This window comes from Variovorax sp. MHTC-1, from assembly GCF_003984645.1.
Taxonomy (GTDB): domain Bacteria; phylum Pseudomonadota; class Gammaproteobacteria; order Burkholderiales; family Burkholderiaceae_C; genus Variovorax.
Genome location: NZ_RWKI01000009.1, coordinates 168,629 through 222,775, shown reverse-complemented (window position 1 = coordinate 222,775; position 54,147 = coordinate 168,629). Strand labels below are relative to the sequence as shown.

The 54,147-nt window shown below is 66.1% G+C and carries 61 protein-coding genes and 1 pseudogene (2 of these 62 only partly in view); 22 read left to right on the top strand and 40 right to left on the bottom strand.

Features of this window, described 5'->3' with window-relative positions; all coding sequences use genetic code 11:
* On the top strand, nt 1-313 hold the 3' portion of the coding sequence (locus EJI01_RS17525) for a LysR family transcriptional regulator (RefSeq protein WP_126838412.1). It extends 611 nt beyond the left edge of the window; 313 of the gene's 924 nt are visible here — the last part of the coding sequence; the start codon falls outside the window, past its left edge; its stop codon occupies nt 311-313.
* Here the strand turns inward: EJI01_RS17525 and EJI01_RS17520 are convergent.
* Complete coding sequence (locus EJI01_RS17520) at nt 310-1,080, bottom strand: GntR family transcriptional regulator (RefSeq protein ID WP_126838411.1); 771 nt, start codon at nt 1,078-1,080, stop codon at nt 310-312. The two genes, EJI01_RS17525 and EJI01_RS17520, sit on opposite strands and share 4 nt — an antisense overlap.
* A 122-nt stretch (nt 1,081-1,202) precedes the next feature.
* Between EJI01_RS17520 and EJI01_RS17515 the strand changes: the two genes are divergently transcribed.
* From EJI01_RS17515 to EJI01_RS17485, 7 genes are all read left to right on the top strand, one after another.
* The gene (locus EJI01_RS17515) at nt 1,203-1,484 is read left to right on the top strand and encodes a UxaA family hydrolase (RefSeq protein ID WP_126838410.1); all 282 of its coding nucleotides are present in this window, start codon (nt 1,203-1,205) and stop codon (nt 1,482-1,484) included.
* A gap of 47 nt (nt 1,485-1,531) precedes the next feature.
* Nucleotides 1,532-2,707: a UxaA family hydrolase gene (locus EJI01_RS17510; protein ID WP_126838409.1), complete on the top strand. Its 1,176-nt coding sequence runs from the start codon at nt 1,532-1,534 to the stop codon at nt 2,705-2,707.
* Nucleotides 2,708-2,723: 16 nt separating this feature from the next.
* Nucleotides 2,724-3,650 carry a hydroxyacid dehydrogenase gene (locus EJI01_RS17505; RefSeq protein WP_126838408.1) on the top strand — a complete coding sequence of 309 codons (927 nt, stop codon included), beginning with the start codon at nt 2,724-2,726 and terminating at the stop codon, nt 3,648-3,650.
* Complete coding sequence (locus EJI01_RS17500) at nt 3,650-4,657, top strand: Ldh family oxidoreductase (protein ID WP_126838407.1); 1,008 nt, start codon at nt 3,650-3,652, stop codon at nt 4,655-4,657. Before EJI01_RS17505 ends, EJI01_RS17500 begins: the two co-directional genes overlap by 1 nt.
* Nucleotides 4,658-4,687: 30 nt before the next feature.
* The gene (locus EJI01_RS17495; protein WP_126838437.1) at nt 4,688-5,668 is read left to right on the top strand and encodes a Bug family tripartite tricarboxylate transporter substrate binding protein; all 981 of its coding nucleotides are present in this window, start codon (nt 4,688-4,690) and stop codon (nt 5,666-5,668) included.
* A 458-nt stretch (nt 5,669-6,126) separates the two neighbouring features.
* The gene (locus EJI01_RS17490; protein WP_260602498.1) at nt 6,127-7,725 is read left to right on the top strand and encodes a sensor histidine kinase; all 1,599 of its coding nucleotides are present in this window, start codon (nt 6,127-6,129) and stop codon (nt 7,723-7,725) included.
* A gap of 10 nt (nt 7,726-7,735) precedes the next feature.
* The gene (locus tag EJI01_RS17485) at nt 7,736-8,422 is read left to right on the top strand and encodes a response regulator (protein ID WP_260602494.1); all 687 of its coding nucleotides are present in this window, start codon (nt 7,736-7,738) and stop codon (nt 8,420-8,422) included.
* A 19-nt stretch (nt 8,423-8,441) separates the two neighbouring features.
* On the opposite strand, the gene EJI01_RS17480 is transcribed toward EJI01_RS17485, so the two are convergent.
* The 20 genes from EJI01_RS17480 to EJI01_RS17390 form a co-directional block, all read right to left on the bottom strand.
* Nucleotides 8,442-9,350 (bottom strand): type II secretion system F family protein, encoded by a 909-nt coding sequence (locus EJI01_RS17480; protein WP_126838405.1) that lies wholly within the window; start codon nt 9,348-9,350, stop codon nt 8,442-8,444.
* A 12-nt stretch (nt 9,351-9,362) separates the two neighbouring features.
* Nucleotides 9,363-10,355, bottom strand: a complete 993-nt coding sequence (locus tag EJI01_RS17475) for a type II secretion system F family protein (protein ID WP_126838404.1) — start codon at nt 10,353-10,355, stop codon at nt 9,363-9,365.
* 11 nt (nt 10,356-10,366) lie between these two features.
* Entirely contained in the window at nt 10,367-11,740 is a 1,374-nt protein-coding gene (locus tag EJI01_RS17470) for a CpaF family protein (protein ID WP_126838403.1), read from the bottom strand.
* A gap of 36 nt (nt 11,741-11,776) precedes the next feature.
* Nucleotides 11,777-12,928, bottom strand: a complete 1,152-nt coding sequence (locus EJI01_RS17465; protein ID WP_126838402.1) for a CpaE family protein — start codon at nt 12,926-12,928, stop codon at nt 11,777-11,779.
* Between the two features lie 15 nt (nt 12,929-12,943).
* Complete coding sequence (locus tag EJI01_RS17460; protein ID WP_126838401.1) at nt 12,944-13,378, bottom strand: TadE/TadG family type IV pilus assembly protein; 435 nt, start codon at nt 13,376-13,378, stop codon at nt 12,944-12,946.
* A complete protein-coding gene (locus EJI01_RS17455; protein WP_126838400.1) occupies nt 13,375-13,824 on the bottom strand; it encodes a TadE/TadG family type IV pilus assembly protein in 450 nt (149 codons plus the stop codon). Before EJI01_RS17455 ends, EJI01_RS17460 begins: the two co-directional genes overlap by 4 nt.
* Before the next feature lie 9 nt (nt 13,825-13,833).
* Nucleotides 13,834-15,129, bottom strand: a complete 1,296-nt coding sequence (locus tag EJI01_RS17450) for a pilus assembly protein TadG-related protein (protein ID WP_185878951.1) — start codon at nt 15,127-15,129, stop codon at nt 13,834-13,836.
* A gap of 35 nt (nt 15,130-15,164) precedes the next feature.
* Nucleotides 15,165-15,341, bottom strand: a complete 177-nt coding sequence (locus EJI01_RS17445; protein ID WP_126838398.1) for a Flp family type IVb pilin — start codon at nt 15,339-15,341, stop codon at nt 15,165-15,167.
* A gap of 152 nt (nt 15,342-15,493) precedes the next feature.
* A complete protein-coding gene (locus tag EJI01_RS17440; protein WP_126838397.1) occupies nt 15,494-15,703 on the bottom strand; it encodes a Flp family type IVb pilin in 210 nt (69 codons plus the stop codon).
* A gap of 119 nt (nt 15,704-15,822) precedes the next feature.
* Nucleotides 15,823-16,092 (bottom strand): hypothetical protein, encoded by a 270-nt coding sequence (locus EJI01_RS17435; protein WP_126838396.1) that lies wholly within the window; start codon nt 16,090-16,092, stop codon nt 15,823-15,825.
* 21 nt (nt 16,093-16,113) lie between these two features.
* A complete protein-coding gene (locus EJI01_RS17430) occupies nt 16,114-17,610 on the bottom strand; it encodes a type II and III secretion system protein family protein (RefSeq protein WP_260602493.1) in 1,497 nt (498 codons plus the stop codon).
* 26 nt (nt 17,611-17,636) lie between these two features.
* Nucleotides 17,637-18,488 carry a Flp pilus assembly protein CpaB gene (gene cpaB / locus EJI01_RS17425; protein ID WP_126838394.1) on the bottom strand — a complete coding sequence of 284 codons (852 nt, stop codon included), beginning with the start codon at nt 18,486-18,488 and terminating at the stop codon, nt 17,637-17,639.
* Between the two features lie 38 nt (nt 18,489-18,526).
* On the bottom strand, nt 18,527-19,111 hold the full coding sequence (locus EJI01_RS17420) for a prepilin peptidase (protein ID WP_126838393.1): 585 nt from the start codon (nt 19,109-19,111) through the stop codon (nt 18,527-18,529).
* 476 nt (nt 19,112-19,587) lie between these two features.
* Nucleotides 19,588-19,803 carry a hypothetical protein gene (locus EJI01_RS17415; RefSeq protein WP_126838392.1) on the bottom strand — a complete coding sequence of 72 codons (216 nt, stop codon included), beginning with the start codon at nt 19,801-19,803 and terminating at the stop codon, nt 19,588-19,590.
* A 218-nt stretch (nt 19,804-20,021) separates the two neighbouring features.
* A complete protein-coding gene (locus tag EJI01_RS28800; RefSeq protein WP_185878950.1) occupies nt 20,022-20,165 on the bottom strand; it encodes a hypothetical protein in 144 nt (47 codons plus the stop codon).
* Nucleotides 20,144-20,446: an MBL fold metallo-hydrolase gene (locus tag EJI01_RS17410; protein ID WP_221885685.1), complete on the bottom strand. Its 303-nt coding sequence runs from the start codon at nt 20,444-20,446 to the stop codon at nt 20,144-20,146. The genes EJI01_RS28800 and EJI01_RS17410 overlap by 22 nt, the downstream gene beginning before the upstream one ends.
* A gap of 60 nt (nt 20,447-20,506) precedes the next feature.
* A complete protein-coding gene (locus EJI01_RS17405) occupies nt 20,507-20,710 on the bottom strand; it encodes a 4-oxalocrotonate tautomerase (protein WP_126838390.1) in 204 nt (67 codons plus the stop codon).
* A gap of 30 nt (nt 20,711-20,740) precedes the next feature.
* The gene (locus EJI01_RS17400; RefSeq protein WP_409513962.1) at nt 20,741-21,523 is read right to left on the bottom strand and encodes a class II aldolase/adducin family protein; all 783 of its coding nucleotides are present in this window, start codon (nt 21,521-21,523) and stop codon (nt 20,741-20,743) included.
* A gap of 8 nt (nt 21,524-21,531) precedes the next feature.
* Nucleotides 21,532-22,332 carry a lanthionine synthetase C family protein gene (locus EJI01_RS17395; protein WP_260602497.1) on the bottom strand — a complete coding sequence of 267 codons (801 nt, stop codon included), beginning with the start codon at nt 22,330-22,332 and terminating at the stop codon, nt 21,532-21,534.
* 276 nt (nt 22,333-22,608) lie between these two features.
* Entirely contained in the window at nt 22,609-23,010 is a 402-nt protein-coding gene (locus EJI01_RS17390) for a hypothetical protein (protein ID WP_185878949.1), read from the bottom strand.
* 65 nt (nt 23,011-23,075) lie between these two features.
* Here EJI01_RS17390 and EJI01_RS17385 point away from each other — a divergent pair, with 65 nt between their 5' ends.
* On the top strand, nt 23,076-23,780 hold the full coding sequence (locus tag EJI01_RS17385) for a glutathione S-transferase N-terminal domain-containing protein (protein WP_126838386.1): 705 nt from the start codon (nt 23,076-23,078) through the stop codon (nt 23,778-23,780).
* A 6-nt stretch (nt 23,781-23,786) separates the two neighbouring features.
* Here EJI01_RS17385 and EJI01_RS17380 read toward each other — a convergent pair whose 3' ends face one another.
* The 4 genes and pseudogenes from EJI01_RS17380 to EJI01_RS17365 form a co-directional block, all read right to left on the bottom strand.
* The gene (locus tag EJI01_RS17380; protein ID WP_126838385.1) at nt 23,787-26,681 is read right to left on the bottom strand and encodes an adenosylcobalamin-dependent ribonucleoside-diphosphate reductase; all 2,895 of its coding nucleotides are present in this window, start codon (nt 26,679-26,681) and stop codon (nt 23,787-23,789) included.
* A gap of 73 nt (nt 26,682-26,754) precedes the next feature.
* Complete coding sequence (locus EJI01_RS17375) at nt 26,755-27,729, bottom strand: hypothetical protein (RefSeq protein ID WP_126838384.1); 975 nt, start codon at nt 27,727-27,729, stop codon at nt 26,755-26,757.
* 41 nt (nt 27,730-27,770) lie between these two features.
* A pseudogene (locus EJI01_RS17370) lies at nt 27,771-27,905 on the bottom strand (taurine ABC transporter permease); the annotation flags it as partial.
* Nucleotides 27,906-28,235: 330 nt separating this feature from the next.
* Nucleotides 28,236-28,898 carry a hypothetical protein gene (locus EJI01_RS17365; protein ID WP_126838383.1) on the bottom strand — a complete coding sequence of 221 codons (663 nt, stop codon included), beginning with the start codon at nt 28,896-28,898 and terminating at the stop codon, nt 28,236-28,238.
* A gap of 175 nt (nt 28,899-29,073) precedes the next feature.
* Between EJI01_RS17365 and EJI01_RS17360 the strand changes: the two genes are divergently transcribed.
* On the top strand, nt 29,074-29,562 hold the full coding sequence (locus tag EJI01_RS17360; protein WP_126838382.1) for a thermonuclease family protein: 489 nt from the start codon (nt 29,074-29,076) through the stop codon (nt 29,560-29,562).
* Nucleotides 29,563-29,604: 42 nt separating this feature from the next.
* Here EJI01_RS17360 and EJI01_RS17355 read toward each other — a convergent pair whose 3' ends face one another.
* Nucleotides 29,605-30,918 carry a hemolysin family protein gene (locus EJI01_RS17355; RefSeq protein WP_126838381.1) on the bottom strand — a complete coding sequence of 438 codons (1,314 nt, stop codon included), beginning with the start codon at nt 30,916-30,918 and terminating at the stop codon, nt 29,605-29,607.
* Between the two features lie 22 nt (nt 30,919-30,940).
* Here EJI01_RS17355 and EJI01_RS17350 point away from each other — a divergent pair, with 22 nt between their 5' ends.
* Nucleotides 30,941-31,783 carry a symmetrical bis(5'-nucleosyl)-tetraphosphatase gene (locus EJI01_RS17350; protein ID WP_126838380.1) on the top strand — a complete coding sequence of 281 codons (843 nt, stop codon included), beginning with the start codon at nt 30,941-30,943 and terminating at the stop codon, nt 31,781-31,783.
* Nucleotides 31,784-31,795: 12 nt separating this feature from the next.
* Here the strand turns inward: EJI01_RS17350 and EJI01_RS17345 are convergent, their stop codons facing one another.
* The 5 genes from EJI01_RS17345 to EJI01_RS17325 all read right to left on the bottom strand — a co-directional run bounded on the left by EJI01_RS17345 (nt 31,796) and on the right by EJI01_RS17325 (nt 36,911).
* The gene (locus tag EJI01_RS17345; protein WP_126838379.1) at nt 31,796-33,268 is read right to left on the bottom strand and encodes a DEAD/DEAH box helicase; all 1,473 of its coding nucleotides are present in this window, start codon (nt 33,266-33,268) and stop codon (nt 31,796-31,798) included.
* An 89-nt stretch (nt 33,269-33,357) separates the two neighbouring features.
* Nucleotides 33,358-34,236, bottom strand: coding sequence for a neutral zinc metallopeptidase (locus EJI01_RS17340; protein WP_126838378.1), 879 nt, complete (start codon nt 34,234-34,236; stop codon nt 33,358-33,360).
* A gap of 115 nt (nt 34,237-34,351) precedes the next feature.
* Nucleotides 34,352-34,918: a dCTP deaminase gene (gene dcd, locus EJI01_RS17335; RefSeq protein WP_126838377.1), complete on the bottom strand. Its 567-nt coding sequence runs from the start codon at nt 34,916-34,918 to the stop codon at nt 34,352-34,354.
* A 7-nt stretch (nt 34,919-34,925) separates the two neighbouring features.
* Nucleotides 34,926-35,582 carry a TetR/AcrR family transcriptional regulator gene (locus tag EJI01_RS17330; protein WP_126838376.1) on the bottom strand — a complete coding sequence of 219 codons (657 nt, stop codon included), beginning with the start codon at nt 35,580-35,582 and terminating at the stop codon, nt 34,926-34,928.
* 48 nt (nt 35,583-35,630) lie between these two features.
* Nucleotides 35,631-36,911, bottom strand: coding sequence for an SUMF1/EgtB/PvdO family nonheme iron enzyme (locus EJI01_RS17325; RefSeq protein ID WP_126838375.1), 1,281 nt, complete (start codon nt 36,909-36,911; stop codon nt 35,631-35,633).
* Nucleotides 36,912-37,098: 187 nt separating this feature from the next.
* Between EJI01_RS17325 and EJI01_RS17320 the strand changes: the two genes are divergently transcribed.
* Entirely contained in the window at nt 37,099-37,704 is a 606-nt protein-coding gene (locus EJI01_RS17320; protein ID WP_126838374.1) for a TRAP transporter small permease subunit, read from the top strand.
* Nucleotides 37,705-37,716: 12 nt separating this feature from the next.
* A complete protein-coding gene (locus EJI01_RS17315; protein WP_126838373.1) occupies nt 37,717-39,507 on the top strand; it encodes a TRAP transporter large permease subunit in 1,791 nt (596 codons plus the stop codon).
* 56 nt (nt 39,508-39,563) lie between these two features.
* Here the strand turns inward: EJI01_RS17315 and EJI01_RS17310 are convergent, their stop codons facing one another.
* The 4 genes from EJI01_RS17310 to xseB all read right to left on the bottom strand — a co-directional run bounded on the left by EJI01_RS17310 (nt 39,564) and on the right by xseB (nt 43,816).
* The gene (locus EJI01_RS17310; RefSeq protein ID WP_126838372.1) at nt 39,564-40,646 is read right to left on the bottom strand and encodes a TRAP transporter substrate-binding protein; all 1,083 of its coding nucleotides are present in this window, start codon (nt 40,644-40,646) and stop codon (nt 39,564-39,566) included.
* Nucleotides 40,647-40,736: 90 nt separating this feature from the next.
* The gene (dxs, locus tag EJI01_RS17305) at nt 40,737-42,620 is read right to left on the bottom strand and encodes a 1-deoxy-D-xylulose-5-phosphate synthase (RefSeq protein ID WP_126838371.1); all 1,884 of its coding nucleotides are present in this window, start codon (nt 42,618-42,620) and stop codon (nt 40,737-40,739) included.
* A gap of 15 nt (nt 42,621-42,635) precedes the next feature.
* A complete protein-coding gene (locus EJI01_RS17300) occupies nt 42,636-43,553 on the bottom strand; it encodes a polyprenyl synthetase family protein (RefSeq protein WP_126838370.1) in 918 nt (305 codons plus the stop codon).
* Nucleotides 43,550-43,816, bottom strand: a complete 267-nt coding sequence (gene xseB, locus EJI01_RS17295) for an exodeoxyribonuclease VII small subunit (protein WP_093106838.1) — start codon at nt 43,814-43,816, stop codon at nt 43,550-43,552. Before xseB ends, EJI01_RS17300 begins: the two co-directional genes overlap by 4 nt.
* Before the next feature lie 179 nt (nt 43,817-43,995).
* Between xseB and EJI01_RS17290 the strand changes: the two genes are divergently transcribed.
* The 9 genes from EJI01_RS17290 to EJI01_RS17250 all read left to right on the top strand — a co-directional run bounded on the left by EJI01_RS17290 (nt 43,996) and on the right by EJI01_RS17250 (nt 51,043).
* A complete protein-coding gene (locus EJI01_RS17290; protein WP_126838369.1) occupies nt 43,996-45,135 on the top strand; it encodes an aromatic ring-hydroxylating oxygenase subunit alpha in 1,140 nt (379 codons plus the stop codon).
* 9 nt (nt 45,136-45,144) lie between these two features.
* Nucleotides 45,145-46,077, top strand: coding sequence for a DMT family transporter (locus EJI01_RS17285; protein WP_185878948.1), 933 nt, complete (start codon nt 45,145-45,147; stop codon nt 46,075-46,077).
* Between the two features lie 10 nt (nt 46,078-46,087).
* The gene (locus EJI01_RS17280) at nt 46,088-46,999 is read left to right on the top strand and encodes a sulfurtransferase (protein ID WP_126838368.1); all 912 of its coding nucleotides are present in this window, start codon (nt 46,088-46,090) and stop codon (nt 46,997-46,999) included.
* Complete coding sequence (locus EJI01_RS17275; RefSeq protein WP_126838367.1) at nt 46,996-47,550, top strand: DUF2796 domain-containing protein; 555 nt, start codon at nt 46,996-46,998, stop codon at nt 47,548-47,550. The genes EJI01_RS17280 and EJI01_RS17275 overlap by 4 nt, the downstream gene beginning before the upstream one ends.
* Nucleotides 47,547-48,254, top strand: coding sequence for an ABC transporter ATP-binding protein (locus EJI01_RS17270; protein WP_126838366.1), 708 nt, complete (start codon nt 47,547-47,549; stop codon nt 48,252-48,254). The genes EJI01_RS17275 and EJI01_RS17270 overlap by 4 nt, the downstream gene beginning before the upstream one ends.
* Complete coding sequence (locus tag EJI01_RS17265) at nt 48,251-49,513, top strand: ABC transporter permease (RefSeq protein ID WP_126838365.1); 1,263 nt, start codon at nt 48,251-48,253, stop codon at nt 49,511-49,513. The genes EJI01_RS17270 and EJI01_RS17265 overlap by 4 nt, the downstream gene beginning before the upstream one ends.
* 2 nt (nt 49,514-49,515) lie before the next feature.
* Nucleotides 49,516-50,121, top strand: coding sequence for a DUF3299 domain-containing protein (locus EJI01_RS17260; RefSeq protein WP_126838364.1), 606 nt, complete (start codon nt 49,516-49,518; stop codon nt 50,119-50,121).
* A 163-nt stretch (nt 50,122-50,284) separates the two neighbouring features.
* Entirely contained in the window at nt 50,285-50,767 is a 483-nt protein-coding gene (locus EJI01_RS17255; RefSeq protein ID WP_126838363.1) for a hemerythrin domain-containing protein, read from the top strand.
* Between the two features lie 66 nt (nt 50,768-50,833).
* Entirely contained in the window at nt 50,834-51,043 is a 210-nt protein-coding gene (locus EJI01_RS17250) for a dodecin (RefSeq protein WP_093106336.1), read from the top strand.
* A gap of 13 nt (nt 51,044-51,056) precedes the next feature.
* Here EJI01_RS17250 and EJI01_RS17245 read toward each other — a convergent pair whose 3' ends face one another.
* The 5 genes from EJI01_RS17245 to EJI01_RS17225 all read right to left on the bottom strand — a co-directional run.
* Nucleotides 51,057-51,593, bottom strand: a complete 537-nt coding sequence (locus tag EJI01_RS17245) for a DUF421 domain-containing protein (RefSeq protein ID WP_126838362.1) — start codon at nt 51,591-51,593, stop codon at nt 51,057-51,059.
* A 16-nt stretch (nt 51,594-51,609) separates the two neighbouring features.
* Nucleotides 51,610-51,846 (bottom strand): hypothetical protein, encoded by a 237-nt coding sequence (locus EJI01_RS17240; RefSeq protein ID WP_126838361.1) that lies wholly within the window; start codon nt 51,844-51,846, stop codon nt 51,610-51,612.
* Between the two features lie 129 nt (nt 51,847-51,975).
* The gene (locus EJI01_RS17235) at nt 51,976-52,863 is read right to left on the bottom strand and encodes a ZIP family metal transporter (RefSeq protein WP_126838360.1); all 888 of its coding nucleotides are present in this window, start codon (nt 52,861-52,863) and stop codon (nt 51,976-51,978) included.
* 62 nt (nt 52,864-52,925) lie between these two features.
* Nucleotides 52,926-53,834 carry a dienelactone hydrolase family protein gene (locus EJI01_RS17230; protein WP_126838359.1) on the bottom strand — a complete coding sequence of 303 codons (909 nt, stop codon included), beginning with the start codon at nt 53,832-53,834 and terminating at the stop codon, nt 52,926-52,928.
* A 70-nt stretch (nt 53,835-53,904) separates the two neighbouring features.
* Nucleotides 53,905-54,147 carry the 3' end of an aspartate/glutamate racemase family protein gene (locus tag EJI01_RS17225; RefSeq protein ID WP_126838358.1) on the bottom strand. 525 nt of this gene lie beyond the right edge of the window, so only the last 243 of its 768 coding nucleotides appear in the window; its start codon lies beyond the right edge, outside the window; it ends in the stop codon at nt 53,905-53,907.

Sequence of the window (54,147 nt, the reverse complement as noted above, 5' to 3'; positions counted from 1 at the left end):
CGGCACCCGCGAGGCCACCGAGCACTGGCTGCGCAAGCGGCTCGGCGCGCTCAACATCGAGCTCGAGCTCGGCAGCAGCCACGCCATCAAGCGCGTGGTCGCGTCGGGCGTGGGCATCGGATGCATGTCGCGCTACGCGGTGTCGGATGCGCTCCAGGACGGCTCGCTGGTCGAGCTGAAGAGCCGGCTGCCGAGGGAGTTTCGCGCGCTGTCGATGGTGTTCCATCGCGAGCGCCGGCCGGGGCTCGCGATGCAGGGTTTCATCGACTACTGCCTGAAGGCCGCCGGCCGGCGCTCGGGTAACAAGCCCTAGGCCGGCCTCGACAGCAGGTGCACGTACTCGTGCTGCGCGGTGTCGATGGTCGAGACCCGGTACTCCACCGGCTTGTCGCCGAAGGTCAGCGCGGTGCGGCGCACCACCATCACCGGCGCGCCGGGCGCGACGCCGAGCAGGCGCACGATCCCGCGGTCGGCGATCGCGGCGCGCGCATGCTCGCGCGCCCGCGTCACGGTGATGCCGAATTCGGTCTGGTAGAGGTGGTAGATCGTGCTCTTGCGTTCGCGAAAGCGCTTCTCGGTGAGGCCCTTGAAGAGCAGCGCCGGCAAGGTCAGCCGGTCGTGGATCACCGCCTTGCCCTGCAATAGCAGCCGGTTGTCGATCTGGATCGCCGGCTCGCCGGTCTTCAGGCCGAGCGCCTGCGCCGGCTCTTCCTCCATGCGGATGCGCTCGAAAGCCAGCAGTTCGACCTGCGGACGATGACGCAATCCGTCGCTGCGCTCGACGTGGAAGAACTGGAACATGAAGCGGTCGGTGTTGTGCACCGCAACGAAGGTGCCGCGCCCCTGCCGCCGCACGAGGATGTGCTCGGCCACCAGGTCGTCCGTCGCGTGGCGCAGCGTGCCGATCGAGACGCCGAGCGCAGCGGCCAGCTCGGTCTCGCTCGGCAGCGCAGCGCCTGCGGGGTACTGCCCCGATTCGATCGCGCGCAGCAGCGCGCTCTTGACCAGCCGATACAGCGGCGCATCGGTCGCATCGGCGGCGATCGGCTGGAAGGCGATGGCGGCGCTGGCTCGTTTCATCGCGCCATTGTGGATGCAGACGCTGCGCTCATCCAGGTCATCTAGATGACCCGTTTGACACTCGGAAACGTGCAGGCCGACACTGGCCGCATCGCAACTTCAGAGAAGCAGGAGACGAACAGATGATTCACTTCGTTTTGCACGACGCCAAGGACACGGTGGCCGTCGTGGTGGTCGAGGGCGTCAAGGCCGGCATGTCGCTCAGCGGCTGGATCATGGACGAGGACAAGATGACCAGCGTGGATGCGAAAGAGGACATCCCGATCGGCCACAAGGTCGCGCTGAAGGACATGAACCCCGGCGACACGGTGTGGAAGTACGGCATCGACATGGGCCGCGTGGTCGCGCCGATCAAGGCCGGCGAGCACGCCCACGTCCAGAACATCAAGACCAAGCGCTGGTAAGCGCGCGCCGTCTCCACCCACTCACGAACCGGAAAGAAACCCCCACCATGTCCGTCATTTCCAAAGACACCACCTTCCTCGGCTATCGGCGCGAGAACGGCCGCGTCGGCGTGCGCAACCACGTCATCATCCTGCCGCTGGACGACCTCTCCAACGCCGCCGCCGAAGCCGTCGCGCACAACATCAAGGGCGCGCTCGCCATCCCTCATCCCTATGGCCGGCTGCAGTTCGGCGCCGACCTCGAGCTGCACTTCCGCACGCTGATCGGCGCGGGCTGCAATCCGAACGTGGCCGCGGTGGTCGTCATCGGCATCGAGGACAGCTGGACCCAGAAGGTGGTCGACGGCATCGCGGCCACCGGCAAGCCGGTGGTCGGCTTCGGCATCGAGGGCCACGGCGACCACGACACCATCCTGCGCGCCAGCCGCGCCGCGCGCGAGTTCGTCCAGATGGCGAGCGAGAAGCAGCGCGAGCCCTGCGGCATCCACGAGCTGTGGGTGTCGACCAAGTGCGGCGAGAGCGACACCACCTCGGGCTGCGGCTCCAATCCGACGGTCGGCAACGCGTTCGACAAGCTCTACGAGACCGGCAACACGCTGGTGTTCGGCGAGACTTCCGAGATCACCGGCGGCGAGCGCATCGTGGCCGAGCGCTGCCGCACGCCGGAGGTGAAGGAGCGCTTCATGTTCATGTTCGACCGCTACCAGGACATGATCAACCGCCACAAGACCAGCGACCTCTCCGATTCGCAGCCCACCAAGGGCAACATCGCCGGCGGCCTGACGACCATCGAGGAGAAGGCGCTGGGCAACATCCAGAAGATCGGCAAGAAGTGCCTGGTCGACGGCGTGCTCGACAAGGCCGAGACGCCGACCGGCCCGGGCCTGTGGTTCATGGATTCGTCGAGCGCGGCGGCCGAAATGGTGACGCTGTGCGCGGCCTCGGGCTACGCGGTGCACTTCTTCCCCACCGGCCAGGGCAATGTGATCGGCAACCCGATCCTGCCCGTCATCAAGATCTGCGCCAACCCGCGCACCGTGCGTCTGATGAGCGAGCACGTCGACGTAGATACCTCGGGCCTGCTGCAGCGCGAGATGACGCTCGACCAGGCCGGCGACCAGCTGCTCGAATGCATGCTGCGCACCGCCAACGGCCGCCTTACCGCGGCGGAAGCGCTGGGACATCGCGAGTTCGTCCTGACCCGCCTCTACGAGTCGGCCTGAACGGCCCGCACTCATCATGGGACGAATCGTCATTGCGGAGTTCATGGACGAGGCCGCGGTCGCGGAGCTTCGCGCGCGGCACGAGGTGCTGTACGACCCGAAGCTGGTGGACGACGGCGCGCGGCTGCACCGCGAGGCAGCCTCCACCGATGCGCTCATCGTGCGCAACCGCACGCAGGTGCGCGGCGAGCTGCTCGCGGCGCTGTCGCGCTGCACGGTGGTCGGCCGCCTCGGCGTCGGGCTCGACAACATCGACGTGGCAGGCTGCGAGGCGCGCGGCATCCGCGTGATCCCGGCCACCGGCGCCAACGCGCTGAGCGTGGCCGAGTACGTGATCGCCAGCGCGATGCTGCTGCTGCGCGGCGCCTACGGCTCGACGGCGGCCGTGGCCTCGGGCTGCTGGCCGCGCGCGGCGCTCTCGAACGGCCGCGAGTTCGCCGGCAAGACGCTGGGCCTGGTCGGCTTCGGCTCCATCGGCCAGCTGACGGCCTGTCTCGCCGGCACGCTCGGCGTGCGCACCATCGCCTTCGACGCGATGCTGGGCGCCGACCATCCGGCCTTCGTGCAGGCCGGCACGCAGCACGTCGGGCTCGACGCGCTGACGGCCCAAGCCGACGTGGTCAGCCTGCACCTTCCGCTGGCGGACTCCACGCGCAATCTCTTCGACGCGGCGCGCATCGCGGCGATGAAGCCCGGCGCGGTGCTGATCAACACCTCGCGCGGCGGCATCGTCGACGAGGCCGCGGTCGCGGCGGCGCTGCGCGAAGGCCGCCTGGGCGGCGCAGCGCTCGACGTGTTCGATGCCGAGCCGCTGGCGGCTGCGCCGCATTTCGAGGACTGCCCCAATCTGCTGCTCACGCCGCACATCGCGGGCGTGACGGCCGAGTCGAACGAGCGCGTGAGCAGCCTGGTCGCGCGCAAGGTGCTGGAGGCCTTGCACTGATGGCCGCGCTCGGCCTGCAACAGGCGCGCGAGGCCGTCGCCCGGGCGCTGCGCGCCGCCGGCGCCAACGAGACCATGGCCGACGCGACCGCGCGCGCGCTGGTGCTGGCCGAGGCCCAGGGCCTGGGCTCCCATGGTCTCAGCCGCGTTGCGCAGTACGCCACGCACCTGCGCAACGGCCGCGTGAACGGCGATGCGCTGCCCACGCAGCGCCGTGCCAAGGGCGGCGCGGTCTTGATCGATGCACACGAAGGTCTGGCCTTCGCGGCCTGCGAGATGGCGATCGAGGAAGCGATCCGGCGCGCCCGCGAATTCGGCATCAGCATCGCCGGCGTGGCCGACAGCCACCACTGCGGCGTGGTCGTCGACCACCTGCGTGCGGTCGCCGAGGCCGGCATGGTCGGCCTCGGCTTCGCCAACTCGCCGGCCGCAATGCCGGCCGCCGGCGGACGGCATCCGATCTTCGGCACCAATCCGGTGGCTGCCGTCTTCCCGCGCCGCGACGCGGCGCCGCTGATGATCGACCTGAGCCTGTCGGAAGTGGCGCGCGGCAAGCTCATGGTCGCGGCCAAGCAGGGGCAATCCATTCCGCCCGGCTGGGCGCTCGACCGCAGCGGCCAGCCCACGACCGACCCGAAGGCCGGCCTCGAAGGCTCGATGCTTCCGATCGGCGCCGCCAGCAGCCCCAAGGGCGCGATGCTGGCGCTGGTGGTGGAGCTGCTGGTCACGGCGCTGATCGGCGCGCAGTTCGGCTTCGAGGCTTCGAGCTTCTTCGAGGATGAGGGCAACCGGCCGCGCATCGGCCAGGCCTTCATCGTCATCGATCCCGGCGCGCTGGCCGGCTCGGCAAGCTACCTCGACCGCATCGAAGTGCTGGTGGCCGAGATGCTGCGCGACGACGGCGTGCGGCTGCCCGGCGCCCGGCGCGAAGCGCTGCGCCGGCGCGCCGAGGCAGAAGGCATCGAGGTGCCGGACGCGCTGCTCGCGCAGTGGCAGGCCCGGCCCTGAAGACACACAACAGAAGGAGACAACGCGATGATCCAGAGACGTGAAGTGATGCAGGGCGCCGCGGCGCTGGCCGCGGCGGGCGCGCTGGCGCCGGTGGCATGGGCCCAGGGCGGCGACTACCCGAAGCCGGACGCGACGATCCGCTACGTGGTGCCCTTCCCGCCCGGCGGCTTGACGGATGCGATGGCGCGGCAGATCGGCCAGCAGCTCGGCGAGCGCTGGAAGGTCAGCGTGGTGGTCGACAACCGGCCCGGCGGCAACGGCCAGATCGGCGCCGACGTGGTCGCGAAGGCCGCGCCCGATGGCAACACGCTGCTGGCGATCACGCTGACTCACGCGGCCAACGTGACGCTGTTCCCGAAGTCGCCCTTCAGTTTCCAGAAAGACCTGCGGCCCGTCGCGCTGATCGCCGGCAGCCCGATGCTGATCGTGGTGCCGGCCGCGAGCCCGATCAAGGATCTCAAGGAACTGATGGCAGAGGCGAAGACGCGCAAGCTCAATGCCGGCTCCAGCGGCAACGGCACGCCGCCGCACCTGACGCTCGCGCTCTTCAACGACCTGAACAAGTCGAGCATCCAGCACGTGCCCTACAAGGGCGGCGCACCCTCGATGACCGACCTGATCGGGGGCCAGCTGGACGTCGTCTTCTCGAACTTCCCGGAGTCGGTCGCGCACGTGAAGGGCGGCAAGCTGCGCGCGCTCGCCATCGCCAGCAAGGCGCGCTATCCGTCGCTGCCCGAGGTGCCGACGACCGCCGAAGCCGGCATGCCCACGCTGCTGGTGGAGAACTGGACCGGCATGATGGCGCCGGCCGGCATGCCCGACGCGGCGGTGCAGAAGCTGGGCGCCGAAGTGGTGAAGATCGTCACCCAGCCCGAGATGGAGGAGCGCATGCGGCAGCAGGGTTTCAGCGCCGATGCGCGCGCGCCGGATCGCTTCGCCGCCTTCCTCAACGAGGAGATCGCGCGCTGGGCGCACGTCATCAAGACGGCGGACATCCAGCCGAGTTGAGCCCGCGGCGTCCAGCAGGAGGTCGGCTTCGCCGCTGACGCCGGGCGCCATCTTCTCGATGCGCGCGGCTTCGGCCGAGATCACGTAGCCGAAGCCTAAGGGCCCCTTCGACCCGCGCGCCGGGCCATGCGCTCGCGCGCGCCAGCGCTACCAGCGCCCGCGCATCGATGCCCCGCGCTGCTGGCGGGCGCTACAGCCGTCGAGGTCGCGCCGGCGCGTGACTTCCTTCGCGGAAAAGGCTGACAAATCGTTTCCTAGGTATTCCATTGTTAACCTAAGTAGTAACATGTGACATCTTCACATCCGCGCTCCCGTGCGCGGAAATCGACTGCTGACCCCCACCGATCACGGTCCGTGGGAGGAGGAAACGCCCGATGCTGGTGCACAGGCTGGACAGGAAAAACGAGTTGGATACGAGCCTTGCTGCCGACGCCGCAGATGCGCGAATGGTGGCCAGGATGCGGCTCGTGCTGTCCGTCTCCGCCCTGCTCGCGATTTTTGTCGATCCTTCGGGCTTGAGGGGCATCGGCGGCTTCACCTGGCTGCTGTTTTCCGGCTACATCCTGCACAGTTTTGCCGTCTATCTCTATGCGCAGCTCGACGCCCCGTTCTCGCAGAGCAAGCTAGTTCACTGGCTGGATGTCTTCTGGTATGCGTTGATCGTTCTGTTCACGGACGGAATCCACAGCTTTTTCTTCCTGTTCTTCTTCTTCGCCATCCTCACCTCGTCCTTCCGCTGGGGCTTCGACGAGGGCGCACGCGTCACCCTCGCTTCGGTGGCCTTGTTCGCCGCCTGTGGGCTGGGATCGACGACCGAGGAGGATCTCCCCCGCCTGCTGCTGCGCGCCACTTTCCTGCTTGCACTCGGCTACATGAGCATCCACTGGGGCGGCTCCAAGGTCGAACTGAAGCGGCGGCTCGCCCTTCTGCGCGACGTCAGCCGCGTGTCGAACCCGCGCTTCGGCGTCGATCACACCGTCACCAGCGTACTGGAGAAGACGCAGATGTTCTTCCACGGAAGCTGCTGCCTGCTGATCGTTCGGGACAAGGAGTCCGGCGCCTATTTCCTGCGCACTGCCAGGGAGGGCGACGCGAAGCGTTCGATCAATGCAGAACGAATCGGCGCGGACGCGGCGGCGCCTCTGGTGGCGCTCCCGCAAGACCGCATCGTGGCCTACAACGGCCCGCTCTGGCCCGCTTGGCCCTTCACCGGCGCCGCGGCGTACGACAGCGCGAGGGGAAGATGGAGCAAGCACGAGGAAGCGGCCTGCCGCAGCCTGGCCGAGCTTCTGGATGCGCGCTCGTTCATCAGCGCGCCGGTGTCGCTTCGAAAGAGCGAAGGCCGCATCTTCCTGTTCTCGCGCGAAGCTGCGTTCAGAAAGACCGATGCGCTTTTCCTGAGCCATATCGCTGCCCAGGCGTTTCCGGTGATCGAGAACATCGAACTGCTGGACCGGATGGCCTCGGACGCCGCTTCGCAGGAGCGCCAGAAGATCGCGCTGGACCTCCACGACACGGCCATCCAGCCCTACATCGGATTGAAGATGGGCCTCAGTGCCCTGCGCAACAAGGCCGCTGCCGACAACCCGCTGATCGAGGATCTCGACAAGCTGGCGGACATGGCCGCCAAGGTCATCGGCGATCTGCGCCGCTATGCCGGCACGGTCAAGAACGGGCTGGACAAGACGGAAGAGGTTCTTCTCATGGTCCTGCGCCAGCAGGCAGCGCAGGCCAGGGATTTCTACGGGATCGACATCGCCGTCTGCGTGCAAGGCGAGCTCAGCGTGAGCGATCGGCTGACCGCAGAGATATTGCAGATCGTGCGCGAGGGCTTGAGCAACATCTGCAAGCACACCTTCGCGCACCACGGCGCCGTCAGGCTGGAATGCGTGGACGGCTTGCTCAGGATCCAGATCGAGAACGAATGCGATGGATCGCAGCCGGTCGCATTCCAGCCGAGGTCGATCACCGAACGCGCGACCGCGCTCGGTGGCAACGCCCAAGTCAAGCAGACAACGAACGGCGGCACCTCCGTGCACGTCGAGATACCCATCTAGGAGGTGGAACATGCAGCCAGTTGAAAAGCCCATCGGCGTGATGCTTGTCGACGATCACCAGACGATGCTGTGGGGATTGTCCAGGTTGATCGACGGCGAGAAACCGCGAATGCAGGTGGTCGGGACGGCAAGAAACTGCGAAGAAGCGCTCGAGCAGGTCGACCAGGTGGTGCCCGACGTCATCCTGCTGGACCTCGATCTGGGCGGCAAATGCGCGCTGGACATTCTCCCGGGCCTGCTGTCCAACTCGGTCTCCCGCGTATTGATCCTGACCGGCGAGCGCCAGCAGAAAAACCTCGATCTGGCGGTCTTCGGCGGTGCCCGAGGCGTGCTGCGCAAGGACGCGGCCGCGGAACAAGTGCTCCAGGCGATCGAAAGAATGCACAAGGGCGAACTGTGCGTCGACAACGAAACGATGGGCCGCGTCTTCTCGGAGTTCGTCGACGCGAAGCGCACGCACAAGATCGACCCGGAGGCGGAGAAGCAGGCGGCACTGACCTGCAAGGAACGCAAGATCATCCACACCGTGGTCGACGGCAACGGCGCATCGAACAAGGCGCTGGCCGAACGGTTGTTCATCACCGAGCACACCTTGCGCAACCACCTGACGTCGATCTACCAGAAGCTGGGGGTGAGCAATCGGCTGGAGCTGTATGTGTATGCCGTGAAGCACCAGTTGGACAAGCTGCCGTCCTGAGGGCAGCGCCGCCTTTCTGTCATTGTCCGCCGAACATGGGGCCAAGGGTTCGGATGATCTGAATGGCGGCCGGGCCGAGGATCACCATCAGGATCGACGGGAATATGCACAAGACCAGCGGAATGAGCATCTTGGTCGGAATCTTGGCGGCTATCTCCTCCGCACGCACCTGCCTTTTGTGCCGCAGATCATCGGAAAAGACCCGAAGCGATTCGCCGATGCTCGTTCCGAACTTGTCGGCCTGGGTCAGCATGGTGGCAAAGATGCCGATTTCCTCGACGCCCGTGCGCATGGCCAGATTGCGCAGCGATTTCTCGCGCGTTCCGCCAGCCCGCATCTCGAGGTTCGTCCAGTGGAGTTCTTCCGCCAGGGCGATGCTTTTCATCCTGATTTCATCCGTGACCTTCACCAGGCCGGCATCGAGCCCCAGGCCTGCCTCGACGCAAACCAGCATCAAGTCGGCAGCGTCGGGAAAGCTCTCGAAGATCTCCCGCTTCCGGCTTCTCGTCATCAGGTACAGGACGAAATTCGGCAGATAGCAGCCGATCAATGCTCCCACGGCGAGGTACATCACCATCGTCAAGCCTGTCGTCTGATTCGACGCTCTCAGGGCAATAAAGGCCAGTCCTGCAAGAGCAAGCGGCAGCAATGTCTTGGAGCCGAAGAAGATCAGGTGCGCATCAGGGTGCCGGATACCTGCATTGAGAAACTTGACGCGCAGCGGCGATGCCTCGCCATCGATCGGCGGCGCCGAAAGCTGAGCGAAGGGACCGACGATTTTCACCACCGATTCCGTCCACTGCGACTTGCCTGTCGGATTGGACATGGCCTGCAGCCGCTGTTCTGTCTTGCTGGGGTTCAGCCAGAGGAACACCCCGCCGAGTGTCAAGACTACGGCGAAGAAGATAAGCGCGGGAAATAGCATCATTTTCGTTCTCCTCTATACCCGGATCTTGATGATTTTTCTGAGAATCAAGACGCCGAAAGCCATCAAGATGAGCATGTACTTGATGATGGCAATGCCGATCGGGTCCTTCCACAAGGGTGACATGAAGGACGGATTCACCAGGTTCATCACCCCCGCCAGCGCGAATGGCATCGAACCGACGATCCAGGCGGACAGCCGCCCCTCCGACGACAAGACCCTGACCTTCCCATACAGCTTCAGGCGCTCGCGAACCAGACGGCTCAGGTTGCCCAGCACCTCGGTGAGGTTGCCGCCGGAGTCGCGCTGGACCAGTACCGCCACGACGAAGTAACGCAAGTCGGTGAGCGGGACTCTTTCGCTCAGGTTGGTCAGCGCCTGCTGCAGCGACACCCCGAAATTGACTTCGTCGCTGACGATGCGGAATTCATTGGCAATGGGCTCCGCCATTTCTTCGCCGATCATTTGCAGGCCGGACGCAAACGAATGCCCGGACCGCAATGCCCGAGTCACCAGGTCGAGCGCATCGGGCAATTGCCGCTCGAGCTTGTCCAGCCGCCCGCTTCGCTTGTGCTGCAGATAAAGCAGCGGCAGCGCTGCCAGTGCTGCAGCTGCCGCAGCGCTCATCAAAATGGGTTGACGAGCCACGCCGGTCATCAGGACGAGGCCGATCACACCGAATCCTGCGCATGAGAGCAGCAGCTTCGAGACTGTCCAGTTCAGACCGGACTGGAGGATGAATTTGTCGAGGCTGTGCGCTCTCGGAATACTGAACAGGAGCCGCTGGAAAGCCGGCACCTCGCTCAGCATGCGCTCCTTCAGCAACTGGGCCTGGGCGGTTGCGTCATGAGAGGCCGACAGCGCCTGCAGTCGCTTTTCGAGCTTCTTGGCCTCGGGCCCTTTGTACGACTTCCAGATCAGATACAGGGCTTCCAGAAGAAGAAGCACGGCCACGAAAACCAGAACTGCAACGACCAGGAAGGCATTGCCGCCGATGTCTTTCCACATGATCGACTCCTTTACTCGTAGCGCTTGGTCGGATCGAACATGGCGTCCGGCAGCAGGACACCGAACGACCGCAAGCGCTCGGCGAATTTCGGCCGGACGCCGGTCGCCTGGAAATATCCCTGCACTTCGCCCTCGGCTCCCACGCCGGTTTGCCTGAACGCGAAGATTTCCTGCATGGTGATGACTTCGCCTTCCATGCCGGTGATCTCCTGGATGCTGGTGATCTTTCGCTTTCCATCGATCAGTCTCAGCCCCTGGATCACGACCGTAATAGCGGAAGCGATCTGCTGCCGCGCCGCGTGGTGCGGCAGATTGAGATTGGCCATCCCGATCATGTTTTCCAGCCTGGACAGAGCGTCCCGCGGCGTATTGGCGTGGATCGTCGTCAGCGAGCCTTCATGACCGGTGTTCATGGCCTGCAGCATGTCGACCGCTTCGGCGCCGCGAACCTCGCCGATCACGATGCGGTCGGGCCGCATGCGCAACGCGTTGCGCACCAGGGCACGCTGCGTGATCTCGCCCTTGCCCTCGATGTTCATGGGCCGCGTTTCCATGCGCACCACGTGAGGCTGCTGCATCTGCAGCTCGGCCGCGTCCTCGATGGTGACGATGCGCTCCGATTCCGGGATGTAGCCGGACAGGATGTTCAGCAATGTCGTCTTGCCTGCACCGGTTCCACCCGAGATGATCATGTTGACCTTGGCTTTGCTCAGTCCTTCCAGCATGAAGGCCATCTGCGGCGTCAGGCTCTTCAGGTCATTGACCAGGTTCTCCATCTTCAGGGGAATATGAGCGAAACGGCGAATGGACATCATCGGCCCGTCGAGCGCCACGGGTGGAATGACTGCGTTGACGCGGGAGCCGTCGGGCAGGCGCGCGTCGACCATCGGGCTCGACTCGTCGATCCGCCGCCCCACCAGCGACACAATCTTGTCGATGATCCGCAGCAGATGCTTCTCGTCGGTGAAAGTGACGTTGGTGAGCTCCAGCTTCCCCTTGCGCTCGACGTAGATCTGCTCGTGGGAATTGACAAGGATGTCGGACACAGTGGGGTCGGCCATCAGCAATTCGATCGGGCCGAAGCCCAGCATCTCATGCTGGATGTCTCGAATGAGAGTGCGCCGTTCGACCTCATTGAGCGCTTCCTGCTCTTCAAGCAGCAAGCGTCCGACCATGGCAGAAATCTCTTGCCGCAAGACCTCGGGTGCCAAAGTCTCCAGCGCCGCCAGGTCGAACTTCTCGAGCAGCTTCAGGTGCATCCTGCCCTTCAGCGATTTGTAGGAATCGGTGGCAACCGGATTCCTGAGGACATCGACCGTTGGCTGAACGTGCGGGCGCAGGATGGGCTCTATCGCGACAGCGTCAAGTTTTTCTCGAAATGACATGGGGTACCTGCCTTGTGGATTGCAGAGAGAAGACGGTTAGGCTTTCCGAAAGAGACGGGCGAAGAAGCTGCTGTTCTGCTCTTGCCGCGGAGCCAGCGCCAGCGCCAGATCAGCTAGGCTTTTACTGACAGGGTTGGTGCGCGAGATTTCCACCAGGGGGACACCGCGGTTGATCGAGTTGTTCACTTCTTTGTAGGAGTCCGGGATCGTGAGCAGCGCGACGGAGCCCAGCGAACGCCGCATGTCGCTGATGCCGATCTCGCCCGTTTTTTCGAAGCGATTGACGATCAGCTCGGTCTTGGTTGCCGGATAGCCCAGCGACTTGAACACCGCCAGCAACTTGCCTGCGTTTCGAATGGATGGCAGCCCCGCCTGCAGCACGGGATATATCCGCTGGGCACGATCCAGTGCCCTGATCGCCAGCGTGTTCAGATTTCGATCGAGATCCAGCAGCACGAAGTCGTACAAGGTCACGGCCAGGGCGAGGATGGCGTCCACATGTTCCGCCTTGACCTCCATGGCTTTGGACATGTCCTCCGGCGCGGCCAGGATGCTGAAGTTGGGCGCGACCTTGACTGTGCTTGCCACCAGGAAGGAGGCGTCCAGCCTGCTGATGTCGTGCGCGACATCAGCCACCGTGGAAGCGGGCTTGCCATCGCTGACGAAGGACAGGGCGTCGCCGAACTGCAGATTCAGATCGATCAGCAGCACCGAACTGGTTTCTGCCAGCTGGTAGCCGAGGTTCGTTGCCAGGAAGGTCGCACCGCTGCCGCCTTTGCAGGGCATGAATGCAAGCACCTTGCCGGCCGTGGCGCCGTGAAGCCCCACGAGCTTGGCCGCCATGCGGTTCACCGCGGCCTCCAGAGCGGCCGGCGTGGCCGGCGAAGGGAGCACTTCCCGCACGCCGGCGCGCATGGAATTGATCAGGAATTCCGGCGTCTGGCTGGCACAAAGCAGGATCACGGCCACTTTCGGGTGGTGCGTGGTGACGTATTCGACCAGCGCCAGTTCATTGGGATCGCAGCACATGCCATCCACCACCATCAGATCCGGCTGCTCCTGTTCGGCAACCTGGCGCATTTTGCTTTTGCCGCCGTCGAACAGCACCACGGTGTGCGAGTGAGTCTCGAGCACCCGGCTCATTTCCTGAAGATGATTCTTGCTGGGAGAAATAAGGGCGATTTTCATTTTGTCCATCCATATTCATGATGTGCAGATCGCAGCACTATTCGGGTCTTGGTGCATAACTTCGCGGGGCAGGAAGGTGGAAAAAGTCGGCATCGGAATAGGCGCCAGCCGAGCGGCACCGGCGATCGGAGAAATCCATTGGTAATTGAGACTAGTGACCGTCACCGTGACGCCCTCGCAAGTCGCTGCATTGCACCCTGACGGGATCCACGCCAGGTCGATGGCGTTGATCTGTGGCAGCAGCGCCTGCATCTTTGCCAGCACCTGCGCTTGGTTGAAGGTGTCGTCGCAAACCACCGCATATCGGGCGCCGGCCCTGGTCGCTTCGTTCGCGGCGCTCCAAGTGAAAAGCATGCGGGCGAAGTCCGTGATTCCGAAAAAGAACATGAAAAACATGATGAGGCCCAACGCGAATTCCACGATGGTCGCGCCGGTTTGCTTTCTTTTCATGTCGCACCTCTCATCGTTGCGGTGATGTCGCTAAAGACGATGTCGCCGTTGGCATCGCCGAAGACGACGCCGAAGACGCTGATAAAAAGCGAGCGAAACGTGTATCCGCTGATGCGCACGGTCACGGTATTTATCACGGGGTTTGTTCCCGCCGTCTGCCAGGTGCAGCAGCTTGCCGCCGGCACGTTGGCAAGGCTGAGCCCGCGCGCCAACGGCGTTCCCGTGCCCGCGAGATTGCCGTAAACCATCAGATTTCGAGCTTCTGCAATGTGAGTGCCCGGCGTCTGAACCGAGAGATAGCGCACGGCGTCCCGCGTCGACTTCGTAACCACGTTGTATTCAAACATCGCGCGCCCGAACTCGGTGGTGATAAAGGTCAGCAGCAACAAAAGTGGAATGATCAAGGCCAGCTCGACCAATGCCACTCCGGATTGTTTGGCTTTCATATCGACTCCTTACCTCACCAGAACCGGAACGAGCGGCCCAGCGGCACCACCTGGAAGGCCGCTGGTCGTGCAAGGGCTGCCTTCTTCCGAGGCGTTGCCCCTGAATTCCAATTGCACGTTCGTCATCGGAATCGACAGGGGCTGCAGCATCAGCATGCATGCATAGTCGACGACTTGGCTGGCGGCATTGATCACCGGTACCGTGACGATGCGTCTGTTGCGTCCATATTGCTTATGCCCACCCGGCGCGTCGCCCGGTGCAGCCAGCTTCTGGAAGCTGTTCAAAGACAAATGGGGGGCCGAGATCGACTCGCAACTGTTGGCGCCCTTGACCTTGGTCCCGGTATCGGCGCAGGACGCGTATGCCTGACGTTTGGTCAGGAAATTCTCCGCGGTCGGCGCGGCTGCACCGGGCGCTGGACCATCGTAGGCACTCTGCTGCGCCGGCCAGTTGGTCGCGGTGTAGGCGTAACCGGTGAAATCAGGATTGCTCACAGTCGCGGCCGGATCGGCGCTGTTCTTGTAGATCCCGAAGCGATAGTTCCAGGCATCGGCAACGGAAGCCTGCACGCCGGGAGTTCCCAAGGTGTCGCCGACCTCCGTCCCACAATAACCGTTGAGCTCGGCTTCCGTTTCGGCTGCGCTGTTGGATCCATCCAGATTGGCCCAGCCGATCTCGCCGCCTGCTGCTGCACCTTGTTCATTGATCAGCGTGACCCATTCGCCCACAGCGAAACCGTAGTTTGGGGCGGTGCCGCCTGGCTTGGGTTTGAGCCCCACCGGAACGGGGCAGCTGGTCTGCGCGCTGGCCCGGGTGGCGACCGCCGTCGCCGCCACATTGTGGGTTGCGGGGTTGCCTGCCGTGTTGCCGTTAAAGGCGCCCATGGCCGCCAGCAGCCACATCTTCACGTTCGGCTGCGTGTGCTGGCACTGCGCGTACTTGGCGGCTGCGAAATCGCCGGTCGTCACATATGCGGAATCCTTGAAGGTGATGTCGGCGTCGACGATCTGGCCCTCGCCGCTCCAATCGGCGGACTGCAGGTTGACGCGGTTCAGGTTCCCGGCCGTCTTTCCGGCGCTTCTGGCGCGATCCAATGCGCTACTTTGCCCATCCAATTCCCCCGCCGCCGCCAATGCACAACTGTCCATCGCGGTTTGCAACTCTGTTTTGACAACAAAGAGGCGACCAAAATCCAATGCAATTCCCATGAAGCCGAGCAGAAACAGCAGCGCGAGCGCTGTTGTAATGATCACTGCCCCGCGCTGACGGCGGCGGAGGCAACGGTGAATGGCAACGCTTGGCATGAGAGGTCCTCTGTTCATCGAAACTCGCCAATGGACTACGGGCACGAAGCCGTGGTCAGACAGTTGGTAATTTTTTGGATCACGCTACCAAAGCCGGCACCGAGGGTCAGAGGCTGGAGTGCGACGACCAGCGCGAGTGATATCACCGCGATAGTCAATGCGTATTCAACGATCTGAGCGCCTTCCTCGTCCTTAAAAAATACCATCAACATGTGAACTTCCTTTGTTGAAATCAAGGTATGCCGAGGCTGCCTGGCGGCGGATATGAAGGATTGCACTACCTATGCGTCGGCTAGGCGAGCGACGGCGCAGCAGAAAAAATGCGGCGCCACCGCTTGCCATGCCAACGGCACTTACAAGTGCATCACGGGCCGCAGGTTGCGCCGTTGGTCAAGCAGGCCCCGACTTCGGCAATGAAGGTAGTGAAGTCGCCGCCATTCAAGTTCCGCAGCGCGACGATAAGCACAAGAGAGATAACAGCGATAATAAGCGCGTACTCGACGATCTGGGCGCCCTCTTCATCTTTCACAAAAGAGCCGATGGAATTGCGAGCTGCCTTAAAAAATTTGGTCATTTGCACACCTTTGAATTGATTGAATAAATTGACTAGCGAATTTGATTGGTAGATGACTTTTTACTCGGCCATTCCAACTCCTTTCCATAAAAAATTCCAATTTCTAGTGATTGTTTAAATTACTTATCGGCAATGCCGCCACCAATATTGATGACATTGATAGCAGGAGGCGGCGCCTTGTAGGTGCCTTGATAAAGAATGATCGACTCCCGGGCCGCCTTCCCGTCCATCCCACCCACTGGGTCGGAATTCTTTCCAGCGTCCGGATTGATAACCATTTTTCTTTTTGCTTCCCGCACGGCGTCGCCGAAGCGCGCGTCGTAATGGGGAGTGACCGATGAACAGCCCGCTACCAGGCCGATGAGCAGTGCAATGGCAATCTTGGTCATGACGTTTCTCCTTGATTGGGTTCAATAACCGGGAGGGAAAGGAGCCGGTTGTGAGCTTTCGAGGGCGCCGTTGAAATAGACCTCGGCGCGGCTGGGCACGACGTGGTTCTCCGTGGGCAGCCTGGGCGTTTCGGACAGCGGCTTGACCAGGCGCGGCGTGATCACGAACAGCAGTTCCGTCTGGTCGTTCTGGAACTCGGTGCTGCGAGCGAGCGCTCCCACCACCGGCACCTCGCCGAGTCCCGGAAAGCGCTTGATCGTTTCAGTGACGTTGTTCTTGATCAGGCCGGCAATGACGAAGCTTTGTCCGTCATTGAGCTGCACGGTGGTGTCGGCCCGGCGTACCGTGAGCGAGGGCAACACGGAGGTCACGCCGGTGACTGTCGTGAATGGCGAACCGGTCTGCGACAAATCCGAGACCTCGGACACCATCTTCAAATTGATCCGGCCGCCGTTCAGCACCGTGGGCGTGAATTTCACGCCGATGCCGAACTCTTTTTCTTCCAGCGTGATGGTAGGGATGCCGCCGTTCTGGGTCTGCGAGACCGGGATGTAAATCTTGCCGCCCGACAAGAAGCTGGCCTGCTGCCCGCTGATGGCCATGATGTTGGGCTCGGCCAGGACGCGCACCAGGCCGTCGTCTTTCTGGCCGTCGAGCGAGATCGCCGTCTTGCCGACCCGCAGCGCTTCCGCGAATGCGCCACCGCCGCTCAGGAAGCTGGAGATCAGCGTATAGGTGTTGGTGGCGCCATTGGTGAATCTCTGCGCGGCGATGCTCGACCCCAGCCTGTCGAGCAGCGTCTTGCTGACTTCGGCGATCTTGACTTCGAGCATCACCTGCTGCGGCGAGGTGATGCGCAGCAGGTTCACCACCTTCTTGCCGTCGCCGTAGGAAGTGGCCAGGCTCATCACATCGTCGAGCTTCAGCGCATCGCTGATCTCGCCGGTAAGCACGATCGCTCTTTCGGCGCCCCGCACCTTGATTCGGTTTTCCTCGGGCATCAGTTCGGTCAGCTTCGCCTGCAGCGCGCCCGAATCGATCGTGACGATGATGTCCTTGATGAAGCACGCGCCCTGCGCGTTCTGCAGGATCACATTCATGGATCCCGCGACCTTGCCCCTGAAGAACAGGTCGGTCGGGCTGAGCAGCATGACTTCCATGTCGGCCACGCCGTCGTTTGCATTCGCTTGGGAGGCGGGCGCGGGGCGCGCAGGCGCCGGCGCGGCTGCCGCTCCAGGCGCGGCCGCCGCGGCGGCACTCGGCGCTGGGCCTCTGGTCGGCGGCTGGCCGCTCACGACGATGCGGGCGACCCGCACATCGAGCGGTATGACAGTCGATTTCCCGAGGGTCACGTAGGTCGGGCGGTCGTCGTGGACCACGGACGTGCAACGCTTCGTGCCGGAACTGGTCGCGCTCGGCGCAGGCTGGGCTGCAGCGGCGGGCGGGTCGGCCGCAAAAGAGGGGCCAGTCAACGCCAGCGCCGCGAGCAGCGCCAGGGACTTGTGGTTGTTGTGCACTTGAACTTCTCCTCTGTGTTCTTCGATCAGAAGCAATTGAGGGCTCGACCGGAGCTCTGAATCACTTCCACGCATTCCATGGCGGGCGCCACCACGGGCTTGCTGACGGACGCCCTGGGCTTGGCCGCGGCAGGGGCGGGGGCAGCGGCCACCACCGATACCGGCAGGATTTCCTTGTCGCCAAAGAGCTGGCGCTTGGTGATTCCGTTGGTCGCTACGGTTGTCTTGTCCACCTGGTTGCGCAGCACCAGGGACAGCGTGCCGACGCTGCGGGCGAGATCGAGCTTTTCGGAATCCTCCGGCGACAACTCGAGCGTCACGGCGTTGACCACCTTGGGCTTGGTGTCGTCGCGGCTCGCTTCCTGTGCGATGGCCAGGACCAATACGTGCTCCAGGACGGTCTTGCTGATCTGCTTTGCTTCTTCGCCCTTGGCCTTGTCCTGCTGAGCGTTCACCATGACGTCGACGTAGTTGCCGGGCAGTGCGAAGCCGGCGACGCCGACCACGTCGTTGACGCGCACCGTCATGGCCCGCTTGCCGGGGGCGATGACCGCGGAGAGGCCGCCTTTGGTTCCCACCGGTGCCAGCTTTCCTTCGAGGATCGCCTCGCCGCGCAGCACGCTGACTTTGGCGACACGGTCCTGCACGTCCTTGAGGTCGTTGAAGGCCCCCATCGGGACGGACCCGCTCGGCCAATCGGCAGTCGACAGCATTTGCGCATTGATCTTGCTGCCGAGTTCGATATCGACCACGGCAACCACCACCTTGTTGGAGGCGATGTTTCCTTGCCGCGATACCCAGCCTGATGCATAGACGGCAGCGGCCAGGCCGATCATCAATGCCAGAACTAAAAGACCCATTGCCTTGATATTTCTCATTTAGTGCTCCACCAATTGATGTTTGCGATCTGCGCCGGCTATGCGTAGCCCAATTGCCGACCTAGTACATAGCCCATCGTCCCGATGCTGATGCAGATGCCATACGGGAGTTTTCCGATCGATTGGCCCGCCTCAACTCGAGCGTCGGGCCTGAAGCCTGCGAACGTCGATGCCAACATGCCGAAGACTGCGCCTTTTGCGTTGTGCAGCATGCGCCCCAGTTTTCCCTTGAAAAATGCAAATCCGAGCGCGGCTATTCCGCCCACGATGAATGCGAATAGAACGGCCTGGAGCGTTTCGTGGACTCCGAGGAATGCACCCACCATGGCCATCAGCTTCACATCGCCTGCGCCCATGACACCCAGCGCATAGGCCGGCAGCATGATCAGAAAGCCAAGGAAGAGCCCCCCGAATGCGAGCAGGAAAGCCGATGGCGGCGACGCAGCAATCACGGTCTTGTAGACCAGCGCAAAAGCAGCGCCGCCGAACGTCAGCCAATTGGGAATTCTGTAGGTTCGGTAATCGCTGATGGAGGCGACGACGAGCAGCACGAACAGCACCACAATGCGCGGGTCGGTTGCCAGCATGGCCAGAAGTTCGAGTAACGCGTGAAATTCTTGCACGTTCAATTTCCTTCAGTTTTGTGCCAAGCCAGCAATAAAAGCATGCAAACAACCAGAACCAGAGAACCCACGAGTGCATATTCGATGAGCGAGCCCCCTGCCTCTTCTTTCAATAGATCGGCGCACGTATGCGACAGGTGCCTCGCAAATCGCATGCATTTCTCCCGCGTTGCTTTTCGTTGGAAGACTTGATCGGAATTACCGACCAAGCGTTTGGCTTGGATCTAATGTAGAGATGCAAACAAACGTATACATGAGCGTTGCGCCCTTATCTGGGCGGGACAGACCACCTCTTTTGACGGGGCTCTTGGCATGACAAAACGCCTACCAAAGTACTCATTCCCAAGGCCGGCGGCAGGCGTCCAGGCGTGACTGCGCCGCCGGCGTCCGCAAAGGGATCCAGCGCGGCCGCGGTCGGCGAGTTGTGTGGGTTGTCGGAGAGAGAGAGTGAGAGGCGTCGCGGCGGGACGCCTCTCTCAGCGGATGCTCGTCGAGTACGGCGACGAGCGGCGCGCGGATCGGCCCGCCTGATCGCACTCCAGCGCCGCCAGCAGCGTCGTGGTTTGCCTGACCTGGTCGCTCATCCGCTTGTTCAACGGTTTCCAGCCGCGGTACATCGGCACCACGATCAGCCAGCCGATGCCGATCACGCCGCCCAAGGCGCCTATGTACTGCCAGTGCATCGATTCCATCGCGTTCCCTCTGTCGATTTGGGGTGGCTGTCCGCAGACAAGGGCGCGAGTGTGCCGAGTGCTCGGTCGCAGCGACTACGACTTTGGTCGAAGTCTGGGGTCTTTCTACCTACAAAGCCGGGCATTTCGAGAAGCTTTGCACGCTGGGGTTCTGCACTGGACCCGGCCGAGCCGCTTGACAGCGCCTTCGAACAGATGTCCGGCGTCAGCATCGTCGTTCAGCGAGCCGGTGGCGTCTTGCCGGCCGTGGTGCAGAGCTCGGGCAGCGCCACCACGCGACCGTGCAGCGGCAGGACGCGATCGATCCCCAGCCGGAGCCGCTCGATGTTGTCGATCAGATTCAGGTGGTTCGCATTCGACACCGCCGGCTCGCCTGCGCCAGCACACCCTCGAAGTAGGCGACGTTGGCGGCTTGCGTCACGATGCTCACGCCTTCGGCGACCGCGGCGCGCACGCCGCCCGAATGGTCGAAGTGCGCATGGCTGTTGACCACGAAGCGGATCGGCTTGCCCGGCGCCAGGGCCTTGGCCTGCTCGATCACCGCCTGGGTGCGCGCCTCGTCGAGCGGGGCTTCGACCAGCACCAAGTGCTCGCGCTGTTCGATCGCCACGCTGTTGTGCGAGCCGCCTGCCAGGAACCACACCCCTTCGGCCACCTTCTCGGCCGTGACCCGCTCGCCCTGGTCATGGTCGCGCGGCTCAGCTCAGCTAGCCGGCGGCGGCACGGGCTCGCTCCAGAGCTTGCCGCCGGTGGCCCAGTCGTGCTTCGCGATGTCGTAGAACAGGATGTCGACGGCGCCGGGGGAGCCGCCCAGCGTGCGCACGGTGGCTTCGGTCAGGGCCTGCGCGAGCGCGCGCTTCTGCTCGACGGTGCGGCCCTCGAACATTTCGACGCGGATGGTTGGCATGCTTGTTCTCCAGATGAATCGTTCAATCGATCAGTCACGATAACCGGGCGAGGCGCGGTCGAGCCGCCGCAGCAGGGCCGGCCACTCCACGTCGCCGTCCCACTCGCTGCCGTCGCCGACCCATTCGCCATGGGTGCGTGCGGCGAGTTCGTCGCTGACCACGCGCACAGCGCCGCCGGTGGCCGCCATTGCACGCAGTTGCGCTTGCGCGGCGCGCTCCAGCAGGTGCATGAGCATCCAGGCCTCGGCGACGGTGCGGCCCACGACCAGCGTGCCGTGGTTGTCGAGGATCAGGCCGTCGAGCGCACCGAGATCCGCGACGAGGCGCTGCTGTTCATCGACGCCCAGCGCCAGCCCTTCATAGGCATGGCGGCCGAGCCGCCGGTGCAGCCGCATCGCGTACTGCGAGGTCGGCTGCAAGCCGTTCGGCAACATCGACAAGGCCACGCCCCACGGCGTGTGCAGGTGAATCACGCATTCGACTTCGGGCCGCGCCGCGTGCACCGCGCCGTGGATCGCGAAGCCGCTCGGGTTGACGCGAGCGCCCGAACCGTCGACCACCTCGCCGCGCACGTTCACCTTGACCAGGCTCGATGCGCTGATCTCGTCGAAGGTCGCACCGAAGGGGTTCAGCAGGTAGTGGCCCGGCTCGCCGGGCACGCTGGCCGACAGGTGGGTGTAGACGGTGTCGTCCCAGCCGTTCTGCGCCGCCATGCGATAGGCGGCGGCAAGGTCGACGCGGACTTCTCGCTCGGTGCGTGCCGGGCGCCGGCCGGCTTTGACGGGGGGATTCATGCGATGACAGGATGCCACAAGGCCGCTTACGCGCCTGCAAAGAACACGTCGAGCGTGGGGAAGCGATCGGTGCCTTCGATGCAGTCCCACAGGTAGATCGCGAAGCCCAGGTCGCCGGTCCAGAGCGAGTAGCGCAGGTGGCCGAACTTCGCGGGGTCGGCCTCGGTCTGCCGGATGCCGTGCATCGCGAATGCACGCGCGCGCTCCAGCCATCGCGCGTCGCCGAAGCGGCGGTAGAGCTTGAGAAAGGCGTATCCGTTGCCGCCCGTTCCGTGGCACAGGTTGGAGCCCTTGCGCAGGGGACCCGCGGCCCAGGTCGTTTCACCGCCGGCCACCAGCAGTTCGTCCAGCGATGCGTCGGGGAAGTCCGCGAGACAGATGACGAAACCGGGCGCGCCGTGGCAGAACTGGACGAGCTTCGTGGCCGACTCCCTGAGCGGCGCGGAGTCCAGCTTCGGCCGCCAGTTGGCGTGCGGGCCCTCCCGTTCCGCGGTCTGCCGCACGGTGTCTGCGATGCATTGCTGCCACGCGGCCCATTCGTCGCCTTCCAGCAGATGCCGCCCCTGGACGAGTACCGCCGCGGTCGCGACGAAGCCGTGCACCGCGTCGAGGAAGGTGTGCCTTCCTCCATACAGGTCCTGGGTCCAGTAGCGGCAGCCCAACGCCGACGACGCTTCGAGTTGCGACCAGAGCTTGCGTGCAGTCGCCCGATAAAGCCGAGTCCACCGCGGATCGCCCGTCCGTTGCTGGAGAAAAAGCGCGCCGAGCAGCGTGCCCGGCGCGCCCCACATGAGTTCGCGTGCGGGATGGTCCATCGTCTCTTCGATGAGCCTGGCTAGGGCCTGTTAACGCTATTTGCGGGGATCGCGTTGCCCAGCCAAGGGGCTGGATGCAAGGCGCCCGCGCGCAGCAAGGCTCACGCCTTGCAAGCGCGGGCAACGCCGCAGACGGCCCCTTGGCTGGGCAACCCGGAGGGAAGGCCTGCCAGGGCGCGCCACTCGGCGTTGCGCTCCTTGTGCGTGCCGACGCACGCACGGCGTCGCGCGCCTTGATTGGCCCGCCCTGGCAGGCCTTCGCGACCCCGCAAATAGCGTTAACAGGCCCTAGCTCGTCGGCCGTTCCCCGGACGGCTCGTTCCAGTAGCGCAGCAGCTGGATGCCCGTGTCGCCCATCAGATAGCTGCCGAAAGCCGACGGACCGCGGTGTCCCATTGCCTTGCGGTTCGGCTCCAGCAGCGAATCAACGAAGGGCGCGTAGTCGCCCCGCAGCCGGCACGCGCCGCGCGCCTGCAGGCAGCGAAGCGTCCAGAACACGCCGCAAGCGCCCCAATAGAGCATGAAGGAAGGAGCCGACCGGGCGCTGTCGTTGGGGTGCGTCGGCCACAGTGCCTCGGGAGAAAAGCGGGCTTCCGTCTCGCTCGCGATCTGCGCGATCGTTTCGCGCGCCAGCGCTTCGTCCCAGGCGATCGGGATCAGCGGTTCATGGCGGTCGGTCGAGAAGAGCATGGCGTGCGGATGAGGAGAGCTCACGATAATGACAGCCACCCACGGCATCGAAGACACACAACACCATGAACGACCTGTCGGCTTTTCCGATCACCCAGAAATGGCCCGCGCGGCATCCCGACCGGCTGCAGCTCTATTCGCTGCCGACGCCCAACGGCGTCAAGGTCTCGATCATGCTCGAGGAGACGGGCCTGCCCTACGAGCCGCACCTGGTGAACTTCTCGACGAAAGACCAGATGTCGCCCGAGTTCCTCTCGCTCAACCCCAACAACAAGATCCCGGCCATCCTCGATCCCGACGGCCCCGGCGGCAAGCCGCTGCCCATGTTCGAATCGGGCGCGATCCTGCTCTACCTCGCGGACAAGACCGGCCAGCTCATGCCGACGGACGCGGCCGGCCGCTGGGAAACCATCCAGTGGCTGATGTTCCAGATGGGCGGCGTCGGCCCGATGTTCGGCCAGCTCGGCTTCTTCAACAAGTTCGCCGGCAAGGACTACGAGGACAAGCGCCCGCGCGACCGCTACGTCGAGGAGGCCAAGCGCCTGCTCGGCGTGCTCGATGGACGGCTCGCGGGCCGCAGCTGGATCATGGGCGATGCCTACACCATCGCCGACATCGCCACCTTCCCGTGGGTGCGCAACCTGATCGGCTTCTACGAAGCGGCGGATCTGGTCGAGATCCGGAACTTCCCGCAGGTCACGCGGGCGCTGGAAGCGTTCCTGGCGCGGCCGGCCGTCGCGCGGGGTCTGGGAATCCCCCAGCGGGATTGAACCGGGCTAGCCGCAGCTGCCGATGTGGCCGCAAGCGGTGCAGAAGTCGCAGCCATCCCTCTGAATCATCGTCGCGTTGCCGCATTCCGGGCAGCGCGCGCCGGCCATCTGCTCGGCCTGCGTGAGCGTGGACGCCGGCGGCTGCAGGATGCCCATCTCCTGCAGCGGATAGCCCTCTTCGTCCAGCACGCCGAGCATCGCGTAGCGGTGAATGATCAGCCGCGCCAGGTAGGCCACCGTCGAGGGCCAGGTCTGCTGCCGCTGCTGGCCGTGCGGCAAGCCCGGCACGAAGGCCATGAAGTGGCCCAGCGGCTCGGCGTAGTTCAGGAGCTTGCGCAGCTTCATGCCGATCCATGCCGGGTCGAGCACGCGCATGTCGAGCGAGAGCACGCGCGCGAGCCCGTCCATCGCGCGCGGGCAGTTGCCCGAAAGCCCCAGCGCGCAGGGCCGGGTGACCGTGCCGCCCTGCCCGTCCGGCACCAGCACTTCCTTGAGCGTCAGCGCGAAGGCTTCGCCGCTGGCCGGGTTGTGCACGTCCACCGACCAGGCGAGCGTTCCGTTCGGGCCGGTCTGCGGCTCCTCGCGGCTGAACATCGCGTCGATCACCGGCGTCGGTGCGGAGTCGCCCTCCGCCCACAGCCCGAGCTGCTCGCAGCGCCAGCGGATCACGGCGGCGGTGGCGGCCACGACGCCGGGAAAGCGGCGCATCTCGCCATGCGGCGGAAAGGGCATCTCGAAGGCGCGCTCTTCCTGCACGGTGGCCATCGCATCGAGCTTCAGCCGCACCCAGGCCGCGTCCTTGGCGCGCAGGTCCATCGACAAGGTCTTGGCCAGCGCGCCGAGCCCGCGGGGTTGTTCGGCGCCGTTGATCCACACCTCGAAGGGTGCGGGCTTGCCGTCCTCGGGCAGCTCGCCGATGAAGAGCGCGAATTCGCCGAAGGGATGCCGGACCATGTAGGTCCAGGCCGCATTGCCGCCGGACAGCTCCGGGCGCCCGGGCCAGCGCAGCGAGGCCAGCACCGGCCGCGGCATGCGTTCGAGCGCGAGGCGCTGGTTCAGGTGCGGGGCCTCGAGCGCCGCCGGCGCATCCTGCATCTTCGCGGCGGCGGGGTCGACGCTGAGCACCGCACCGAGCACCGCGTTGGGCCGGTAGGTCGCCAGGCCCTTCAGGCCGGACTTCCAGGCCCGCAGGTACAGGTCCTGGAAATCCGCGTACGGATAGTCGGCCGGCACGTTGACGGTCTTGGAGATGCCGGTATCGACGTATGGCGCCACCGCCGCGACCATCTCCTCGTGCGCCTGCGCGCTCATCTGCAACGCGGTGACGAAGGCCTCGGTGAGCGGCGCCTGCTCGCCTTTTAGATGCCGGTACAGCCGCCAGGCATGGTCTTCGACCACGTGTTCCTCGAAGGTGCCCTCGGCGCTGCGCTTGCGGCGCGTGTAGGCCCACGAGAACGCCGGCTCGACGCCGTTGCTCGCGTTGTCGGCAAAGGCCAGGCTGATGGTGCCGGTGGGCGCGATGGAGAGCAGGTGCGAATTGCGCAGGCCCACAGCGCGGATGCGCTCCTTCAGCGGCGCCGGCAGGCGCGAGGCGAAGGTGCCGCGGCGCAGGTAGAGATCGGCGTTGAAGAGCGGGAAGGCGCCGCGCTCGGCCGCGAGGTCCGCGGACGCTTCGTAGGCTGCATCGCGCAGCACTTCGGCGATGCGGCGCGCCGCGGCGCGCGCGGCGGCGCCGTCGTAGCGCAGGTTCAGCATCACCAGCGCATCGCCCAGGCCGGTGAAGCCGAGGCCGATGCGACGCTTGCGGAACGCTTCCTCGCGCTGGCGCTCGAGCGGCCAGACGCTGATGTCCAGCACGTTGTCGAGCATGCGCACCGCCATGCGGGCCAGCCGTGCGAAGGCCTCCTCGTCGAAGCGCGCGGCGGGCTCGAAGGGATCGCGCACGAAGCGCGTCAGGTCGATCGAGCCGAGGCAGCAGCAGCCGTAGGGCGGCAGCGGCTGCTCGCCGCAGGGGTTGGTGGCGGCGATGGTTTCGCAGTACGAGAGGTTGTTGTCGGCATTGATGCGGTCGAGGAACAGCACGCCCGGCTCGGCATGGTCGTAGGTCGAGCGCATGATCTGTTCCCACAGCGCGCGCGCCGGCAGTGTGCGGTAGACCCACAGGCCGTCGTCGCGCTGGTAGGCGCCGCCGGCCTTCTGCCGCGGGCCCGGCGCCGCGCGGTGCACCAGCTCGACCGGCCGGTCGTCCTGCACGGCCTGCATGAAGGCATCGGTCAGTCCCACCGAGATGTTGAAGTTCGCCAGGTCGCCCTGGTCCTTGGCATGCACGAACTCGTCGATGTCCGGATGGTCGCAGCGCAGCACGCCCATCTGCGCCCCGCGGCGCGCGCCGGCCGACTCCACCGTCTCGCAGGAACGGTCGAACACGCGCATGTACGACACCGGCCCCGAGGCGCTCGACTGCGTGCTGCCGACCCAGGCGCCGCGCGGCCGGATGCGCGAGAAGTCGTAGCCGACGCCGCCGCCGCGGCGCATGGTCTCGGCGGCCTCGGTAAGCGCGGTGTAGATGCCCGGGTGGCCTTCGTCTTCCTGCGCGATCGAGTCGCCGACCGGCTGCACGAAGCAGTTGATCAGCGTGGCGGACAGCGCCGTGCCGGCCGCCGAGTTGATGCGCCCCGCGGGCACGAAGCCGTCCTGCAAGGCCTGCAGGAAGCGCGCCTCCCACTGCGCGCGCCCCTCGGGCGCCTCGGCCTGCGCCAGCGCACGCGCCACGCGACGGCGAACGTCGTCGATGCTGCGCTCACTGCCCTTGGCGTACTTCTCGAGCAGTACTTCCTCGCTGATCGCCTGCAGCGGCAGCGCGGGCGCGCTGATCGAACTGGTCGAGGTCTGAGGTTCCATGGTTCGCTCCTGATGCGTCCTGCATCTTCCGTCAGAAAACAAGCGGCCGCCGTGTCGAGCCGCTCGATGCGCATCAGGTGCCGGGTGCCAAACCCCAGCGAGCGCACGCGAAGGCGCTGACGAAGCGCTCCAGTTCCTCGTGCGCGAGCCCGTCGATGCCGGCCGCCCGCGCCCGCCCGCCGCCGCCGAAGAGGCTGCACAGCGCATGGGCACCCGCCGGCGAGGCCAGCGGCGCGCGCACGCTCACGGCATAGCCCTTGCCCTGCCGTTTGAGCACCGCGTGGGCACGCTGCGGCTCGGCGTTGGCGAGCTCGTTGGCGATGCAGCCGAGCACGCGCCGGCTCCAGGGCGCATCGGGCAGCACGCGCACGCTCGCGCCCGCGTCTTCCCAGAAAGGGGCAACGGCAAGCGCCTGCTGCAGATCGCTGTGGCGCTGTACGTTGATCTCGTCGACCACGGCCTCGTAGGCCAGCATGTCGCGCGGGTCGTGGTAGCGCAGCATGATCGCGTGCAGCTCGCGCGGCGCGATGAGCACATCGCGCTCCTCGTCGCCGTAGGCGTTGTAGTTGATCGCTTCCCCGAGCCGCCGCAGCAGCGCGCAATCGCCGGCGTCGACATTCGAATCGAGCGCCAGCCGGTCGGCGACCTCGGCCAGGTTGTCGCCGTAGATTCCCACTAGCGCCCAGGGCCGGAAGGCACCGCCGAGGAGGCGATCGACGAGCAGGCTGGTGCAGACGTCGCTGGCGGTGTCGACGTGCGACTCGAGCAGCGCGTGCACGGGCATGTCCTCCACCACGTGATGGTCGAAATAGCGCACGCGCACGCCGGCGTCGAGCAGGCGCTGCAGCGCGTCGCGGTTGGGCCGCATCGACAAGTCGAAGACGGCGATCTCGTCGCCGGCCTTCGCCTGCACGCGCGCGACGAGCGCAATCTCGCGCTTCAGGCCGGTCAGCAGCGCTGCGGGCGCGCGCTCGTGCAGCCGCCATTGCACGGCGGCGCACAGGCCGTCGGCATCGCCGTTGCAGACATCGAATCGTCGAACCGTCATTCTTCCAGCCCTCGCTTCCAGGGCAGCCGAATTTCTGCCCGCTACATGCGCCCCTTCCACGGTACCAGCCGGCGCTCGAGCCAGCGCATCAGCAGGTCGAACAGATAGGCCACCACGCCGATCACGATGATGCCCATGATCACGATGTCGGTGTGCAGGAAGTTCGATGCGTTGAGTCGCCGGTGCCTTCCCCAACGTGCTGGGGCTGGTCGAGTCGCCAGCCTTCGCGCCATTCCGGCGCATGGGCCAGTCTGTGCTCTGCAAGTGATATGGCTGCGCGACGAGAAGTAGCCCGCGCGCGCAGGAACCTCGGGATAAGTTCGGCGCGCGCTCTCAAGGAAAAAGGCGCTTCATGAATTCCTGGCGCGGCGGGGACCTTTGTCAAGCCGGCGAACAATGAAGCGGCGGCCGCCGCCACCTGGCACCAGAACGGCCGCGACATGCCCTCAAGCGGATCATCCCCGCGCAAGCACCCACCGCCGAGGCGTTGCAGGCTTGCGTTGGGCTCAGCTGCGCAGCGCCGTCATCTGGCTCACCCGGCACTGGCCGAACTCGCAGCGCACTGCCATGACCTGGCCGTTGGTGCAGGCCACGGTGTGGCGCTCGAATCCGGGCCCCTTCTCCACCAGCGTCGCCAGCGGCGTGGCGTTGCAGCGCTGCGCCTTGGCAAGCTGTTCCGCGTTGTAGGTGTCCCGGCCCGTCGGCCGGATGCTTTCCGCCGCCCGCAGCGACGGCGGCACCCAGGTGACGCGCACGCTCGGATCGGTGTTGATGTAGCCCTTCTGCGCCATGCAGTTGGCCATCACGGTCTCCTGCTTGGTCTTCCAGGCGCGGCGCTCGGGCGTGTAGACCCAGTGGTTGAAGCCGACCAGTCCGCCGATCACCACGCCCCCGGCGAGCGTCGACCATCCTTGCAGGATGCCGATGCCGATCACGCCCCCGTCGACCACGACCAGCGCATCGTCGTGCTGGCTGGCGTTGAAGGGCACGTTCTTCGCGTTCGCACGGCACTTGGCCACGTCCTGGTCGTAGACCGAACTCTCGACCGCAGACGGCGCCACCATGGGCACGTAGTCCGCGCCGGAACCCGACCCCGGGCCCTCCTGGGGCCGGGTTGCGCATCCGCAGACCAAGGCTGTCGCGCACACGATGCTCAGCAGTTTCTTCATGAAATCCCTCGACTGGTCCTCACTCCGGGGGTCGATTGAATCACACAAATAGTTACTTTCCAAAGCGACTTTGAGGAATTCGCATGCAAACCTTGCCATTCGGGGCTTTGAAGCCACAAGCCGACCGGCGTGCGAGGCCGATTCCAGTCGCGTTAGCATCGCGCGGTTTGCCTCCATGCTTTCTGCTGCCCTCCTCTGCCTCGTTGTCGCCGTCAGCGACGGCGACACTCTCAAGCTTCGCTGCGGCGAGCCCGGCGCCTACCGCCGGCTCACCGTGCGGCTGCATGCCGTCGATGCACCTGAGCTCGGCCAGCCCTTCGGCCGCAGCGCCAAGCGTGCGCTCGCCGATATCGCCTACCGCAAGACCGCACGGCTGGACTGCGGCCAGACCGATCGCTACGGCCGTCGCGTCTGCGAGGTGTGGGTGGCGCCCGCATCCTGCACCGACGCCCGCTGCCCGAAGACGCTCGATGTGGGTCTCGCCATGCTCACCGTCGGCATGGCATGGTGGTCGCGCACCCATGCCTCCGAGCAGAGCCAGGCCGAGCGCGGCCGATACAGCTTCGCCGAACGGGAGGCCAAGGCAAGGCGCGTGGGCCTGTGGGCCGAACGCCGCCCTGTGCCGCCCTGGCAATGGCGGCCGGCACATCCGTATCCCCGGTGAAACGCGGCTCGGCGGAAGGCTTTCGCCCGCCACCGCCGGCGATCAGCTCGTGCCGTGCGCGGCCGCGCCGAGCGGACGCGCCAGCACGCGGTCGATGCGCCTGCCGTCGATCGCAGTGATCTCGAATTTCCAGTCCTCACAATCGATGCGCTCGCCGAGCTCGGGAAGATGGCCGGAGACGAAGATCAGCAAACCCGCCAAGGTGTTGTAGCGCCCGCGCTCCTCTTCGGGCAACTCGCGAATGCCGAGCCGCGCGCGCAGTTCGGACACCGGCATCAGGCCGTCGAGCTCCCACACGCCGTCGGGCCGCTCATGCGCCCAGGCATCGGACTGGGTGGCGGTCTGCAGCTCGCCGGTGATCGCCTCCAGCAGGTCGCGCGGCGTCATGAGGCCCTGCACCACGCCCCATTCATCGACCACGAACACCAGCCGGCCGGCGCGCGTGCGGAACTGCTCCAGCAGCTCCATGCCGGTGAGCGTCTCGGGCACGAACACCGCGGGCTGCACCACCGACTCGATGGCGCCCTCGTGCGTCGGGCTCAACGTCAACAGGTGCGCCACGCTGATCACGCCCACTACATCGTCCAGCGATGTGCGGCACACCGGATACCAGGAATGCACCAGGTTGAGCGCGCTCGCAGCCGACACCTTCTGCAGGCTCTGCGCGACCGTGAAGGAGGCCTCCAGCCATTCGATATCGGCACGCGGAACCATCAGCGAGCTCAGCCGGCGATCGTCGAGGTGGAACACGTTGCGCACCATCTGATGCTCGTGCATCTCGATCACGCCGGCATCGACGCCCTCCTCCAGGCTGGCCGAAATCTCCTCCTCCGTCATCATGCGGGCCGCGCTCGAATCGATGCGCAGCAGCTTGAGCGTGGTGGCCGTGGCGCCCGCCAGCAGGAGCACGAAGGGCTTGGCGGCGGTGGCCAGCGCGCGCATCGGCTGCGCCACGTAGCGCGCCACCGGCTCGGGGTAGAGCTGGCCGATGCGCTTGGGCACCAGTTCGCCGAAAACGATCGTGAAGAAGGTGATGCAGGTCACCACGACGGCCGTCGACATGAAGCTGGCCCCGCCCGCGCCCAAACCCAGCCCCTGCATCCAGTGCGCGAGCGGCGCGGCGAAAGCCGCCTCGCCGACGATGCCGCTCAACATGCCGATCGAAGTGATGCCGATCTGCACGCTGGAGAGAAACTGCGTCGGATCCTCCATCAGCTTGAGCGCAGCCGCTGCCCCCTTATCCCCCGCCTCGGCCAGCGCCGCGAGCCGCGCCCGGCGACTGGTGGAAAGGGCCATTTCGGACATTGCGAACAACGCGTTGAGCGTGGTCAGCAAGGCCAGCAGAAAAACATCCATGTATGCGGGAGAGAATGGGGAAATGGCACTCTACCTGATCGGCGATGTGCAGGGCTGCGACGAGCCCCTGCAGCAGCTCTTGGACGACATCGCTTTCTCCCCCAGCCGCGACACCTTGGTGCTCCTGGGCGACCTGGTCAACCGCGGCCCCGCGTCGGTCGAGGTGCTCCGGCGCGTGCAGCGCTACGGCGGCGCGGCGAAGACCGTGCTCGGCAACCACGACCTGCACCTGCTCGGCGTCGCGCAGGGCGCGCGCAAGCTCGGCCGCAAGGACACGCTGCACGCCGTGCTGGAAGCGCCCGACCGCGAAGCCCTGCTCGACTGGCTGCGCCAGCAGCCCATGGCGCTGCATCGTGCGGTGGGCGGCGGCGACCTGCTGATGGTGCATGCGGGCGTGCTGCCGCAGTGGAGCGTGGCCGACACGCTGGTCTACGCGGCCGAGGTCGAATCGGTACTGCGCGGTTCCGCAGCGGGCGAATTCCTGCACGAGATGTACGGCAACGAGCCCGCGCAGTGGAGCAATGCGCTCGGCGGCCATGCGCGGCTGCGCGCGATCGTCAATGCGCTCACGCGGCTGCGCTTCTGCACGGCGGATGGCCTGATGGAATTCGAAACCAAGGACGGCGCCGCGGCCGCGCCGGCGGGCTTCATGCCTTGGTTCGACGTGCCAGGCCGGAAGACAAGATCCGCCACCGTGGCCTGCGGGCACTGGTCGACGCTGGGCTGGCTCTCGCGGCCCGACCTGGTGTCGACCGACACCGGCTGCGTCTGGGGCGGTTGCCTGAGCGCGGTGCGCATCGGCGCGACGCTCGCGGAGCGCGAACTGATCCAGGTCCGCTGCCAGGCAGCGCAGAAGCCGGGCTGAGCTCCGCGGCGCTCAGTTCGGCTGAGCTGCGGTCTTGAACAGCGCCGGAACCTTGCGCTTGCTCTTGATGTTGCTCGAGATGCCGCGCGAAGGCGTGGTCTTGGCGGCCGCTTCCCAGGCCGGCGCGGCTTCGCGCTCCGGCGTTTCGTAGGGCTGCTCGAAGAAGGGATCGCGCGGTGCGGAGGGGGCGCGATGCGGCCGCCCGCTGCCGCGCAGGGGCCGGGCGTCGGTGCGCTCGCGCGGCCGCTCGAGCGTGTCGAGCACGTCGCGCGCATCGCCGGCCTCGCCCTCGTCGCGCCAGTGGCGGCGGCCGTCGTTGATGCGGCCGCGCGGGCGGTCTTCATCGAACTCGACCGGTTCCAGCTCGATCTTCTTCTTGATCAGCTTCTCGATGTCGGCCACCAGGCGCACGTCGTTGCCGCCGCTGGCAAAGCTCACCGCGAGGCCCGAGGCGCCGGCGCGGCCGGTGCGGCCGATGCGGTGCACGTAGTCTTCGGCGTTGAACGGGATGTCGAAGTTGAAAACCGCCGGCACGTCCTTGATGTCGAGGCCGCGGGCCGCCACGTCGGTGGCCACCAGCAGGTCGACCTCGCCGGCCTTGAAGGCAGCGAGCGCCTTCAGGCGCTCGTCCTGGCTCTTGTCGCCGTGCAGTGCGGTAGTGTTCAGGCCCTCCCGTTCGAGCGAACGCGCAAGCCGCGCGCAGCCCAGCTTGCTGTTGACGAACACGAAGGCCTGCTTGATACCGCGCTGCCGAAGGATCTGCTTGAGCGCGCGGCGCTTGTCGTCGTCGCTGACGCTGTAGAAGTGCTGCTCGACGGTGGAAGCCGTTTCGTTCGGCCGCGCCACTTCGATGGTGACCGGGTTCTGCAGATAGCTGCCAGCGAGGCGCTTGATCTCGGGCGAGAAGGTGGCCGAGAACAGCAAGGTGGTGCGCTGCTTGGGCAGGAACGACAGGATGCGCTGCAGGTCGGGCAGGAAGCCGATGTCGAGCATGCGGTCGGCCTCGTCGAGCACCACGTACTCGACCTGGTTGAGCACCGCGTTCTTGGCTTCGATGTGGTCCAGCAGCCGGCCCGGCGTGGCGACCAGCACCTCGACGCCCTTCTTGAGTTCCAGCGTCTGCGGCTTCATGTCGATGCCGCCGAACACCACCGCGCTGCGCAGGTTGGTGTGCTTGGCGTAGAGCTTGACCTGCTGCGCCACCTGGTCCGCCAGCTCGCGCGTGGGCAGCAGCACCAGCGCGCGCACCGGGTGGCGCGCGGGCGAGGTCGAGCTGTTCTCGTGCTTGAGCATGCGCTGCAGGAGCGGCAGCGAGAAGGCTGCGGTTTTCCCGGTGCCGGTCTGCGCCGCGCCCATCACGTCCTGGCCCGCGAGGACCACCGGAATGGCCTGCTCCTGGATCGGCGTCATGGTTTCGTAGCCCATTTCGGCCACGGCGCGCGCCAGCGGTTCGGCCAGGGAAAGATTGGAGAAGGAGCTTGTCATGAAGCCGGGTATTGTCGCACTGCCGCAAAAGACGGCAATGACAGTGCGGTGACTCGGGCTTCTGCTCCTGTTTCGATAGCTGAAAAGTCTTAGAGGCTGCGGGCAGCGAAGGTATCGCAGTCCTGGATCTTGCCGCTCTTGAAGCCTGTGCCGAACCACCGCTGCCGCTGCGCGCTGGAGCCGTGGGTGAAACTGTCGGGCACCACGGCCCGCCCGGCGGAGCGCTGCAGGGCGTCGTCGCCGATCTTCTGCGCGGCGTTCATCGCCGCCTCGATGTCGCCGGGATCGAGCCACTGCTTGGATTCCTGCGAGTGGTGCGCCCAGACGCCGGCGAAGCAGTCGGCCTGCAGTTCGACGCGCACGCTGATCGCGTTGTTCTCCGCCCGGCTCATGCGCCCGCGCGCCTGGTCGACCTTGGCCGTGATGCCCAGCTCGTCCTGGACGTGGTGGCCGACCTCGTGCGCGATGACATAGGCCTGTGCGAACACGCCGGGTGCGCCGAGCTGGTTCCGCAGCGTGTCGAAGAAGCCGAGGTCGATGTAGACCTTCTGGTCGCCCGGACAATAGAACGGCCCCATGGCCGACTGGCCGGTGCCGCAGGCCGTGCCCGTCGCGCCGCGGAAGAGAACCAGTCGAGTGGGCGTGTACGTGCGGCCGTTCTGGCGAAAAATGTCGCCCCAAACCACCTCGGTATTGCGCAGCACGGTGGAGACGAAAGCTGCTTCACGGTCGGTGGCAGGGGGCTTGGGCGCCGGGCCCTGCTGCTGCTGCACCTGCGGCGCCGGCTCGCCGCCGCTCATCAATCCGAGGAGCGTGAGGGGATTGATGCCGAAGATCCAGCCTGCGATCACGGCCACCGCCACGGTGCCCAATCCGACACTGCGCCCGCCGATCGGCAGGCCGCCGAAACCGCCGCCGCTGCGGCGGTCCTCCACGTTGTCGGATTGTTCGTTGCCTTCCCATCTCATGACGCACTCCTCGCCGCTCGCGGCGGCTGAATGCAGGGATGGTACGCCGATGGCCGGCGTGCTCGAGGCGACGCGGCGAACGCGAGCCCTTGTAGGACCCGGGCGGAATTGCGCCTCAGGCTTTGGGCAGTGTCACGCCGCGCTGGCCCTGGTACTTGCCGCCACGATCCTTGTAGCTCGTTTCGCAGACCTCGTCGCTCTCGAAGAACAGCACCTGCGCGCAACCCTCGCCGGCATAGATCTTGGCCGGCAGCGGCGTGGTGTTGCTGAACTCCAGCGTCACGTAGCCTTCCCATTCGGGCTCGAAGGGCGTGACGTTGACGATGATGCCGCAGCGCGCATAGGTGCTCTTGCCCAGGCAGATGGTCAGCACGTTGCGCGGGATGCGGAAGTACTCCACCGTGCGCGCCAGCGCGAAGCTGTTGGGCGGGATGATGCAGAAGTCGCCATGGAAATCGACGAAGCTCTTCTCGTCGAAGTTCTTCGGGTCGACCACCGTGCTGTGGATGTTGGTGAAGACCTTGAATTCCGGTGCGCAGCGGATGTCGTAGCCGTAGCTCGAGGTGCCGTAGCTGATGATGCGATGGCCGTCCTGCTCGCGGATCTGGCCCGGTTCGAAGGGCTCGATCATGCCGTTCTTCTCGGCCATGCGCCGGATCCATTTGTCGCTCTTGATGCTCATGTGAGGTCTAGGGTGCGGGAGTGCCGGGGATTGTGGCATGCCGCTGCTCGCCCCCGAGCGCCTCCGGAAGCGTCACGGCCCGAACGCCGTCGAAGAAGAGCTCGGACACCATCGCGCCGATCGCATCGTGATCGAGTTCGCGCCCCGGCTTCATCCAGGTGAACATCCAGTTGATCATGCCGAACAGCAGCATCGCCATCGGCTTGCCGAGCTTGCTTTGCGGATCCTCGCCGCGCACCTCGGCGATGGTGCGCGCGAAGGCGGCGACCACGCGCCGCTCCACGTTCAGGATGCGCTCCTGGTCCTCTCCGCGCAGGAAACGCACGTCTTCGGTCAGCACGCGCTGGGCGTTCTGGGCGATCGCGTACTCCGCCACGAAGCGCCGGATGAGCTCGGCGAGCCGAGCCTCGGGCGCCTGGTGCTCGCGCAGCACCTCCTGCACCACCGTCTCGAGCCTCTGCACGTGCTCCTCGGCGATGCGCACCGCCAGGTCGTGCTTGTCGCGCACGTAGTGATAGAGCGTGGCCTTCGACACGCCGCACGCCGCGGCCACCTCGTTCATCGAAGTGCCCGCGTAGCCGCGCTGCGCGAACAGCTGCGCCGCGTTGGAAAGAATCATTTCTCGCTGGCCGTCGTAGCCGGCCGGGTCACGCACGCGAGCCATCCGGCAGCGCCCTTTCCGTTGATGTTGTTGTTGCTATCGATGCGGTCGTCAGTATGCGCAAGTGCGGAACCCGAAGAAGCCGTCGTCGCACTGCGGCATGGCAAAGCCGCGGCGCTTCGGCGAGCGCAGGCGCGCGCGCGTAGCGAGCGATGCGCCGCGCAGCACGTGGGCCTGGCCGAAGACCGGCTGCGGATCGAACTCGGTGCCGCCGCTCCAAGGGTCGGCGCGGAAGCCCGGCCAGGGCTTCAGCGTGCCCGCGGTCCATTCGTGGACGTCGGCCCAGCGGAAGCCGCGGCGCGCAGCGGTGTGGGCTGCGATCTCCCACTCCACCTCGGTCGCGAGACGGCGCCCCGCCCAGCGTGCCCAGGCATCGGCCTCCCACCAGGACACGTGCACCGCGCTCTGGTTGCCCGCCGCGCGCACGGTGCGGCCGAAGCGCTGCTGCAGCACCGAGCCGCCGGTGCCGCGGCGCGCGGCGCCGATCTGGGCCACGTGGCGCGGCCCGCGCCGCCCTTCGGCCTGCCGCTCGAGCCACTGGAGTCCTTCGGGATGCCACAGGTCCTCGCGGTCGTAGCCCCCGTCGTCGACGAACTCCACGTACTGGCTCCAGGTGACGGGCTGTGCGTCGATCTCGAACTCCGGGACTTCGACGTGGAGCCGGCCGCGCTCCTGCGCGAACGCGAAGCCGGCATCGGCCACACCCAGCTCCCAGGCGGTGGCCGGAAGGAGGAGCGGCTCGCGCACGACCGCTGTCGGCTCCTGCGCGATGCCCAGCGGCAGTCCCAGGGTCTGCGCCATCACCACCAGTTGCTCGCCGCGCAGGTCCTCGTGAAACAGCGCGAGCCGGTAGAAGTAGAGGCCGGTGTCGGTCTCGACCGCGTGCTCGAGCAGTTCGAGCGAGCTTTCGAGCGTATCGAGCAGATAGGCCTTGGTCTGCGCAAGATCGGGCAGCTCGGGCGACCAGCGATCCGCCCAGGCGATCTGCGCCGGGTTCCAGCACGCGTCGGCCTGCGGCTCGATCGAAGCCAGCCGCGTCGGGCGCACCGGGCAGTCGATGCCGAAGGCGCGCTGGGTATTGCGCCCGATCCACCATTCCGCGAACCAGCCGATGTGGCCGGCCAGCCAGACCGGCGGCTCGACCCCGTCCTGACGGGGCACGGCCAACGCAGCCGAATCCAGCGCCCGCTCGTAGAGCGCGAGAAGGTGCAACGTATGGTTGCGCGCATCGATCAGCGCCAGCGAGAGCAGTTCGCGGCCCGCACGGCACATGTCGGGCGAATCGATCGAATGAGGCAAGCCCGGCGGCAGCGCGGACGTCGGCGAGGACATGGTTCATTATGCGAGCCGGGCAGCGAAGCCCATCGCGCCCTAGGGAATACGCCAGCGGCGCGCGCCGGAAGTGCACGCCGGGCACCGATAAAATCGCGCGTCCATAAAACGTCCCGGCGCGCCGCCCAGCACAGCGGTGCCCCGGGTCGTTTTGCATCCAAGCATTCATTCCCGACAGGAGAGGCGCATGCACGTGCTGCTCAAGTTTTCGCGCGCGGTCGACTGGCTCAATGCCCAGATCGGCAAATACATCATCTGGCTGATCCTTGCATCCACGGTCATCAGCGGCATCAATGCCGCCGTGCGCAAGCTGTTCAACATGAGTTCGAACGCCTTCCTCGAAGTGCAGTGGTACCTGTTCGCGGCCTCGTTCCTGATTGCCGCCGGGTACACGCTGCTGAACCAGGAGCACGTGAAGATCGACGTGATATCGAGCCGCCTGTCCAAGACCAAGCAGATCTGGATCGACATCATCGGCTTCGCATTTTTTCTCACGCCGGTCTGCCTCGCGATCCTCTGGTACGGCATTCCGTTCTTCCTGCAGGGCTACCGATCCGGCGAAATGTCGAACAACGCCGGCGGCCTGATCCGCTGGCCGGTGTACGCCATGATCCCGATCGGTTTCACGCTGCTGATGCTGCAGGGCTGGTCGGAGCTCATCAAACGCATCGCGTTCCTGCAGGGGCGCATCGAGGATCCGACGCAAAAGCATGTCGAGAAGACAGCCGAAGAAGAGCTGGCCGAATCGATTCGCCGGCTGGCCGAGGCCCAGAACAAGACGAACGCAGGCTGAGCCGGAGCAACCATGGAATTCATTACCCAGAACTTCGCCCCCATCATGTTTGTGGGGTTGATCGTGTTCCTGCTGTTCGGCTTTCCGGTGGCGTTCAGCCTCGGCGCCTGCGGCCTGTTCTTCGGCATCGTCGGCGTGGAGCTCGGCCTCCTGCCCGAGGCGCTCATGCAGGCGCTTCCGCTGCGGCTGTTCGGGATCATGCAGAACGACACGCTGCTGGCGATTCCCTTCTTCACCTTGATGGGCCTGATCCTGGAGCGCAGCGGCATGGCCGAGGACCTGCTCGACACCATCGGCCAGTTGTTCGGACCGGTGCGAGGCGGCCTTGCGCTTGCGGTGATCTTCGTCGGCGCGCTGCTCGCGGCCACCACCGGCGTGGTCGCGGCCTCGGTCATCTCGATGGGCCTGATCTCGCTGCCGATCATGCTGCGCTACGGCTACGACCGCCGCATCGCCGCGGGCGCGATCGCCGCCTCGGGCACGCTGGCGCAGATCATCCCGCCCTCGCTGGTGCTGATCATCATGGCCGACCAGCTGGGCCGCAGCGTGGGCGACATGTACAAGGGCGCCTTCGTGCCGGGCCTCATGCTCACGGCCATGTACGCGGGCTTCGTGATCCTGCTGGCCATCTTCAAGCCCAAGTGGGTGCCGGCGCTGCCGCTGGAGGCCCGCACCTTCCGCGAAAAGAACGGCAGCAGCGGCCTGCCCTCGCTCCTGGTGCTGACCGTTCTTTCGACCGTGGCCGCCGTGTTCTTCGCCAGGCACATCGCCGACGTCCAAACCTGGTGGAGGGGGGAGCCCGTGACCACGGTGGCCACCGACGAAACCATCGTCGTCTCGATGTGCGTCGGCGTGGTGCTTGCCTTGGTCATCGCGGTGATCAACCGCGTCACGGGCCTGAACCTGCTCTCGCGCATCGCGGAGCGCGTGACCTTCGTGCTGATTCCGCCGCTGCTGCTGATCTTCCTGGTGCTGGGCACCATCTTCCTCGGCATCGCCACGCCGACCGAAGGTGGCGCCATGGGCGCACTCGGCGCGTTCGTGATGGCGATGGTGCGCAGGCGGCTCACCCTGCAGCTGCTGAAGCAGGCGCTCAACACCACCACCAAGCTGTCGTGCTTCGTGGTGTTCATCCTGATCGGCTCCACGATCTTCAGCCTGGTCTTCCAGGGCGTGGACGGGCCGCGCTGGGTGGAGCACCTGCTGACCGGCATGCCGGGCGGGCAGCTAGGCTTCCTGATCCTGGTGAACGTGCTGATTTTTTTCCTGGCGTTCTTCCTGGACTTCTTCGAGCTGTCCTTCATCGTGGTGCCGCTGCTGGCGCCTGTGGCCCAGACGCTGGGCATCGACCTGATCTGGTTCGGCGTGCTGCTGGCGGTCAACATGCAGACTTCGTTCATGCATCCGCCCTTCGGTTTCGCACTCTTCTATCTGCGCAGCGTGGCGCCGACCAAGGCGTACACCGACAAGCTGACGCAGGCGACGATCCAGCCGGTCACCACCATGCAGATCTACTGGGGTGCGGTGCCTTTCGTGCTGATCCAGATCGTCATGGTCGGCTTGATCATCGCGTTCCCCGGCATCGTCTCGAGCGGCCTCGACAAGGTGGAAGCGGTCGACCTCGACAAGATCGGCGCCGAGATGCGGGCCAACATGCCGGGCATTGAAGAAGCTCCGGCGCCGGTGCCCCAGCCCGACGCGTCGGCTCCTGCGGGTGCGGAGAACGCCGCGCCGGCCGCCCCGGCCGCGGAAGACGACCCGATGAAGGCGATGCTGGAGTCGCTCGAAAGGAACAAGAAGTAAGGACGAAAAAAAGCCCCGCAGTGCGGGGCTTTTTTGATGGGCGCGAGAGGAGCGGCTTACAGCTTCTGCGATGCCATGAAGGTGTCGAAACGCGACTCGGCGAAGCGGAACCACAGCACCTGATCGCGCTGGAAGGCCCGCAGGTCGGCGTAGATCTTCTTCCACTCCGGGCTCTTGGCATCGTTCTCGGCGAACACTTCCATCGAAGCCTTGAACGAGGCTTCGAGCACGGCCTGCGAGAAAGGCAGCACCTTGGTCTTGGCCGCCACCAGCTGTTTCAGCGCGGTGGGGTTCAGCGCGTCGTACTTGGCCAGCATGTCGGTGCTGGCTTGGGCCGAAGCGGCTTCGATGATGGCCTTGTTCTCGGCCGACAGGCCGTCCCAGGCCTTCTGGTTGATGAAGAAGTCGACCTCGGGGCCGCCTTCCCACCAGCCGGGGTAGTAGTAGAACGGCGCGACCTTGTTGAAGCCCAGCTTCTGGTCGTCATAGGGTCCCACCCACTCGGCGGCATCCAGCGTCCCCTTTTCGAGCGCCTGGTAGATCTCGCCGCCGGGGATGCTTTGCGGCACCGCGCCGAGCTTCTGCATCACTTCGCCCACGAGGCCGCCGCCCAGGCGCATCTTCATGCCCTTGAAGTCTGCCGGCGACTTGATTTCCTTGCGGTACCAGCCGCCCATCTGGGTGCCGGTATTGCCGCCGGCGAAGCTCACCATGTTGTACTTGGCGTAGAGCTCGTTCATGAGCTTGCGGCCATTGCCGTGCATCATCCACGCGTTCATCTGGCGGGAGTTCAGCCCGAAGGGCACGGCCGAGCCGAGCGCGAAGGCGGGGTTCTTGCCGTAGAAGTAGTAAGGCACCGTGTGCGACATCTCGACCGAGCCGTTCTGCACGCCGTCCACCACACCGAACGGAGGCATCAGTTCGCCGCCGGCGTGCACCGAGATCTCGAACTTGCCGCCCGACATGGCCTTCACTGCCTTGGCGAACACCTCCGCGCCACCGTAGATCGTGTCCAGGGACTTCGGAAAACTAGACGCCAAACGCCAGCGAACGGCAGCCTGCGCATGAACCGCCGGCGCGATGCCGGCAGCGAGGACGCCGGCAATGCCTGCGTTTTTGATGAGGGAACGACGATCCATTGAAATTGACTCCGAGTGCAGTGAAAAACGAGAACGCGGCTTGTGGCCGCGCTGCTGACTTTTTGGGTCGAACACGATTGTAAAAAGCGCTTACACAACGCCGAAGGGGGTTTTCCCTGCGGCGAGAACGTCGTCGAAGCGATGCCTGATGGCCTGTTCGATACCCTCGGCATCGAGCCCGATGCTCGCGAGCAGCTTGCCCGGATCGCCATGCTCGATGAAGCGATCGGGCAGGCCGAGCTGCAGCACGGGCTTGTGCACTTGCACGGCCTGCAAGGCTTCCAGCACGGCGCTGCCGGCACCGCCCATGACGGCGCCCTCTTCGAGGGTCACGATCGCATCGTGCGTGCCGGCGACCTGCAGCAGCAGATCGACGTCGAGCGGCTTGGCCCAGCGCATGTTGAGCACCGTGGCATCGAGCGCCTCCGCTGCCTTCAGCGCCGGATAGAGCAAGGTGCCGAAGGCGAGGATGGCGATGCGCTGGCCTTCGCGGCGGATTTCGCCCTTGCCGAAGGGCAGCGCATCGAGCGTGAGCCCGGGCGTGATGCCGGCGCCCGCGCCTCGCGGGTAGCGCACCGCCACCGGATGGTTCTGCGCGAAGGCACTGGAGAGCAGTTGCCGGCACTCGGCCTCGTCGGCCGGACAGGCCAGGCTCATGTTGGGAATACAACGGATGAAGGCGATGTCGTAGGCGCCCGCGTGCGTGGCGCCGTCGGCGCCCACCAGGCCGGCGCGGTCGAGCGCGAACACCACCGGCAGGTTCTGGATCGCAACGTCGTGGATCAGCTGGTCGTAGGCGCGCTGCAAAAAGGTCGAGTAGATCGCGACCACCGGCTTCAGCCCCTCGCAAGCCAGGCCCGCTGCGAAGGTGACCGCATGCTGCTCGGCGATGCCGACGTCGTAGTAGCGCTCGGGAAAGCGCTGCTCGAACTCGACCAGCCCCGAACCCTCGCGCATCGCGGGCGTGATGCCGACCAGCCGGCCGTCCTGCGCGGCCATGTCGCACAGCCAGTTGCCGAAGACCTGCGTGAAGGTCTGCTTGGGCGCAGTGGCGGGCTTGACGAGGCCGACCGCCGGATCGAACTTGGAAGGCCCGTGGTAGGCCACCGGATCGGCCTCGGCCAGCTTGTAGCCCTGGCCCTTCTTGGTGACCACGTGCAGGAACTGCGGGCCTTCGAGATGCTTGAGATTCTCGAGCGTTGGCACCAGCGAATCGATGTCGTGGCCGTCGATCGGGCCGACGTAGTTGAAGCCGAACTGCTCGAACAGCGTGGCCGGCACCACCATGCCCTTGGCATGCTGCTCGAAGCGCTTGGCCAGCTCGAAAAGCGGCGGCGCGGCGCGCAGCACGGTCTTGCCGACGTTCTTTGCCGCGGCGTAGAAGTTGCCGCTCATCAGCTGCGCAAGGTAGCGGTTGAGCGCGCCGACCGGCGGGCTGATCGACATGTCGTTGTCGTTCAGGATCACCAGCAGCTTGCAATGGCAGACGCCCGCGTTGTTGAGCGCCTCGAAGGCCATGCCGGCGGTCAGCGCGCCGTCGCCGATGATCGCGACCGAGTGGCGGTCCTCCCCCTTCTGCTTGGCCGCCATCGCCATGCCGAGCGCGGCCGAGATGCTGGTCGACGAGTGCGCGGTGCCGAAGGTGTCGTACTCGCTCTCGGTGCGCTGCGGAAAGCCGGAGATGCCGCCGATCTGGCGCAGGGTCGGCATGCGCTCGCGCCGGCCGGTCAGGATCTTGTGCGGGTAGGTCTGGTGGCCCACGTCCCATACCAGCCGGTCGTGCGGCGTGTTGAACACGTGATGCAGCGCGACCGTGAGCTCGACCGTGCCGAGGTTGGAGCTCAGGTGCCCCCCGGTGCGCGACACGTTGTCGAGCACGCAGCTGCGCACTTCGTCGGCCAGCTGCTTGAGTTGTGCGCGGTCGAACTGCCGCAGAACGGAAGGATCGTGGATGGTGGGGAGCAGCGGAGCCATGGGGAGACTTTTTTGTTATCGGTCGCGGTCCACGACCATGTGGGCCAGCGCGCGCAGCGCGCCGGTATCGGCCAGCGTGCTGCGATCGAGCGCGGCCAGCGCCTGGGCCAGCAGTTCGCGCGCCTGTGCGCGCGCGCCGTCGAGGCCGAGCAGGGACACGTAGGTGGGCTTGTCGCTCGCGGCATCCTTGCCGGCCGTCTTGCCCAGGGTCTGCGAATCCGCGACGACGTCGAGGATGTCGTCCACCACCTGGAAGGCGAGGCCGATGGCCGCGCCGTAGTCACGCAGCGCCGCGAGCGCAAAGGCCGCGACGGGGCCGCCGCAGGCCGCTCCCATCTCGACGCTGCCCTGCAGCAGGGCGCCGGTCTTCAGCCGATGCATCTCGCGCAGCCGTGCTTCGTCGAGCGCCAGCCCGACGCTCGCGAGATCGATGGCTTGGCCGCCGGCCATGCCCTGGCTGCCGGCCGCGCGGGCCAGGAGGCGGCACAGGTTCGCCTGCACCGCGGGTGCGACGCTGTCGCCGTCGGGCGTGAGCAGTTCGAAGGCCAGCGCCTGCAAGGCGTCGCCGGCCAAGAGCGCATCGGCTTCGCCGAACTTCACGTGCACTGTCGGCTTGCCACGGCGCAGCACGTCGTTGTCCATGCACGGCAGGTCGTCATGCACCAGCGAATAGGCATGGATCAGCTCGACCGCGCAGGCAGCGCGCAGGGCGGCCTCGGCCTGGCCGCCCACGGCCTCGCTGGCCGCGAACACCAGCAGGGGGCGCAGCCGCTTGCCGCCGTCGAGCACGGCATAGCGCATCGCATCGCCGAGCAGCACCGGCGCATCGACGCCGACCCATTGCGACAGCGCAGCCTCGACGCGCGCGAGCTGCGGATCGCTCCACGCAGCAAGGCGTCGGGCGTCCCAGCGCAAGGCATCGGCGACCGTCATTCGCCGGTCCAGACCTTGAGGCCGCCCGCATCGAGCACCTTGATCTGGTCTTCGACCGCCTGCAGCTTGTCGCGGCAGAAGGCGAGCAGCACCGCGCCGCGCTGGTAGCTGCCGAGCAGCTGGTCGAGCGGCAGCTGGCCCGATTCGAGCTCGGTCACCAACTGTTCGAGTTCCTGGAGCCCGGCTTCGTAGCTTGCGGGCAGCGCACCGGTGTCGGGAGAGGCGGGCGGGGCCGGCGGAGAAATGGGAGGCACCTTGGGCATGCGGCGATGGGGATGAAACCGGGCATTTTAGGGCGGGGGCCGGGAACCTACGCCCACGGGTACAATCACAGGTCTTTCAAGCCGGCACCCGCCGGCATTTTTCACCCGCCGACGCACCCTCTTCGACGGCAGCCTTCCGTTCTCTTTCTCTCCCTGTGGGGAGCTTGGTCAGGTCACCCATGTCTGATTTAAGTCTTCAACTGCAGCAGGCTTCGAGCCAACTCCCGGTTTCCGCGTACTTCGACGAGGCGCTCTATGCCCGCGAGCTGCAAACGCTTTTTGCCGCCGGCCCGCGCTACGTCGGCCACCGGCTCGCCGTGCCCGAACCGGGCAACTACCATACCCTGCCGCAGGAGCAGCAGGGCCGCGCGCTGGTGCACACGCCCAAGGGCGTGGAGCTGGTCTCCAACGTCTGCCGCCACCGGCAGGCGCTGATCCTGCAGGGCCGCGGCGAACTCGATGCCCAGACCGGCGGCAACATCGTCTGCCCGCTGCACCGCTGGACCTATGCGGCGGCCGACCCCCGCACCACCGGCCAACTGATCGGCGCGCCGCATTTCGAGAAGGACCCCTGCCTCAACCTGCACAACTACCCGCTGACCGAGTGGAACGGCCTCCTGTTCGAAAAGAACGCCACGGGCAGGAAGCGCGACGTCGCGGCCGAGCTCGCGAGCCTCGGCCCGCGCGCCGACCTCGACTTCGAGGGCTACGCGCTCGACCGCGTCGAGCTGCACGAGTGCAACTACAACTGGAAGACCTTCATCGAGGTCTACCTCGAGGACTACCATGTCGGCCCCTTCCATCCGGGCCTCGGCAGCTTCGTCACCTGCGACGACCTGCGCTGGGAATTCAACCGCTACTACTCGGTGCAGACGGTCGGCGTCGCCAACCGGCTCGGCCGCGCCGGCAGCCCGATCTACCAGAAGTGGCAGGAACAGCTGCTCAAGTACCGCGAGGGCAAGCCGCCCAAGTACGGCGCGATCTGGCTCACCTACTACCCGCACGTGATGATCGAGTGGTACCCCCACGTGCTCACGGTCTCGACCCTTCATCCGGTGGGCCCGCAGAAGACGCTCAACATGGTCGAGTTCTTCTATCCCGAGGAGATCGTCGCCTTCGAGCGCGAGTTCGTCGAGGCGCAGCAGGCCGCCTACATGGAAACCTGCGTGGAAGACGACGAGATCGCCGAACGCATGGATGCCGGCCGCCGCGCGCTGATGCTGCGCGGCGACGACGAGAGCGGTCCCTACCAGAGCCCGATGGAAGACGGCATGCTGCAGTTCCATGAGTGGTACCGCAACGAGATGAAGAACGCCTAAGACGCTGACATGCAGGCGCTCTGGATGGTGCTGGGCGCCTTGATCTTTGCCACCATGGGCGTGTGCGTGAAGATCGCCTCGGCCTGGTTCACCAGCGCCGAGCTGGTGCTCTACCGCGGATTGATCGGCATCGTCTTCCTCTGGGTGCTGGCACGCAGCCGCGGCGTCACCCTCGCCACCCGCTACCCCGGCATGCACGCCTGGCGCAGCCTGGTCGGCGTGTTCTCGCTGGGCGCCTGGTTCTACGCGATTGCGCACATGCCGCTCGCCACCGCGATGACGCTCAACTACATGAGCAGCGTCTGGATCGCCGCCTTCCTGGTCGGCGGCGCCCTGCTCGCCTGGGTGCCGGTGCCGGGCCGCGACGGACGCATCCCACGGCCGCCGCTGCAGGGCGCGCTGGTGCTGACCGTCCTCGCGGGCTTCGGCGGCGTGGTGCTGATGCTCAAGCCCACGGTGGGCGACAACCAGGGTTTCGCCGGGCTCATGGGCCTCCTGTCCGGGCTGACCGCCGCCTTCGCCTACATGCAGGTGGTCGCGCTCTCGCGGGCCGGCGAATCCGAGGCACGCACGGTGTTCTACTTCGCGCTCGGCTCCGCCGTAGCGGGTGGTGCGGCCACCCTGCTCGGCGGCTTCACGCCGTGGACCGAATGGACCTGGCGCCATGCGCTGTGGCTGCTGCCGGTGGGCGTGCTGGCCGCTTTGGGACAGCTGTGCATGACATACGCCTACTCGAGCGCCAAGACCGAAAGCGGTACGCTCGTGGTCGCGAACCTGCAGTATTCGGGCATCGTCTTCGCGGCGATCTACAGCGTGCTGCTGTTCGGCGACCGCATCGACGCGGCCGGCTGGGCCGGCATGGCATTGATTGTCGTGAGCGGCATCGCCGCCACCGTGTTGCGCCAGCGCTCGCTGCCCAAGGCGCCTGCGGAAGAGCATTGAAGGAGCTCACATGTACACGACCCTGATTTCCGTCGACCAGCTCATGGCACTGCAGGAAAGCGGCGCCCCGCTGATGGTGTTCGACTGCAGTTTCGACCTGATGAAGCCCGAAGCCGGCGGCGAGCAATACCGCGCGGCCCACATTCCGGGCGCGGTCCACGCCAACCTCGACACCGACCTGAGCGCGAAGCACGGTCTGCCGGGCGCGCGCGGCGAGGTCGTGGTGGTGGCGACGGACGAGGGCCCGCCGGCCTCGGGCGGGCGCCACCCGCTGCCCAGCCGAGAGAAGTTCGCGGCCTGGCTGTCCAGCGTCGGCTTCGGCAACGACATGCAGGCCGTGGTCTACGACCGCAACGGCGCCAACTACTGCGGCCGGCTCTGGTGGATGCTCAAGTGGATGGGGCACGAGGCCGTCGCCGTGCTCGACGGCGGCCTGCAGGCTTGGCAGGCAGCCGGCGGCGGCGTGAGCGGTGGCGAGGAGCCGACACGCTTCCAGTCGAACTTCGTCGCCGGCGCGCCCTTGCTCACGCTCGCCGATACGCAGACCGTCGCCTCGCGGCTCGGGCAAGCCGGCCAGACGCTGATCGATGCGCGCGCCGCGGCACGCTATCGCGGCGAGGTGGAACCTCTGGACCCGATCGCGGGTCACATCCCCGGGGCCCTGAACCGCCCCTTCACCGAAAATCTCGGTCCAGACGGCAAGTTCAAGCCGGCCGCCCAGTTGCGCGCCGAGTTCGAAGCGCTGCTGGCGGGCCGGGATCCCGCAACGGTCGTCCATCACTGCGGCAGCGGCGTGAGCGCCGTGCCCAACCTGCTCGCGATGCAGATCGCCGGGCTGGGTCCGACCACGCTCTATGCCGGCAGCTGGAGCGAGTGGAGCAACACGCCGGGGCTGCCGACCCGGCAAGGTGCGAAAGCATGAATTTCCGACGCGCTTTTTCCGGGTCCGCGCTTGCATTCCTGCTCGTGGCAGCGCCCTGGGCCGCCATGGCGCAGGCACAACAACGCGCGCATGTGCACGGCCAAGTCAAGCTCGACGTCGCGGTCGACGGGCCGGCGATCGTGATCGCGATGGAGTCGCCGCTCGAGAATTTCGTCGGCTTCGAGCATGCGCCGAAGACCGATGCCGAGAAGAAGGCCGCGGGGGCTGTCGTGGCCCAACTGCGCGCAGCCGACCAGCTGTTCAAGATCGATCCGGCAGCCAACTGCAAGCTTGGCCCCATCGCCCTGCAATCGACGGCGCTGGGCCTGGGCAAGGCCGAGGCCGGCGCTCCAGCCGCCGAAGGCCATGCCGACCTGGACGGCAGCTTCGCCTTCAACTGCACCAACGCGGCGGCGGCGAAATTCATCGACATCGGCCTGTTCACCGCCTTCAAGGGCATGCGTCAGATCGATGCCCAGATCGTCACGCGCGAGGGCCAGTTCAAGCGCACGCTGAAGCGGCCGAATGCGCGGCTGGCCTGGAGCAAGTGACCCCGGTTCTCAGCGTCGAGTCGCTGCGCTTTCGCTGGCCCGGCGCCGACGCGCCGTGCATCGACATCGAACGGCTCGAGATCGCGGCCGGCGAGGCCGTGTTCTTGCACGGACCGAGCGGCTGCGGCAAGAGCACGCTGCTGTCGCTCCTGGCCGGCGTGCTGGTGGCCGACGCCGGCCGCGTCACGTTGCTCGGCCACGACTGGGCCGCGCTCTCGGGCAGCGCGCGCGACCGCAACCGGGTCGCGCATGTGGGCTACATCTTCCAGCAGTTCAACCTGCTGCCCTACCTCAGCGTGCTCGACAACGTGCTCCTGCCCTGCCGCTTCTCGGCCCGGCGCATGGCGCAGGCTTCGCGCGAAGCTTCCGCGCGCACCCAGGCCCAGCAGCTCCTGGAGCAGATGGGCCTGGACGCCAGCCTTTGGCAGCGCCAGGCCATGCTGCTCTCGGTGGGCCAGCAGCAGCGCGTGGCGGCTGCGCGCGCGCTGATCGGCCAGCCCGAAGTCGTGATCGCCGACGAGCCGACCTCGGCGCTCGACGAAGACCGGCGCGAGGCTTTTCTCGACGTGCTGGTCGCGGCCTGCCGGGCCAGCCGCAGCGCGCTGGTGTTCGTGAGCCATGACCAGCGCATCGCAGCACGCTTCGGCCGCCACATCCTCCTGCCCGAGATCAATCGCGCCGCGGCCGCGGGAGCCGCTGCATGAAGGCCTTGTTCGGCATCGCCTGGAAGAGCGCCTGGAACCGCCGCTTCACGCTCGCGCTCACGGTGCTGTCGATCGCTCTGTCGACCTTCCTGCTGCTCGGCGTCGAGCGCATCCGCACCGAGCTGCGCCAGAACTTCTCGTCCTCCGTCTCGGGCACCGACCTGATCGTGGGGGCGCGCACCGGCTCCTCGCAGCTCCTGCTCTACTCGGTGTTCCGCATCGGCGCGGCCACCAACAACATGCAGTGGAAGAGCGTGCAGGCGCTGGCCGAGCACCCCGGCGTGGACTGGGTCCTGCCGCTTTCGCTCGGCGATTCGCACCGCGGCTTCGCGGTGCTCGCGACCACGCCCGAGTACTTCCGGCACTTCCGCTACGGCGAGCGCCAGTCGCTGCAGCTGCGCGAAGGCAGGCCTTTCGCCGAGCTCTTCGATGCAGTCGTCGGCGCCGAGGTGGCCGACCGCCTGGGCTATCACGTCGGCCAGAAGATCACGCTCGCGCACGGCAGCGGCGAACTCAACGTCGCCGAGCACGCGGACAAGCCCTTCACGGTGGTGGGCGTGCTCGCGCGCACCGGCACGCCGGTCGACCGCACGGTGCACATCGGCCTGCCGGCGATGGAGGCCATCCACCTCGAATGGGCCGGCGGCGCACCGATGCCGGGCGTTCGGATCCCGGCCGAGCAGGTGCGCAAGTTCGACCTCACGCCCAAGAACGTGACCGCGGTGCTGGTCGGCCTGAAGAACCGCGCCGCGGTGTTCGGCGTGCAGCGCTGGGTCTCGAACTACCCGGCCGAAGCGCTGATGGCCATCCTGCCGGGCGTGGCGCTGGACGAGCTCTGGAGCGTGGTCGGCATCGGCGAGAACGCGCTTCTGCTGATGTCGGCGCTGGTCGCGCTGGTCAGCCTCGCCGGCCTGGTGTCGGTGGTGATGGCCAGCCTCAACGAGCGCCGCCGCGAGCTCGCCGTGCTGCGGGCGGTGGGCGCCAGCCTGCGCCATGTGCTGGCGCTGCTGGCGCTCGAAGGCGCGCTGGTCACGCTGCTGGGCGTGGCGATCGGCGTGGTCTTCGCGGTGCTCGGCATTGCCCTGCTGTCGCCGTGGCTGCAGGGCCAGTTCGGCCTCGCGCTTCGGCTCACCGAACCTACACTGAACGAGTGGATACTGCTTGCCAGCCTGCTCGCGGCTGGCTGGCTGGCCAGTCTGCTGCCCGGCGTGCGCGCCTACAGGCTCTCGCTGGCCGACGGACTTTCACCGAGGATTTGAAGATGAAGAAGACGACGCTGCGCTCCTTGCTCCTGGCCCTCGGCACGGCCGCTGCGGCGGTGGCCCTCGCGGCCGACCCCGCGCCCCAGGCGACCTCGCCCACCAACCCGATCGGCGGCAAGGCCGCTGCCGCCAGGCCCGCGCCGGGCCAGCCCCGGCTCATCTCGTGGGAAGAGTTGGTGCCCAAGGACTGGGACCCGATGAAGGAATTCAAGGGCATGGACCTGAGCACGCTGCAGGACGGCGATCCGCGCGCCAACGAGCTGCTGCTGAAGATGCAGGAGGTCTCGAACAACGCGCCGACCAATCCGGAAATGAACGGCGTCGAGGTGAAGATCCCCGGCTTCATCGTGCCGCTCGAAGAGAGCAAGGGCGAGGTCACCGAGTTCCTGCTGGTGCCCTACTTCGGGGCCTGCATCCACACCCCGCCGCCGCCGGCCAACCAGATCCTGCATGTGCGCCCGCGCCAGGGCGCGAAGTTCCGCGCCATGGACACGGTGTGGGTCACCGGCAAGCTGCAGACCCTGCGCAACGATTCGATGATGGGCGTGAGCGGCTACCACGTCACGGCCGAGAGCGTGACCAAGTACACGGGCGGCGCCAAGTAGCTGCCGACGCTGTCGCGCGGGGATCGCGTTCGTCCTACGCGCTTGTCATGCGGACCCTCACAGGGTCGGCACGGTGCGATTTCTAGTGTGGCCTCTGGCGCAGGCACGCGGGCTGCGCCGCCCACGAAATCCACCCACGACATCCCACAAAGGAATCAGCATCATGAGCAAAGCACCTCCCAAGAAGAACGACGCCGTCGACCTGCTGGACGCGGACCACATCGCCGTGAAAAAACTGTTCCAGGAATTCAGCAAGCTGGCCGAGGCCAAGGCGCCCGCCGGTCAACGCGAGGCCCTCGCCGACCAGATCTGCCGCGAGCTGAGCGTGCATGCGCAGATCGAGGAAGAGATCTTCTACCCCGCGGCACGCGCCGCCATCCACGACGATGAGCTGCTCGACGAGGCCACCGTGGAGCATTCGACCGCCAAGGAACTGATCGCGCAGATCGAATCCATGGGCCCCGAGGAGGCGCTGTTCGATGCCAAGGTGATCGTGCTCGGTGAATACATCGATCACCATGTGAAGGAAGAGCGCGAACAGATCTTCGACAAGGCGCGCAAGTCCAAGATGGACCTGGTCGCGCTGAAGGAGCAGCTGGCCGCGCGCAAGGAGGAGCTGATGCAGCACCAGGAAGCGATGGCCTGAAGCCTATGATGGACAGGCCGATGCCGTCCGCGGCATCGCCCCTGTTCCATCGTCAAGGAGCGCTCCATGTCCAACCACGTTTACAAACTCCTCGAACTCACGGGCTCTTCGCCCACGAGCAGCGACGACGCCGTGCTGCGCGCGATCTCGAAGGCCAGCGAGTCGGTGCGCAACATCCAATGGTTCGAGGTCACCGAGACCCGCGGCCATGTGCAGGACGGCAAGGTCGCGCACTGGCAGGTGACGCTGAAGGTGGGCTTCACGCTCGAAGACTGAAAGAGCGCGCGGCTCAGGGTGCGCCCGGACGCCGCGGCGCAGGCTGGTCGTGCTGCTTGCCGGCGCCGGCGCGCTCGAGCACGCTGATCTGGCCGTCGCTTTCGAGATAGGCGAGCCGGATGGCATCCATCGTTTCGATCCCCTTCTCGCGCAGCTTGGACTTGAGTTCGTCCTCGGTGATCAGATTGCGCTTGAGCGCCTTCCAGACCATCTTGCCGTCGCGGATCAGCGGTTCGGGCGTCGGCTCCATCAGGCGCTTGACCGCCTTGCTGCGGTAGCTGGCCCAATCGAGCGTGTAGTTCCAGGCCGCCAGCGTGGCGAGCAGCACGAAGCCCTCGGCGATCGAGCGGTATTCGCCCTGCATCGCATTGCTCGATGCGTCGGCGATGAGCACGACGAACAGCAGATCGGCGATGCCCAGCGATCCGGCATCGCGCCGCAGCACGAAGCGGAACAGCAACAGCAGGAACCAGTAGATCGCGCTGCCGCGCAGCATGATCTCCCACACCGGCAGGTGAAAGGCGAACAGCTCGGCCAGTTCAGCGCGCATACGCCGACCTGGAGTTTCAGTCCGGCGCCTGCATCACGCGATCGAACTCCTCGTCGGCCGGCACGTTGTCGGCGTCGAGTTCGCTGGCGTCGGTCAGATCGATGCCGGTCTCCTCGGACAACTCGTCCGCAGCTGCGGCCTCTTCTTCCTCCTCGGCCTCGGCTTCGTCTTCGGGCAGTTCGTCGTCGAGTTCGTCTTCCGTCGGGTCGTCGCTCGTGGCAGCGGAACGCAGCGGGGAATCGGCGCTGGTCATGATCGGCTCCTTGGCTGATGGATCGCGTTGGGCAGCCCCCAAGTGTGAGCTTCCCCGGTCGCGTTGAACAGCCCCGAGTGTGGACCTAGGGCGCCGCCAGGCGTGTCGGAGAGCGCCCCATCTGCGCCTTCAGTGCTTGTGGTCGTGCTCTTCGTGCGCGTGCGCCGGGCTGTCGTGTTCGTGCTCGCCGTGGGCCAGTCGGCTCGCCCCCATGACCAGCAGGATGCCGACCGCGAGCCAGACGATCTGCAAGGCGGTCTGGCGCGCAGCCAGGCGCTTCTGCAGCTGCGGGATCAGGTCGGCCAGCGCGACGTAGACGAAGCTGCTCGCGGCCAGCACCAGGAAGAACGGCAGCCAGCCGTGCAGCCGATCGACCAGCCACCAGCCAGCCAGCCCGCCGAGCACGGTCATGGTGCCGGCGAGCGAGACCTTGACCAGCGCGGCGCGCGGATTGGGCGAGCTCTGGCGCAGCACGACCAGGTCGCCGATGTGGTGCGGCACCTCGTGCGCCAGCACAGCGAGCGCCGCAACCAGGCCCAGGCGCAGGTCGGCGATGAAGGCCGACGCGATCAGGATGCCGTCGCCGAAGCAGTGCACGCTGTCGCCGGTGAGCACGGCCCAGCCGCCGCCCTTGGAAGCATGGGCATGAGGGGGTGAATGGGCATGCACGTGGTCGTGCCGGTCGTGGTGGTCATGCACGTGCGTTTCGCCGGCCTCTCCGCCGTGGTGGTGCTCGTGGCCGTGATGCCAGAGCTCGGCCTTGTCGAGCAGGAAGAAAAAGACCAGACCGAACAGCAGCACGCCGAACAGCAGGCCGGGCTCGATGCGGCTTTCGAAGGCCTCGGGCAGCAGATGCATGAAAGCGGTGGCCAGCAGCGCGCCGGCGGCCAGGCTCAGCAGATGCTGCGGATTCACGCCGCCGCCGCTCCTCACGCCCACGCGCAGCAGCAGCGCGGCGATCCAGACACTTCCGATGCCTGCGACCAGGGTCGCGGCGATGATGGCTAACAGATTCATGACTGCTTCATAAAAAAATAAAAGCCGCCCATCGGACGGCTTTCGGTGAAAGCGGCTGGCGTCTAGCTGATGCCGTTGGCTTTGAACCAGGCCAGGGTGCGCTTCCAGCCGTCTTCGGCTGCGCTCGCAACATAGCTCGGCCGGTAGTCGGCATGGAAGGCATGGCCCGCTTCGGGGTACACGACGAACTGGGAGGCCTTGGCCGCCGCGGTGCCGGTTGCCAGCGCCGCTTTCATCTTATCAACCGTGTCAAGAGGGATGCCCTGGTCCTTGCCGCCGTACAGGCCGAGCACCGGCGCCTTGAGGGTAGCGGCGATGTCGATCGGATGCTTGGGCGTGAGGTCGCTGGGCTGGCCGACCAGGCGGCCGTACCAGGCGGCACCGGCCTTGACCTTGCCTGTGGCTGCGTAGAGCCAGACGATGCGGCCGCCCCAGCAGAAGCCGGTGATCGCGGCCTCGTCCACGTCGCCGCCGTTGGCAGCGGCGTACTTCAGCGCGCCGTCGAGGTCAGCCATCACTTGCGCATCGGGCACCTTGGCGACCACCTCGGCCTGCAGCTTCGGAATGTCGGTGTAGGTCCTCGGGTCGCCCTGCCGCGCGTAGAGCTCGGGCGCGATCGCCAGGTAGCCGGCCTTGGCGAAGCGACGGCAGGTGTCGGCGATGTACTCGTGCACGCCGAAGATCTCCTGGATCACGAGCACCACCGGCAGGCCGGTCTTGCCGGCCGGCGCCGCCGAGTAGGCCGGCACGTCGAAGCCGTCGACGCTGTACTTGACGGGGCCGGCCTTGAGGCCTTCGGCCGGGGTCTTGATTGCGGTCTGCGCGGCGATCGGCAGCGTCGCGGCCGCATAGCCGATGCCGATCGCCGCCTTCAGCGCGGTGCGGCGCGTGGCACCGTGTTCGGTGCTTTCGCCGGGGCGAAGCGAATCGAATTCGGCTTTCAGATCGGAACCCGTATCCAGATGAGACATGTCGTATTACTCCGGTTGATCGACGGACAAAGAAGGCGCCGCTGCAATGCGCACGCCGCAATGTAGGCGATCAGAGCGGGGAATGTGCGACGAGGTTCCGTGCCCCGCCGTAGGCCCGGATCGCCAGCGCGGAGGCCAGCACTCGGGCCGGATCGACCAGCCGCAGGCCCGCCACCGCGGCCGAGCCCTGCAGGCCGAGCGGAATTTCGGTGCAGCCCATGACGATGGCCAACGGTCCGTGGCGATCGGCGAGTTGCCGGGCGACCCGGCTGAAGCAGGCTTCGGCCAGCCGCATGTCGCCGGCCTTCACGCC

Bases quoted from the DNA above. Each gene is read 5' to 3' on its own strand.
- EJI01_RS17520 (WP_126838411.1), bottom strand. From the start codon at position 1,080: ATGAAACGAGCCAGCGCCGCCATCGCCTTCCAGCCGATCGCCGCCGAT.
- EJI01_RS17515 (WP_126838410.1), top strand. From the start codon at position 1,203: ATGATTCACTTCGTTTTGCACGACGCCAAGGACACGGTGGCCGTCGTG.
- EJI01_RS17510 (WP_126838409.1), top strand. From the start codon at position 1,532: ATGTCCGTCATTTCCAAAGACACCACCTTCCTCGGCTATCGGCGCGAG.
- EJI01_RS17505 (WP_126838408.1), top strand. From the start codon at position 2,724: ATGGGACGAATCGTCATTGCGGAGTTCATGGACGAGGCCGCGGTCGCG.
- EJI01_RS17500 (WP_126838407.1), top strand. From the start codon at position 3,650: ATGGCCGCGCTCGGCCTGCAACAGGCGCGCGAGGCCGTCGCCCGGGCG.
- EJI01_RS17490 (WP_260602498.1), top strand. From the start codon at position 6,127: ATGCGGCTCGTGCTGTCCGTCTCCGCCCTGCTCGCGATTTTTGTCGAT.
- EJI01_RS17485 (WP_260602494.1), top strand. From the start codon at position 7,736: ATGCAGCCAGTTGAAAAGCCCATCGGCGTGATGCTTGTCGACGATCAC.
- EJI01_RS17480 (WP_126838405.1), bottom strand. From the start codon at position 9,350: ATGATGCTATTTCCCGCGCTTATCTTCTTCGCCGTAGTCTTGACACTC.
- EJI01_RS17475 (WP_126838404.1), bottom strand. From the start codon at position 10,355: ATGTGGAAAGACATCGGCGGCAATGCCTTCCTGGTCGTTGCAGTTCTG.
- EJI01_RS17470 (WP_126838403.1), bottom strand. From the start codon at position 11,740: ATGTCATTTCGAGAAAAACTTGACGCTGTCGCGATAGAGCCCATCCTG.
- EJI01_RS17465 (WP_126838402.1), bottom strand. From the start codon at position 12,928: ATGAAAATCGCCCTTATTTCTCCCAGCAAGAATCATCTTCAGGAAATG.
- EJI01_RS17460 (WP_126838401.1), bottom strand. From the start codon at position 13,378: ATGAAAAGAAAGCAAACCGGCGCGACCATCGTGGAATTCGCGTTGGGC.
- EJI01_RS17455 (WP_126838400.1), bottom strand. From the start codon at position 13,824: ATGAAAGCCAAACAATCCGGAGTGGCATTGGTCGAGCTGGCCTTGATC.
- EJI01_RS17450 (WP_185878951.1), bottom strand. From the start codon at position 15,129: ATGCCAAGCGTTGCCATTCACCGTTGCCTCCGCCGCCGTCAGCGCGGG.
- EJI01_RS17445 (WP_126838398.1), bottom strand. From the start codon at position 15,341: ATGTTGATGGTATTTTTTAAGGACGAGGAAGGCGCTCAGATCGTTGAA.
- EJI01_RS17440 (WP_126838397.1), bottom strand. From the start codon at position 15,703: ATGACCAAATTTTTTAAGGCAGCTCGCAATTCCATCGGCTCTTTTGTG.
- EJI01_RS17435 (WP_126838396.1), bottom strand. From the start codon at position 16,092: ATGACCAAGATTGCCATTGCACTGCTCATCGGCCTGGTAGCGGGCTGT.
- cpaB (WP_126838394.1), bottom strand. From the start codon at position 18,488: ATGAGAAATATCAAGGCAATGGGTCTTTTAGTTCTGGCATTGATGATC.
- EJI01_RS17415 (WP_126838392.1), bottom strand. From the start codon at position 19,803: ATGGAATCGATGCACTGGCAGTACATAGGCGCCTTGGGCGGCGTGATC.
- EJI01_RS17405 (WP_126838390.1), bottom strand. From the start codon at position 20,710: ATGCCAACCATCCGCGTCGAAATGTTCGAGGGCCGCACCGTCGAGCAG.
- EJI01_RS17390 (WP_185878949.1), bottom strand. From the start codon at position 23,010: ATGCTCTTCTCGACCGACCGCCATGAACCGCTGATCCCGATCGCCTGG.
- EJI01_RS17385 (WP_126838386.1), top strand. From the start codon at position 23,076: ATGAACGACCTGTCGGCTTTTCCGATCACCCAGAAATGGCCCGCGCGG.
- EJI01_RS17380 (WP_126838385.1), bottom strand. From the start codon at position 26,681: ATGGAACCTCAGACCTCGACCAGTTCGATCAGCGCGCCCGCGCTGCCG.
- EJI01_RS17375 (WP_126838384.1), bottom strand. From the start codon at position 27,729: ATGACGGTTCGACGATTCGATGTCTGCAACGGCGATGCCGACGGCCTG.
- EJI01_RS17365 (WP_126838383.1), bottom strand. From the start codon at position 28,898: ATGAAGAAACTGCTGAGCATCGTGTGCGCGACAGCCTTGGTCTGCGGA.
- EJI01_RS17360 (WP_126838382.1), top strand. From the start codon at position 29,074: ATGCTTTCTGCTGCCCTCCTCTGCCTCGTTGTCGCCGTCAGCGACGGC.
- EJI01_RS17355 (WP_126838381.1), bottom strand. From the start codon at position 30,918: ATGGATGTTTTTCTGCTGGCCTTGCTGACCACGCTCAACGCGTTGTTC.
- EJI01_RS17350 (WP_126838380.1), top strand. From the start codon at position 30,941: ATGGCACTCTACCTGATCGGCGATGTGCAGGGCTGCGACGAGCCCCTG.
- EJI01_RS17345 (WP_126838379.1), bottom strand. From the start codon at position 33,268: ATGACAAGCTCCTTCTCCAATCTTTCCCTGGCCGAACCGCTGGCGCGC.
- EJI01_RS17340 (WP_126838378.1), bottom strand. From the start codon at position 34,236: ATGAGATGGGAAGGCAACGAACAATCCGACAACGTGGAGGACCGCCGC.
- dcd (WP_126838377.1), bottom strand. From the start codon at position 34,918: ATGAGCATCAAGAGCGACAAATGGATCCGGCGCATGGCCGAGAAGAAC.
- EJI01_RS17330 (WP_126838376.1), bottom strand. From the start codon at position 35,582: ATGGCTCGCGTGCGTGACCCGGCCGGCTACGACGGCCAGCGAGAAATG.
- EJI01_RS17325 (WP_126838375.1), bottom strand. From the start codon at position 36,911: ATGTCCTCGCCGACGTCCGCGCTGCCGCCGGGCTTGCCTCATTCGATC.
- EJI01_RS17320 (WP_126838374.1), top strand. From the start codon at position 37,099: ATGCACGTGCTGCTCAAGTTTTCGCGCGCGGTCGACTGGCTCAATGCC.
- EJI01_RS17315 (WP_126838373.1), top strand. From the start codon at position 37,717: ATGGAATTCATTACCCAGAACTTCGCCCCCATCATGTTTGTGGGGTTG.
- EJI01_RS17310 (WP_126838372.1), bottom strand. From the start codon at position 40,646: ATGGATCGTCGTTCCCTCATCAAAAACGCAGGCATTGCCGGCGTCCTC.
- dxs (WP_126838371.1), bottom strand. From the start codon at position 42,620: ATGGCTCCGCTGCTCCCCACCATCCACGATCCTTCCGTTCTGCGGCAG.
- EJI01_RS17300 (WP_126838370.1), bottom strand. From the start codon at position 43,553: ATGACGGTCGCCGATGCCTTGCGCTGGGACGCCCGACGCCTTGCTGCG.
- xseB (WP_093106838.1), bottom strand. From the start codon at position 43,816: ATGCCCAAGGTGCCTCCCATTTCTCCGCCGGCCCCGCCCGCCTCTCCC.
- EJI01_RS17290 (WP_126838369.1), top strand. From the start codon at position 43,996: ATGTCTGATTTAAGTCTTCAACTGCAGCAGGCTTCGAGCCAACTCCCG.
- EJI01_RS17285 (WP_185878948.1), top strand. From the start codon at position 45,145: ATGCAGGCGCTCTGGATGGTGCTGGGCGCCTTGATCTTTGCCACCATG.
- EJI01_RS17280 (WP_126838368.1), top strand. From the start codon at position 46,088: ATGTACACGACCCTGATTTCCGTCGACCAGCTCATGGCACTGCAGGAA.
- EJI01_RS17275 (WP_126838367.1), top strand. From the start codon at position 46,996: ATGAATTTCCGACGCGCTTTTTCCGGGTCCGCGCTTGCATTCCTGCTC.
- EJI01_RS17265 (WP_126838365.1), top strand. From the start codon at position 48,251: ATGAAGGCCTTGTTCGGCATCGCCTGGAAGAGCGCCTGGAACCGCCGC.
- EJI01_RS17260 (WP_126838364.1), top strand. From the start codon at position 49,516: ATGAAGAAGACGACGCTGCGCTCCTTGCTCCTGGCCCTCGGCACGGCC.
- EJI01_RS17255 (WP_126838363.1), top strand. From the start codon at position 50,285: ATGAGCAAAGCACCTCCCAAGAAGAACGACGCCGTCGACCTGCTGGAC.
- EJI01_RS17250 (WP_093106336.1), top strand. From the start codon at position 50,834: ATGTCCAACCACGTTTACAAACTCCTCGAACTCACGGGCTCTTCGCCC.
- EJI01_RS17245 (WP_126838362.1), bottom strand. From the start codon at position 51,593: ATGCGCGCTGAACTGGCCGAGCTGTTCGCCTTTCACCTGCCGGTGTGG.
- EJI01_RS17240 (WP_126838361.1), bottom strand. From the start codon at position 51,846: ATGACCAGCGCCGATTCCCCGCTGCGTTCCGCTGCCACGAGCGACGAC.
- EJI01_RS17235 (WP_126838360.1), bottom strand. From the start codon at position 52,863: ATGAATCTGTTAGCCATCATCGCCGCGACCCTGGTCGCAGGCATCGGA.
- EJI01_RS17230 (WP_126838359.1), bottom strand. From the start codon at position 53,834: ATGTCTCATCTGGATACGGGTTCCGATCTGAAAGCCGAATTCGATTCG.